At 39.0% G+C, this 57671-nt stretch carries 37 protein-coding genes (1 of these 37 only partly in view); 12 read left to right on the top strand and 25 right to left on the bottom strand.

Annotation, left to right across the window (positions count from 1 at the left end; translation table 11 throughout):
• The 5 genes in view from ACSHZO_RS13195 to ACSHZO_RS13175 are tightly spaced (at most 23 nt apart) and all read right to left on the bottom strand, a layout consistent with a single transcriptional unit that may run on beyond the window.
• Positions 1 to 230 carry the 5' portion of a 3-keto-disaccharide hydrolase gene (locus tag ACSHZO_RS13195; protein ID WP_298247706.1) on the bottom strand. It extends 520 nt beyond the left edge of the window, so the window shows 230 of its 750 coding nt (coding positions 1-230); it begins with the start codon at positions 228 to 230; the stop codon falls past the left edge of the window.
• Between the two features lie 10 nt (positions 231 to 240).
• Positions 241 to 1293 (bottom strand): sugar phosphate isomerase/epimerase family protein, encoded by a 1053-nt coding sequence (locus tag ACSHZO_RS13190; protein ID WP_298247831.1) that lies wholly within the window; start codon positions 1291 to 1293, stop codon positions 241 to 243.
• Between the two features lie 4 nt (positions 1294 to 1297).
• The gene (locus ACSHZO_RS13185) at positions 1298 to 2440 is read right to left on the bottom strand and encodes a Gfo/Idh/MocA family protein (protein WP_298247832.1); all 1143 of its coding nucleotides are present in this window, start codon (positions 2438 to 2440) and stop codon (positions 1298 to 1300) included.
• A gap of 7 nt (positions 2441 to 2447) precedes the next feature.
• Positions 2448 to 3686: a nucleoside permease gene (locus ACSHZO_RS13180; RefSeq protein ID WP_295179549.1), complete on the bottom strand. Its 1239-nt coding sequence runs from the start codon at positions 3684 to 3686 to the stop codon at positions 2448 to 2450.
• A gap of 23 nt (positions 3687 to 3709) precedes the next feature.
• Positions 3710 to 4708, bottom strand: a complete 999-nt coding sequence (locus tag ACSHZO_RS13175; protein ID WP_298247707.1) for a sugar phosphate isomerase/epimerase family protein — start codon at positions 4706 to 4708, stop codon at positions 3710 to 3712.
• 149 nt (positions 4709 to 4857) lie between these two features.
• Between ACSHZO_RS13175 and ACSHZO_RS13170 the strand changes: the two genes are divergently transcribed.
• The 9 genes from ACSHZO_RS13170 to ACSHZO_RS13130 all read left to right on the top strand — a co-directional run bounded on the left by ACSHZO_RS13170 (position 4858) and on the right by ACSHZO_RS13130 (position 24498).
• Complete coding sequence (locus tag ACSHZO_RS13170) at positions 4858 to 6558, top strand: GMC oxidoreductase (protein ID WP_295179545.1); 1701 nt, start codon at positions 4858 to 4860, stop codon at positions 6556 to 6558.
• A gap of 11 nt (positions 6559 to 6569) precedes the next feature.
• Positions 6570 to 7214: a gluconate 2-dehydrogenase subunit 3 family protein gene (locus ACSHZO_RS13165; protein WP_298247708.1), complete on the top strand. Its 645-nt coding sequence runs from the start codon at positions 6570 to 6572 to the stop codon at positions 7212 to 7214.
• Between the two features lie 284 nt (positions 7215 to 7498).
• A complete protein-coding gene (locus ACSHZO_RS13160) occupies positions 7499 to 10597 on the top strand; it encodes a SusC/RagA family TonB-linked outer membrane protein (RefSeq protein WP_298247709.1) in 3099 nt (1032 codons plus the stop codon).
• A gap of 8 nt (positions 10598 to 10605) precedes the next feature.
• Entirely contained in the window at positions 10606 to 12210 is a 1605-nt protein-coding gene (locus tag ACSHZO_RS13155; RefSeq protein WP_366941476.1) for a RagB/SusD family nutrient uptake outer membrane protein, read from the top strand.
• Positions 12211 to 12314: 104 nt separating this feature from the next.
• The gene (locus ACSHZO_RS13150; RefSeq protein ID WP_298247710.1) at positions 12315 to 15590 is read left to right on the top strand and encodes a VCBS repeat-containing protein; all 3276 of its coding nucleotides are present in this window, start codon (positions 12315 to 12317) and stop codon (positions 15588 to 15590) included.
• 1 nt (position 15591) lies between these two features.
• Entirely contained in the window at positions 15592 to 18960 is a 3369-nt protein-coding gene (locus ACSHZO_RS13145; protein WP_298247711.1) for a VCBS repeat-containing protein, read from the top strand.
• Positions 18944 to 22225 (top strand): VCBS repeat-containing protein, encoded by a 3282-nt coding sequence (locus ACSHZO_RS13140; protein ID WP_298247712.1) that lies wholly within the window; start codon positions 18944 to 18946, stop codon positions 22223 to 22225. The genes ACSHZO_RS13145 and ACSHZO_RS13140 overlap by 17 nt, the downstream gene beginning before the upstream one ends.
• Positions 22209 to 23573 carry a vanadium-dependent haloperoxidase gene (locus tag ACSHZO_RS13135; protein ID WP_298247713.1) on the top strand — a complete coding sequence of 455 codons (1365 nt, stop codon included), beginning with the start codon at positions 22209 to 22211 and terminating at the stop codon, positions 23571 to 23573. Before ACSHZO_RS13140 ends, ACSHZO_RS13135 begins: the two co-directional genes overlap by 17 nt.
• A 1-nt stretch (position 23574) precedes the next feature.
• Positions 23575 to 24498, top strand: a complete 924-nt coding sequence (locus tag ACSHZO_RS13130) for a GyrI-like domain-containing protein (RefSeq protein ID WP_298247714.1) — start codon at positions 23575 to 23577, stop codon at positions 24496 to 24498.
• Here ACSHZO_RS13130 and ACSHZO_RS13125 read toward each other — a convergent pair.
• Positions 24473 to 25375: a diacylglycerol/lipid kinase family protein gene (locus ACSHZO_RS13125; protein WP_298247715.1), complete on the bottom strand. Its 903-nt coding sequence runs from the start codon at positions 25373 to 25375 to the stop codon at positions 24473 to 24475. The genes ACSHZO_RS13130 and ACSHZO_RS13125 overlap by 26 nt on opposite strands.
• 70 nt (positions 25376 to 25445) lie before the next feature.
• Between ACSHZO_RS13125 and ACSHZO_RS13120 the strand changes: the two genes are divergently transcribed.
• Positions 25446 to 26411: an App1 family protein gene (locus ACSHZO_RS13120; protein ID WP_298247716.1), complete on the top strand. Its 966-nt coding sequence runs from the start codon at positions 25446 to 25448 to the stop codon at positions 26409 to 26411.
• 47 nt (positions 26412 to 26458) lie between these two features.
• Here ACSHZO_RS13120 and ACSHZO_RS13115 read toward each other — a convergent pair whose 3' ends face one another.
• From ACSHZO_RS13115 to ACSHZO_RS13090, 6 genes are all read right to left on the bottom strand, one after another.
• A complete protein-coding gene (locus ACSHZO_RS13115; protein WP_298247717.1) occupies positions 26459 to 29680 on the bottom strand; it encodes a VPS10 domain-containing protein in 3222 nt (1073 codons plus the stop codon).
• 104 nt (positions 29681 to 29784) lie between these two features.
• Positions 29785 to 30693, bottom strand: coding sequence for a PRC-barrel domain-containing protein (locus ACSHZO_RS13110; RefSeq protein ID WP_298247718.1), 909 nt, complete (start codon positions 30691 to 30693; stop codon positions 29785 to 29787).
• Between the two features lie 10 nt (positions 30694 to 30703).
• A complete protein-coding gene (locus ACSHZO_RS13105; protein WP_295179298.1) occupies positions 30704 to 30895 on the bottom strand; it encodes a hypothetical protein in 192 nt (63 codons plus the stop codon).
• Between the two features lie 148 nt (positions 30896 to 31043).
• Positions 31044 to 32366, bottom strand: a complete 1323-nt coding sequence (locus ACSHZO_RS13100; protein WP_298247834.1) for a M28 family metallopeptidase — start codon at positions 32364 to 32366, stop codon at positions 31044 to 31046.
• A 139-nt stretch (positions 32367 to 32505) separates the two neighbouring features.
• Positions 32506 to 32790 (bottom strand): YtxH domain-containing protein, encoded by a 285-nt coding sequence (locus tag ACSHZO_RS13095; protein WP_298247719.1) that lies wholly within the window; start codon positions 32788 to 32790, stop codon positions 32506 to 32508.
• Positions 32791 to 32927: 137 nt separating this feature from the next.
• Complete coding sequence (locus tag ACSHZO_RS13090; RefSeq protein WP_298247720.1) at positions 32928 to 35141, bottom strand: bifunctional alpha,alpha-trehalose-phosphate synthase (UDP-forming)/trehalose-phosphatase; 2214 nt, start codon at positions 35139 to 35141, stop codon at positions 32928 to 32930.
• 95 nt (positions 35142 to 35236) lie between these two features.
• Here ACSHZO_RS13090 and ACSHZO_RS13085 point away from each other — a divergent pair, with 95 nt between their 5' ends.
• The gene (locus ACSHZO_RS13085; RefSeq protein WP_298247721.1) at positions 35237 to 37033 is read left to right on the top strand and encodes a glycoside hydrolase family 15 protein; all 1797 of its coding nucleotides are present in this window, start codon (positions 35237 to 35239) and stop codon (positions 37031 to 37033) included.
• Here the strand turns inward: ACSHZO_RS13085 and ACSHZO_RS13080 are convergent.
• The 10 genes from ACSHZO_RS13080 to ACSHZO_RS13035 form a co-directional block, all read right to left on the bottom strand.
• Positions 37030 to 38079 carry a mechanosensitive ion channel family protein gene (locus ACSHZO_RS13080; RefSeq protein ID WP_298247722.1) on the bottom strand — a complete coding sequence of 350 codons (1050 nt, stop codon included), beginning with the start codon at positions 38077 to 38079 and terminating at the stop codon, positions 37030 to 37032. The two genes, ACSHZO_RS13085 and ACSHZO_RS13080, sit on opposite strands and share 4 nt — an antisense overlap.
• Before the next feature lie 79 nt (positions 38080 to 38158).
• Complete coding sequence (locus ACSHZO_RS13075) at positions 38159 to 39988, bottom strand: mechanosensitive ion channel family protein (protein ID WP_298247723.1); 1830 nt, start codon at positions 39986 to 39988, stop codon at positions 38159 to 38161.
• An 85-nt stretch (positions 39989 to 40073) separates the two neighbouring features.
• The gene (locus ACSHZO_RS13070; RefSeq protein WP_298247724.1) at positions 40074 to 41129 is read right to left on the bottom strand and encodes a zinc metalloprotease; all 1056 of its coding nucleotides are present in this window, start codon (positions 41127 to 41129) and stop codon (positions 40074 to 40076) included.
• A gap of 155 nt (positions 41130 to 41284) precedes the next feature.
• A complete protein-coding gene (locus tag ACSHZO_RS13065) occupies positions 41285 to 43093 on the bottom strand; it encodes an acyl-CoA dehydrogenase family protein (RefSeq protein ID WP_295179311.1) in 1809 nt (602 codons plus the stop codon).
• A 112-nt stretch (positions 43094 to 43205) separates the two neighbouring features.
• Positions 43206 to 44393: an acetyl-CoA C-acyltransferase gene (locus ACSHZO_RS13060; protein WP_298247725.1), complete on the bottom strand. Its 1188-nt coding sequence runs from the start codon at positions 44391 to 44393 to the stop codon at positions 43206 to 43208.
• Positions 44394 to 44429: 36 nt separating this feature from the next.
• Positions 44430 to 46835, bottom strand: a complete 2406-nt coding sequence (locus ACSHZO_RS13055; RefSeq protein WP_298247726.1) for a 3-hydroxyacyl-CoA dehydrogenase/enoyl-CoA hydratase family protein — start codon at positions 46833 to 46835, stop codon at positions 44430 to 44432.
• A 48-nt stretch (positions 46836 to 46883) separates the two neighbouring features.
• A complete protein-coding gene (locus ACSHZO_RS13050) occupies positions 46884 to 47339 on the bottom strand; it encodes a MarR family winged helix-turn-helix transcriptional regulator (RefSeq protein ID WP_295179317.1) in 456 nt (151 codons plus the stop codon).
• Between the two features lie 163 nt (positions 47340 to 47502).
• Positions 47503 to 49284 carry an AMP-dependent synthetase/ligase gene (locus ACSHZO_RS13045; RefSeq protein WP_298247727.1) on the bottom strand — a complete coding sequence of 594 codons (1782 nt, stop codon included), beginning with the start codon at positions 49282 to 49284 and terminating at the stop codon, positions 47503 to 47505.
• Positions 49285 to 49732: 448 nt separating this feature from the next.
• Complete coding sequence (gene purL, locus ACSHZO_RS13040) at positions 49733 to 53392, bottom strand: phosphoribosylformylglycinamidine synthase (protein WP_298247728.1); 3660 nt, start codon at positions 53390 to 53392, stop codon at positions 49733 to 49735.
• A 130-nt stretch (positions 53393 to 53522) separates the two neighbouring features.
• Positions 53523 to 54737, bottom strand: a complete 1215-nt coding sequence (locus ACSHZO_RS13035; RefSeq protein ID WP_298247729.1) for an RsmB/NOP family class I SAM-dependent RNA methyltransferase — start codon at positions 54735 to 54737, stop codon at positions 53523 to 53525.
• A gap of 72 nt (positions 54738 to 54809) precedes the next feature.
• On the opposite strand from ACSHZO_RS13035, the gene ACSHZO_RS13030 reads away from it, so the two are divergent.
• On the top strand, positions 54810 to 55877 hold the full coding sequence (locus tag ACSHZO_RS13030; RefSeq protein ID WP_298247730.1) for a WD40/YVTN/BNR-like repeat-containing protein: 1068 nt from the start codon (positions 54810 to 54812) through the stop codon (positions 55875 to 55877).
• A gap of 60 nt (positions 55878 to 55937) precedes the next feature.
• Here the strand turns inward: ACSHZO_RS13030 and ACSHZO_RS13025 are convergent, their stop codons facing one another.
• The 3 genes from ACSHZO_RS13025 to ACSHZO_RS13015 are packed head-to-tail and all read right to left on the bottom strand — an operon-like array spanning position 55938 to position 57506.
• Positions 55938 to 56396, bottom strand: a complete 459-nt coding sequence (locus ACSHZO_RS13025; protein WP_298247731.1) for a hypothetical protein — start codon at positions 56394 to 56396, stop codon at positions 55938 to 55940.
• A 2-nt stretch (positions 56397 to 56398) separates the two neighbouring features.
• On the bottom strand, positions 56399 to 56920 hold the full coding sequence (locus ACSHZO_RS13020) for a hypothetical protein (protein WP_298247732.1): 522 nt from the start codon (positions 56918 to 56920) through the stop codon (positions 56399 to 56401).
• A 31-nt stretch (positions 56921 to 56951) separates the two neighbouring features.
• On the bottom strand, positions 56952 to 57506 hold the full coding sequence (locus tag ACSHZO_RS13015) for an RNA polymerase sigma factor (protein ID WP_298247733.1): 555 nt from the start codon (positions 57504 to 57506) through the stop codon (positions 56952 to 56954).
• Between the last annotated feature and the right edge of the window lie 165 nt (positions 57507 to 57671).

Raw genomic sequence — 57671 nt, 5'->3', positions numbered from 1 at the left:
AAGGCGATCACACCATCTTCAACTTTCCATTGGGAAGAGATGCTGTCCTTATTATACGCTTTCCAACCCTGAAGATCTTCACCGTTAAATAATTCCTGCCATTCATGCTCTTCTTCCTGCATGGCAACCGACTCCTGAGTGTCCATATTCTCAGCTTCGGTTTCTTTATTTTCGTTCTTACACGCAGTAAGCGCTAATATTGAACAACCTATAATTGCTAATCTTTTCATTTTAATATGTTTAAATTCCTAAAATATTCCTCAGTTTATTTTCATCGATTTCTGAACCTGCAAAATCATCGAAACGCTTTTGAGTTGCTTCAATAATGTGCTTCTGAATGAATGGAGCACCTTCTCTGGCACCCTGTTCAGGACTTTTGATACAGCATTCCCATTCCAGCACTGCCCATACGTCACAACCGTATTCGGTTAGTTTAGAAAAAGCATTTTTAAAATCTACCTGACCATCACCTGGATGTCTGTATCTACCAGCCCTATCTTTCCAGTCCCCATAGCCACCAAACATTCCTTTTTTACCTGTAGGTTTGAATTCAGCATCTTTAACATGGAACATTTTTATAAACTCATGATAGTGATCAATGTACTCCAAGTAATCGAGTTGCTGTAATACAAAGTGACTTGGGTCATATAGAATATTTACTCGCTTGTGATTATTGGTAGCCTCCAGAAAACGTTCAAAGGTCACTCCGTCATGAAGGTCCTCTCCAGGATGTATTTCATAGCAAACGTCAACTCCCTGTTCATCAAAAGTATTCAGGATTGGCATCCATCTGTTCGCAAGTTCCTCAAAACCCATTTCCACAAGTCCTTCAGGTCGCTGAGGCCATGGATGAAAGGTGTGCCATAATAAAGCACCACTAAAGGTTCCATGAACATCAATTCCTAAATTTCTGCTAGCCTTAGCCGCATACTTTAGCTGATTTACCGCCCATTCGGTTCTCGCTTTAGGATTATTCTTATAATCATCTGGAGCAAAGTTATCGAACATTAGGTCATAAGCTGGATGTACAGCTACCAGCTGTCCCTGCAGGTGTGTGCTTAGTTCTGTGATCTCAAGTCCGTAAGACCCTACAGTTCCTGCCAGCTCTTCGCAATACGTTTTACTTTCAGCAGCCTTTTTAAGATCAATGAGCCTGGTTTCCCAGGTTGGGATCTGAATTCCTTTATAGCCTAAGTCTGAAGCCCATTTACATAATCCTTCCAGGGAATTGAAAGGCGCATGATCATCCATAAACTGAGCCAGAAAAACTGCCGGTCCTTTTATTGTCTTCATCATATTATTCTTCTTCCATGCTTACCCAAACGTTGCCCTGTTTGTGGGAAGCTACTGTTTGTTCTATAAAATGCATTCCTCTATAGCCATCATGCAATTTTGGATATGCACCTTGAAATTTGCTCTTATCTTTTATTGCCTGCGCAACTCCATAATAGATATTCCCCATAGAATCAAAAATCCCTTCAGGATGTCCTGCAGGAAGTTTAGTTCCCTCAAGAGAGAAGTCACTATTGTAAGCATGACCTGGTTTAAGGACTTGAAGTGGTTGATCCTCCTTCAGTAAATAGAGATAATTTGGACTTTCCTGTTCCCATTTTAAACCGCCTTTATCTCCATATATCTTGACTGAAAAATTATTTTCTTCACCTGTCGCGATCTGGCTCGCCCGCAGAACTCCTTTGATCTTTTCAGAAAAGCGTAAAAGAACGGTTCCATCAATATCCATAGGATTATCTTCATACAGATAATTAAGGTCTGATAGGATATTTTTCACCTGCATTCCGGTAACATACTCTGCCATATTGAATGCATGCGTTCCAATATCACCAACGCAACAGCTAATTCCAGACTTTTCAGGATCCAGTCTCCATGTGGACGCACGTTTCTCCTTATCATGAATTAACGGATTGATCCAGCCCTGGTAGTATTGTACATCTACTTTCTGAATTTCACCTATTTCACCATTTTCGATCATGGTCTTCATCTGTCTGATCATAGGATATCCAGTGTAGGTATAAGTGACCGCGAAAATCTTATTATTTTTCTTCTGAAGTTTATTCAGGATCTTCGCTTCTTCGAAAGTGGTGGTCAATGGTTTTTCACAAATTACATTATATCCATTTTCGAGCAATTGTTTTGCCATTGGAAAATGCAGAAAATTTGGAGTGAGTACTGAAACTACCTGCATTCTTTCTTCTTCTGAAAGCTTTGCTTCTTCATCTACAAGGTGATCTAGATCACGATAGACTCTTGATGGATCAAGCTGAAGTTTTTCGCCAAAATCAAGACTTTTTTGATGATTAGTATCAAATACACCACCTACAATTTCAAACTGGTCGAACATATTTGCCGCAACTCTGTGCAGAATTCCTATCAAAGAATCTTCACCGCCGCCTAATATTCCGAGTTTGATCTTACTCATAATTCAATGTTTAAATTTCAATATCTTTTTTGTCGATCTTTTCGTTCCTGAAAAATAAGGCAAAAAGGAGCAGGACTCCAAATGCAAATGCCGCAGGATATACCCAAATAGTTTCCCATTCATGCATTTTGTCTCCGGTGACGTATGCATTTGTGATCAAACCAGCGACATAGAAACCTATCAGCATTCCCACGCCATAGGTGGCTAAAGTGATCAATCCCTGTGCAGAACTTTTATACTTTGAGCCTGCTTTAAAATCTGTATAGATCTGTCCAGAAACGAAGAAGAAATCATAGCAGATCCCGTGTAAGGCTATCCCGGTAATAAGCATAAATATTAATTCTCCGGAATTTCCATAAGCGAAAAGCAGGTAACGTAAGGTCCAGGCCAGCATACCAGCGATAATTGTCAATTTAAAACCAAACCTTTTAAAAAAGAAAGGTAGTAGTAACAGGAATAAAACTTCAGATGCCTGCCCGATGGTCATTAAACCGGTTGGGTTTTCTACTCCAACTTCAGAAAGGAATGGATTTGTATTTTGATAATAAAAAGCCAGCGGAATGCAAATAAGTACAGATGCCATGAAGAACATTAAAAAGTTTCTGTCTTTAAGTAATCCTAATGCATCCAATCCTAGTGTTTCTACTACACTCACTTTTTTTGATTTATCTGCAGATGGTGGAGTTTTTGGAAGTGTAAAGCTGAAAATCCCTAAAAATGCTGAAGCAATACTTACCATCAAAAAGGTGTTTTTCAGCATTCCTTCCTGTCTTGATTCTGGAGAATCCCAGAAGAAAATATAACTGATCACCAGTCCTGCTATGATCCAGCCAATAGTTCCAAAAACGCGTATAAATGAAAATTCCTTTGCAGGATCTTTCATCTGGTTAAAGCTTACCGAATTTACCAGTGCCAGAGTAGGCATATAGGCGATCATGTAAGCAAGTACCAATGGATAGAATTCAGCAAAATCTGTACTCTGATACATAAAGTACATCAAAATTGCACCTGTAAGATGTAAAATTCCGAGGATCTTTTCCGCATTAAAAAATCTGTCGGCAATCATCCCTACAATAAATGGTGCGATAATAGCTCCCCAGGATTGTGTAGAAAAAGCAGTTGAGATCTGAACATCTGTTGCATCTAAATTGTAACCGAGATAGGTTCCCAGTGTAACGAACCATCCACCCCAAATGAAAAATTCTAAGAACATCATCAAGGATAATTGGAAGCGGACTAATTTGCTCATAAAAAGGAATTGTTGGAATTGATTTAAATTTGCTTTCCTGCTTTGATAAGTAGATCTCTGGTGGCGTTAATTCCTTTTTCAGGATCGATGTCTGTACCTTCATATTCGATACCGATAAATCCTGTATAGCCACCATCTTTGACTATCTGTAGCATTTTCTTATAATCGATGACTTCTTCGTTGCCTTCCATGTCAAAAGTATATGACTTTGCACTTACAGCTTTTGCATGTTTCATCAATTTCTCCACGCCTTCATACTTTGGAAATTCCTCGATACATTCTGCCTGCCATCTGGCACCGCCTTCACGTTTCAAACAGAAATTCCCAAAATCTGGCAGGGTTCCGCAGTTTTCCATATTAACGGCATCCATTACGCTAACCAGAAGATCTGCATCTGAAGATAAATATCCGTGATTTTCTACTAATACATTGATGTCCTTGGTTGCGGCATATTCAGATAGCTTTTTAAGGGCATCTATAGAATTTTTTTTCCAGTTCTCTCTTTTCTCGTCACCAAACAGATTTACTCTTATGGAATGACAACCCAGAAATTGAGCGGCGTCCACCCATTTTTTATGATTCTCTACTGCTTGGTTTCTTGCTAAGGAGTCGTTGGTTGCAAGATCTCCTTCACCATCGATCATAAGGAGTAAGTTTTGAACTCCAAATTCTTCACTTCTGTTTTTAAGTGTGTCCAGTACTTTCTGTAAATCCTCTTCAGGAGTTTTGGAATTTTTTACTTTTTCAGCATAAAAACTTGTAACATATTCTACTCCTTCAAAACCCATTTCACTGGATTTTTCAGCAAAATCCATCGGGTCTAGGCTACCTTCAAAAATTGGGCGGTGAAGGGACCATTGTGCTAGCGAAATTTTGAAGAATAGGGAATCATTTGTGTTTTCTGCAACTTCCTGTGATTCATTCTCTTTACTGGCTTCAGCTTGATCTTTACAAGAGGTTAAAGACAGTGAAAGGCTAATCGCAAGAAAGAGACTGCAGGCTCTAAGTGATCTGAAATTCATTTTTTTGGTTTGCTTAGGTTGTATGGCTTAAGGCCATTAAAAAATTGAAAATTAAATGTAGTCTTTTTTTTAAAGAAGTAAAATTATAGCCATAAATTTATATATTTGGTAGACTTCGAACTATTTTTTCAACGATAAATCAATGTATTGTGAATAACTATTATGAAAATGACAGCTATGATGCCATAGTTGTTGGAACAGGTATTAGTGGTGGATGGGCAGCTAAGGAGCTTACCGAAAAAGGTTTTAAAACGCTTGTTTTGGAACGTGGTCGTATGGTAAAGCATGTCAAGGACTATCCAACGATGAATGATGACCCATGGGATTATAAATTCAAAGGGCAGGTTCCACTAGAAGAGAAAAAACGACAGCTTAAGCAGGCTAGAACCGGCTATACTGTTGCTGAACCTAGCAAGCACTGGTTTGTAGATGATATTAAGCATCCCTATAATGAAACAAAAAGATTTGACTGGATGCGTGGATACCACGTTGGAGGTAGATCAATCATGTGGGGAAGACATAGTTACAGATTAAGTGATCTTGATTTTGAAGCAAATAAAAAAGATGGCGTAGGAGTGGACTGGCCTATTCGATATAAGGATATTTCTCCCTGGTATGATTATGTAGAATCCTACATAGGAGTTTGCGGTGAGAAGTTAGGTTTGAGTCAATTGCCAGATGGTCAATTCTTACCACCAATGGAATTAAATTGTGTGGAAGATCATCTTAGGCAAAGTATTTCTGAAAATTTCGACGGTCGGGTAATGACTTCTGGTCGTGTTGCTCATATTACCGGGGATAAAAAGTTCGAGGGCCGTTCTAAATGTCAGTTTAGAAACCGCTGTATTCGTGGTTGTCCTTATGGAGGATATTTCAGTAGTAACTCTTCTACTTTACCTGCTGCGGAAAAAACCGGAAACATGACCTTGAGACCAAACTCTATTGTGAGTGAAGTGCTGTATGATCCAGAAACTAAGCTTGCTACCGGAGTAAAAGTGGTAGATACTGAAAGTGGAGAGACTATGGAGTTTAAAGCCAATGTCGTTTTTCTATGTGCTTCAGCCGTGGCTTCTGCAAGTATTTTAATGCAATCAAAATCTGATCGTTTCCCTGATGGGATGGGGAATGACTCAGGAGAACTAGGTCATAATGTGATGGATCATCATTTTAAAGCTGGGGCATCTGGTAATTATGATGGTTTTCAGGATATGTATTATAAAGGAAGAAAGCCTAATGGAATATACCTGCCGAGATTCAGAAATCTTAACGGTAATAGTGAAGTTGATTTCTTAAGAGGTTATGGTTACCAGGGTGGCGCCAGCCGTACGAACTGGACAGATAGCGTTGCGGAAGCAGGTTATGGTGAGGATCTTAAGAAAGCGGTGACAGAACCAGGAGGCTGGAATATGGGGTTGATGGGCTTTGGAGAAACACTGCCGTATCACGAAAATAAAATGAGTCTTGATTATAATAAACTGGACGAATGGGGACTACCAACCGTAACTTTTGATGCCGAATTCAAAGAGAACGAGCTGAAGATGCGCAAAGATATGGTAGATCAGGCTGTGCAAATGCTTGAAAAAGCTGGATTTAAAGATGTTAGTGGTTACGATGATATTGGTGCTCCAGGACTTGGGATACACGAAATGGGGATGGCCAGAATGGGTAGAGATCCTAAAACGTCTGTGCTTAACGGAAACAACCAGGTTCACGAAGCTAAAAACGTATATGTAACCGATGGAGCATTTATGACTTCTGCAGGATGCCAGAACCCTTCTTTAACTTATATGGCGATGACCGCAAGAGCGGCAGATCATGCTTCGAAAAACTTTAAAAAGTCTAATGCATAAAAGATTTTATCATGAATAGAAGACAATTAATAAAAAATCTCGGACTGGGTGCAGGAGTTTTTGTAATAGGGCCTTCCGCATTAAGTCTTTTGCAAAGCTGCAAGAACGAACCTGATTACGACTGGCAGCCCGTGTACCTAAGTGCCTCAAACGGACTTGCATTAAAACAGGTGCTTGATACTATTTTACCCGCGACAGACACGCCTGGAGCTTCTGATCTTAATATCGCACAGTTTATTGATTCCTACATGGATACAGTAGCTGAACCTGAAAGAGCTAAAGAGTTTAAGCGTTCTGCAGATGCGTTTGCACAAGCCTTTGAAAAAGAATTTGAAAAATCACAGGATGATGGGGCGAAAGAAGATTACGATCAGATACTTAAAAAATATTTGAAAGCGACTCCAGCAGACCAAGAGAAATATATGAAACGTAATACAGAGACTCAGGATGCGCAAAATCAGGAGCCTGATGTTGAAATGGATTCAGATGCCGGAGCTTATGCCTACTTAAATAATGTGAGAGATATGGCAATCTGGGCATGGAAGAACAGCGAAGAAGTGGGTGAGAATGTTATGTGGTATGATCCAATTCCTGGAGAATATATTCCTTGCGGTCCAGTAAGTGAACTTGGTGGCGGAAAAGCGATGTCTTTATAGATTCTTAGTCATACTCCCAAAAATTTGAGATTTATCAACAGTTGTTGGTAAAAAAAATCAAATTGTGAAATTTTTAATAATATGGCGATAATGCTCATTTCTTTGCATTATCGCCATTCTTTTGTGGATTCCTTAAAATTTGCTGCAACAAATTGACGTTTAAAAATTTCAAACGTTTGCGAAATACTTTAAATTCAGAATGTCGATTGTTTTGTTAACAATAAATTATATAAATTTATCCTGCTCAACGTGTATTTGAGCGATTCCAACTAAAACTTTAACTTATGAGAAAATTGATTTTCAGGAGCCTTTTGCTAATCGGAGCACTTATTACCTTCGGTATGGCAAAAGCGCAAACTGTAACCGGAACAGTGACAGATGAGAGTGGTCCGCTGCCCGGTGCAACTGTTTCCATCAAGGGAACATCGACGGGTACCACTACAGATTTTGATGGGAATTATACCATCAACAATGTTCCGGCAGATGCTACGCTTATGTACAGCTTCGTTGGATATGTAACACAGGTTGTGAAAGTAAGCGGTCGTGAGACCATCGATGTAAACCTTGAAACAGATGCTTCTGAACTTGAGGAGGTAGTTTTAATTGGTTATGGAACCACAACTGTAAGGGATGCAACCGGTGCAGTTGCTTCGGTAACTTCCGAAGAATTTAATAAAGGTAACATTTCTTCTCCGGAAGAATTGATCCAGGGTAAAACTGCTGGTGTGCAAATTACACAGGCAAGTGGTGAGCCTGGAGCTGGAATTGCGCTTCGTATTCGAGGTACAACTTCAGTAAGATCTAATAACAATCCATTATTCGTCGTAGATGGTGTGCCATTAGCTGGTGACGCTACTGCTGCAGGTGGTGGTGACCTTGGAATTGGATCCAGCTCTTCAAGAAACCCATTGAACTTCCTAAATCCTAGTGATATTGAAAGCATAAGTGTTTTAAAAGATGCTTCTGCAACAGCAATTTATGGTTCCAGAGGAGCAAATGGGGTTGTAATCATCCAGACCAAATCTGGTAGAGGAGTTCAGGGTGGTTCATTTACTTATGATGGTTCTGTAAGTATTGCAAATGCCGCTAATGAATTTGATCTTTTAAATGCTGAACAATTTCTGGATGCTGTAGAACAATACGGTGGCGACAGAGATGCTCAGGATTTTGGTGCAGATACAGATTGGCAGGATCAGATCCTTAGAACTGCGATCTCTCAAAACCATGCTTTATCTTATATGAACAGTTATAGTTCTGGTAACCTTCGTGTATCCTTAGGATATAATGGTATTGAAGGTGTGGTTGAAAACTCAAAAATGGAAAGACTTACAGGTCGTTTGAACGCTAATCAAAGATTTTTTGATGACAAATTAAATCTTGGTTTACAATTGACACTTTCTAATGTACAGGATGAAGCGGCGCCAATTGGTAATAATGGACCTTCTACAGGTGACTTGCTTGGAGCAGCGTACTACGCAAATCCAACATGGCCAGCTGAAGTAGGTTTTGATCCGGTTGGAAACAGTAGAAACCCACTTGAGATTCTTGAGTATGTTAAGAATGAAACAGAAACCGATAGAATTCTTTTAAACCTTTCTGCAGATTATGATATCCTGGAAAACCTTAATGCCAAAATTACCTTAGGTTATGACAGAGCTGAATCTGAGCAGAATGCTTCAGTTTCAGGAAATGTTATCAACTTCGATAATGGTTCACCAGGAAATGGTCGTGCTCAGTTAAACGATCTTGAAGCTACGAACAGATTGATGGAATTTGTAGTAAACTACGATAAGCAGTTTGATAACTCTACTTTTTCAGCTTTAGTTGGTTATTCTTTCCAGGATTTCCAGAGAGAAGGTAGATATGCGAACGGTTTTGGATTTGCATCTACAGATAACGGAGCAATGTCTTCAGAATTAAGAGGTGATATTGATGCTCTATATGGAGCGGTAAATGGAGGCTTCAACCAATTACGTTACAATGCTGATGGTTTGCTTGTAGACAGGTTATTTACAGATAATGGTCCTGTATTAGGAGAATCTGTTAATGATCCAGGTGGAATCAATACCAGAGTACTTACAAGTGGTACTTACGATAATACAGATGAAATTCAGTCTTTCTTTACCAGGTTGAATTACTCCTTGATGGACAAATACTTATTTACGTTCACCATGAGAGCAGATGGATCTTCAAGATTTGGTCCTGATAATCAATATGGTTATTTCCCTTCAGGTGCATTTGCCTGGAAGATCGACCAGGAGGATTTTTCTCCAGACGCTTTATCTACTTTAAAACTTAGACTTGGTTATGGTATAACAGGTAACCAGGAAGGTCTTGGATATGGAAACTTTACGATTCGTCGTGTGCTAAATGGCTACGGAATTGATAACGGTGGAAACATAAATGGTGGTGGACTTGGAACTGCAGGATTCGCTAACCCAGGATTGAAGTGGGAGGAAACTGCTCAGGCTAACGTGGGGATCGATTATGGTTTCATGAACGATAGATTATCTGGTAGTCTTGATTTTTACTATAAGGATACACAGGATCTTCTTCTTGTAGCAGAACAGGCTCAACCTTCACCGGTACCCTTTACTTTCCAGAATCTTGATGCCAGTGTTATTAATAAGGGTGTTGAATTCGCAATTGATTATGATATCATTGATAATGATAATTTCTTCTGGAACTTTGGTTTCAACGTAGCATATAACGATAATGAACTTCAGGATTTTGATGGTTTGATCCAGACGGCTCAAATTTCAGGTCAGGGTCTTACCGGAGCTTTTGCTCAGCTATTGGCTGAAGGACGTCCATTGTTTTCTTACTACTTAAGAGAGTTTGGTGGATTTGACGAAAATGGTCTTTCTATCTATCCTAATGGAGATGCTCAACAATTCGTTGACAAAAGTGCACTGCCAACTACAAACCTTGGTATTAATACCAGAGCTGAATTTGGAAATTTTGATGCTTCTATCTTCTTTGCAGGACAGTTTGGTCACTATATCTATAACAACACTGCTAATGCATTCTTTACTGCAGGTAGTATAAACAGTGGTAGAAATGTAACTACAAATGTACTTACGAACGGAGAACTTCCAGCGAATGCTCCAGATGTATCTACGAGATTCCTTGAAAAGGGTGATTTCTTAAGATTACAGAATGCAAGTCTTGGTTATACTATTCCTCTTGCTGAAGATTCTTTCGTAGAAAATCTAAGAGTTTATGTAAACGGTCAAAACCTTTTCGTGATCACAGACTATTCAGGTCTTGATCCGGAAGTTAGTGTAGATAAGTCACTAAATGGTTTACCCACAGCTGGAATCGATTATACAGCATTCCCTAGACCTAGAACGGTAACATTTGGATTAAATGCTAAATTTTAAAAAAATTAATGATGAAAAATAAAAAGTATTTTACTTTAATTCCAGCCTGCGCACTGCTTGTCTTTAGTGCATGTACAGACCTGGAAATTGAGGAAACAGATTCGATCATCGTAAACCAGACCGGAGAATTTACAGGTGTGGGTGACGTAGATGCGACCTTGAGCGGTATCTATGATGCTGTACGGGGACAATTAGAAACTCAGGAAAACCTTTATGGACTTAATGAAGTAAGTTCAGATGAATTTCTGGTACCTACCAGAGGAACAGACTGGGGTGATAATGGCGTTTGGAGAACATTACATCAGCACAGCTGGTCTCCAATTCACCAATTCGTTAGAAACGTATGGAATGATCAAAACTCCATAATCTTTAGAACAACTGAGGTTATTGATGAAAGAAGCAACGCCACTCCGCAACAGGAAGCAGAGGCAAGATTCCTAAGAGCTTTTGCTACATTCTGGGTCATGGATCTATATGGCCAGGTGCCATTTAGAGGGCCAGATGAAGGAATTGAAGTAGATCCTACAGTAATGTCCAGAGCTGAAGCTTTTGATTTCATAATGGAAGATTTGAATACTGCAGCAGCAAATATTTCAACCGCAGGTCCAGGAACTGAAGCTACAAATCGTGCGACTAAAGCAGCGGTTCACTTCATGCTAGCCAAAATGTATTTAAATAAGCATGTTTACACCGGAACAGGTTCTCCAGATGCTGGTGACATGCAACAGGTAATTAGCAATGTTGATGCGATTAGCGCTATGGGCTTTGGTCTTGAAGAAGGATACTTTGGTATATTCTCTCCAAAACTTGATAACGAAACTATCTGGTATACGAATTCTGGAGTAGGTCCAATGATGTGGCATACGTTACACTACAACCAGAATACCCCTGCCAATGGTGGTGGTGGTTGGAATGGTTTTACCACTTTAGCTGAATTTTATGACCTTTTCGAAGGTGATCCAAATTCAAACTTTTTGGGTGATGGTCAGGAAGAACGTAGAGGATATGTTCCAACTGAAGGAACTGCTGTAGGAGTTGATTTTGATGGTGATGGTGAAGTAGATCAGCTCGATGAAAATGAAGATGGAATGCTTGATGGTTCTCAAATAGGATTTGGGATGTTAATAGGACAGCAATACGGGATCGATGGTTCTAAACTACAGGCTGAAGCTGGTAAAGATCTTAGTTTTACAAAAGAACTTCCGGGACTTTTAGGTAACGATCAGTCAACTGGAGTTCGTGTGATCAAGTATCACCCAACAAATGGTTCTTTCGCTGGACACAAGATTGTCTTTAGATATGCAGATGCACATCTAATGAAAGCTGAAGCAGCGCTTAATGGTGGAGGCGGAAATGCAACAGAATTAGTAAATGAGCTTAGAACTATTCGTAAAGCAACTCCATTAGGGAGCGTTACAGCACAAGATCTACTGGACGAGCGTGGAAGAGAACTATATACAGAGATGTGGAGAAGAAATGACCTTATTCGCTTTGGTAAATTTACGGAAGCATGGAGTTATAAAGATGCTTCTGAAGATTTCAGAACATTGTTTCCAATCCCGGCATCTGCGATTATTTCTAACCCAAATCTGACTCAGAACGAGGGTTACTAAACTTTTTAAAATTGAATGAAAAGAGGGCTATTTTAGCCCTCTTTTTTTGTTATACATTTGTTAAAATTATTTACCTTTCAACCTGCTCCTCAACGCGATTTGTTATGGAAAAAGCCATTCGGCTTACATATTTCATTTTTATCTTTATCCTGTTCTCAGCCTGTGAGAAAAAGAAAACTCTTTTAATAAAAAAAAGCAGTCAATTTACCGGAATTCATTTTAGCAATGAGCTTAATCCGGACTCTGATTTGAACATCCTTAATTATTTATATTACTATAATGGCGCTGGAGTCGCTACTGCAGATTATAATAAGGATGGACGTCCCGATCTATATTTCACCTCCAATGAAGCAGTAGATAAACTCTATCTCAATCTTGGAAATTTCAAATTTCAGGATATAACAGCTCAAAGTAATATTGATAATTCTGAAGGATGGACCACTGGCGTTTCCAACATCGATATTAATAATGATGGGCTTATGGATCTTTATATTTCTAAAGTCGCAGGAATCGAAGGACTGGAAGGTCATAACTTATTATACGTAAATGAAGGAGTTGATTCCGAAGGAAATTTAAAATTTAAAGAAAGCTCAAAGGAATACGGTCTGGATTTTAGTGGCTTTTCCACTCAATCAGTTTTCCTGGATTATGATCTGGATGGTGATCTGGATCTGTTCTTACTCAATCATTCCATTCATCCCAATAGAAATTATGGTCGCGGTAGTAAACGGAATTCATTCGATGCCCGTGCAGGAGATCGAATCTTTAGAAATGAAGGGACAAAATTTGTAGACGTTTCCGCAGAAACAGGAATATTTCAGGGTCCTACGGGCTATGGTTTGGGTGTCGCGGTTGGTGATCTAAATAATGACAATTATCCAGATATCTACGTTGGAAATGATTTCTTCGAGAACGATTATGTGTATGTCAATCTACAGGACGGTACTTTTCAGGATTTAATAACCAGCAGCCCAGAGAGTCTAGGTCATACATCGCATTATTCCATGGGAAATGATATTGCCGACATGAATAACGACGGCCTGGCAGATATTGTATCACTTGATATGCTTCCTGAAGATCTGCATACCTACAAGACTTCCGGATTGGAATTTCCTTTTCAGACGTATTCCAATTACCTAAGAAATGGATTTGGTCCTCAGTACATGCAAAATACGCTGCATATCAATCGCGGTGATCTGAAGTTTTCTGAAGTAGCTTACCTGAGTGGTGTTGCTGCGACCGAGTGGTCCTGGAGTGCTTTGTTTGCCGATTTTGATAACGATTCGCATCAGGATCTATTCATCACTAATGGCATTAAAGGTGCCACCAATAATATGGATTATATAAAATTCATTTCTACGGAAGAAATTCAGCAACAAATTAGTACTGGTGAAAAAATAGATCTTGAAAACCTTACTATGCGACTTCCCGAAAAAAAGGTTGCTAATTATATTTTCAAGAATAACGGTGAACAGAAGTTCACAAATGTTTCTGAAGAGTGGTTACCTGTTCAGGAAAGCTTTAGTCATGGCAGTGTTTATGTAGATCTGGATGATGATGGCGATCTCGATCTGGTTACCAATAATACTAACGATGCCGCCTTTATTTATGAGAATACTACAACAAAAAGCAACTTTTTGAAGATCGATCTGCAGGGTCCTGAAAAGAATAGATTTGGGATTGGAGCAAAGGTCACTGTTCATACAAAGGAAGTAAGGCAGATGAAAGAACATTACCTGAGCAGAGGTTATCTGTCTTCAATCGCTCCAGGTTTGCACTTTGGTTTAGGATCGAATACAGTAGTGGATTCTGTTACTGCTAAATGGTATGATGGCAGCAAAACGGTATTAAAAACGGTGAAATCAAATCAAAAAATAGTTGTAAAGTACTCCGCTTCAGAAAAGAATACAAAGCAAGGGTTAGAGTTTCCACGATATATAATTGATTCTGATTCTATTTTAAATTACAAGCATATTGAACAGGCAAGTCTTGACTTTAATAAACAACCGTTAGGCTTGTTTGCGTATTCAAACCCAGGACCAACCTTGGCGACTGGGGATTTAAATGGAGACGGAAATATAGATTTGGTTCTGGGAGGTGGCAAGTCACAGGCGCTACAGGTCTTTTTCCAGAAAGATGAAACTTTCCAAAAAATAGAGACTTCAGCTTTTGAGACAGATGCTATTTCAGAAAACACCGGCATTGCTTTACTGGATCATGATAATGACGGCGATCTGGACATACTGGTGGTAAGTGGCGGAAATGAATTTAGGTCTGGCGAAGCAATTCAGCCAAAACTATATATGAATGAAAATGGACAGTTCAGAAAAGACAGTATTAATTTTGAAGGACTTTCCTTAAATGCTTCAGGAGTTAGTGTGGCAGACGTCAATAATGACGGATTTCAGGATGTATTTATTTCATCCAACCTCAAACCGCATGAATTTGGTTCCAGCTCAAAGCAATTTCTTTGGATTAACAATAATGGGCAATTTAGAGATGCCACCAGGGAATATTTCAAAGAACTTCCCGGGAGCGTTCAAACTTCGAAATGGGTTGATTTTAACAGAGATGGGTATTTGGACCTAATACTGGCAGGGCATTGGAACGGGCCGGAGATCTTTCTCAATAATAGCGGGAAGTCCTTTTCGAAAATGGAAAGCAATTTATCAGATTTTAAAGGGTGGTGGAATGATCTTGAGCTTGCCGACTTTGATAATGACGGTGACCTTGATCTTGTAGTTGGAAATTGGGGTCTTAATTCCAGGCTTACGGCAACATGGGAAGAGCCAGTAAATCTATACCTGAACGACTTTGATGGGAATGCTACTTCAGATCCTATTCTAACATATTTTTATAAAGGTGAAGAAACCGTATTTGCTTCAAAAGATGAACTGGATCAACAACTCCCATATTTGAAGAAAAGATTTAATACCTATGAACAGTTTGCAAACGCAAAGCTTTCGGAAATATTTCCGAAGGAAAAATTAGAAGAAGCACAGGTGAAAAACGTCACAGAATTAGCCTCCTGCTATTTTGAAAATCTTGGAAATGGAACTTTCAAAAAACTTGAATTACCTTTTGAAGCTCAGGTTTCACCAATGATGTCTATAGAAGTTTCAGATTACAATGCTGATGGTTTCCAGGACATTCTTTTGGCAGGAAATAACTATGAAATAAGCACTCAATTAGGTAGATTAGATGCTTCACACGGTGTTTTACTATTAAATGATGGCAGCGCAAATTTCACAGTTTCGAAAGAATTGCCAGCGATCTCCGGGGCGGCACGTGACATTGAGAAAATATGTGTGGGAAATCAGGAATATGTGATCATCACCAGGAATAATGATTCCACTGTAATTTTAAAATCAACGAATTAAAATGAATAGAACCAGGTACTTTCAGGTTTTAGCAATTTGCTTTTCAATATTTCTAGTCTCTTGCGATTCAGATACAAAAAAAGAGGAGGATGATTCCGTAGAAAATATTCGCTCTCAGAATACTCTATTTACTGAAATGCTTCCAGAAGAAACAGGAATTGATTTTACAAACGAAGTTAAGAATCAGCCAGACTTCAATATTTTTAAATACCGGAACTTTTATAATGGTGGTGGTGTTGCCATTGGAGATATCAATAATGATGGACTCCCAGACATTTACCTAACCGCTAATATGAAACCGAATAAATTGTATCTCAACAAGGGTAATTTTGAGTTTGAAGATATTAGTGAATCTGCGGGCGTGGAAGGTAACAAGCCATGGTCGACCGGAGTCAATATGGTTGATATCAATAATGACGGACTCCTCGATATCTACGTGAGTAATGCCGGAAATATGGAAGGCGACAATCATGATAACGATTTGTATATAAATAATGGAGATCTAACTTTTACTCAAAAAGCTAAGGAATTTAACCTCGCAGAAACCGGATTTAGCACTCATGCATCCTTTTTTGATTATGACAAGGATGGTGATCTGGATGCCTATATTTTGAATAATTCCAACATACCAGTGAGTACTCTTGGCTTTGCCGAGCAAAGAAATATTCGAGCACAGGATTGGGAAGGAGTGCCTAAAATTTTTAGAGGAGTAGGAGATATGCTGCTAAGAAATGATGATGGCGTATTTACCGATGTGAGTGAGGACGCTGGTATCTTCGGAAGTTTGATAGGTTTTGGTCTTGGAGTGATGGTTAGTGACTTTAACAACGACCTGTATCCAGATATTTATGTATCCAATGATTTCTACGAGCGTGATTATTTATATATCAATAATCAGGATGGTACTTTTACTGAAGAGATTGAAAACTGGACTCAGCATTTATCTCTTTCTGCGATGGGAGTGGATATGGCAGATATCAATAATGATGGTTTTGCGGATATTTTTATCACCGACATGCTTCCCGATTCTGAAGAAAGAGTAAAATCTGTAATGGAATTTGAAGGGTATAACGTCTTTAAACTGAAGCAAAGCAAGGATTTTTTCCAGCAATACATTCATAATACCCTGCAATTAAATAATGGGAATGAGTCATTTGCAGAGATCGCTCATTTTAGCGGTGTTGAAAGTACAGACTGGAGTTGGGCAGGACTTATCTTTGATATGGATAATGATGGAAACCGTGATATATATGTCACCAACGGAATTAATCATGATCTAACCGATCTCGATTTTGTTGAATTCTTTGCCAATGAAATCATTCAGAAAATGGCATTAACTGGTAAAAAGGAAGCAATCGACTCTATTATCAATAAGATGCCGGTAACCAAACTGCCTAATTATGCTTTTCAAAATCAGGGTAATCTGAAATTTAGGAATAAAGCTGAAGAATGGGGATTAGGTTTGCCAAGTCTTAGTAACGGTAGCGCCTATGGAGATCTTGATAATGATGGAGATCTTGATCTGGTCGTAAATAACGTAAATATGAATTCCTTTATTTACAGAAACAATTCTGAAAAAATCGCAGATCACAATTACCTTAGAATTAAGCTGGAAGGAGGTGATAAGAATAGGTTTGCGATTGGAGCTGTTGTCAAAATATATGCAGGTGATGAGATCATTTTGCAGGATCAAAATCCATCTCGCGGCTTTCAGTCCTCCATGGATTATGTGATGAATATTGGCCTGGGTAAGAAACAAAATCTAGACTCCTTGAGAGTGATCTGGCCAGACAACGCGACTCAACTGCTTGAAAATGTGAAAACCAATCAAACTTTGGTTCTGGATCATTCCGAAGCTAAGGATCAATTTAAGATCAGGAAACAAACAAATTCAAAAACCCTGCTTACCGAAGTTTCCAACGATCAACTGGAAAGTCATTCAGAAAATCAATATACCGATTTTGACTTTGAAGGAATGATCTATAAAAAATTGAGTCAGGAAGGTCCGGCGATGGCAGTTGGTGATATCAATAATGATGGAAATGAGGATGTATTTATTGGAGGTGCTAAAAAACAAGCTGGAACTATTTATCTGAATCGTGGAAATGGAAATCTGCAGAAGATGCATCAACCCGCTTTAACGGCCGATGCGATGTTCGAAGATACTGCAGCTGCATTTTTTGATGCTAATGGCGACGGTTATATTGATCTAATGATTGGCTCTGGAGGTAATGAGATTGGCGAATCGACGAATTACCGTCCTAGACTTTACCTGAACGATGGTCGAGGGAATTTTAAACCAACGCAGGCGAAGATCCCTTCTGTAGAACAAAATGTGGCGACGATTGCTCCCCTTGATTTCGACAACGATGGCGATGTGGATCTCTTTATAGGATCCAGAAGTGTTGCGGTAAATTATGGAATTGATCCACAGCATTTATTTCTCGAAAATCAAGGGAATGGCGAATTTGTTAACGCTACAGAAAGGGTCGCTTATGATGTGAAATATGCAGGGATGATTACCGATGCAACCTGGGAAGATATAGATGGCGACGGTAAAAAAGATTTGGTCACAGTTTCAGATTGGGGTGCCCCTCATGTGTATATAAATTCTGGAAAAAGATTAAGCTTGCTTAAGAATGACCTGGAAAAGTATACTGGATGGTGGAATACGGTGGAAGCTGCAGATCTGGATAATGACGGCGATATGGACCTGGTTCTGGGGAATAATGGAGCCAATCTTGCCTATGAGACAAGTTTTGAAAACCCAATGAAGTTATGGGTCAACGATTACGATGATAACGGAACTATCGAGCAGATCGTAACTTTGGATAAAGATGGAAAAGATTATCCATTGCATATGAAAAAAGAGATGATCTCTCAGCTGGTTTTTCTAAAAAAGGAAAATTTAAAAGCTTCAGAATACGCTAAGAAAACCGTGCAGGAATTAATTCCCGATCAAAAGATTCAGAATTCCATCGTGAAGCAGGCAAATATTTCAGAAACTATTATTGCTATTAATGATGGGACAGGTCAGTTTAAAATTCAGAAACTTCCAGGAAGAGTTCAGTTTTCATGCGTTTGCGGGATTTCCTGCGTAGATGTGAACAATGACGGAAATCTTGACTTGGTGATGGCCGGTAATGATTTTGAATTTAAACCACAATTTAGCCGACTTGATGCTGGCTATGGAAGCGTATTGCTTGGCGATGGTGAAATGAATTTTGAATGGAAAGATTTTAAAGAAAGTGGTTTCCATATTCGGGACGAAGTCAAGTACCTGAAACGTATTCGTGATAAGAATGGTAAGACTTTTATAATCGCTGCTATTAACGACCAAAAACCTCGAATTTTTGAAATCAGCAATTAGTAGATTCTTTCTTTATTCCCTGCTTATTTTTGTTTTCTCCTGTAGTAAGGACAAAGAAAAGGAGCAGGAATCACTGTTTTTTAGTAATCCTGAAGCCAAGGTAACTGGGATCGATTTTGTCAATGAGCTTACAGAAACCCGGGACCAGAACATTCTGGATTATCTCTATTTCTACAATGGAGGTGGAGTAAGTATTGGCGACATTAATAACGACGGACTTCCGGATATTTATTTTACTGGAAATCAGGTTCAAAATCGGTTGTATCTCAACAAAGGATCCTTAAAATTTGATGACATTACTGCAACGGCTGGAGTTGGTGGTCAAAGTACCTGGAATACAGGTACTACTATGGCCGATGTGAACGGCGACGGATTATTAGATATCTATGTTTCTGCAGTCGTCGGCGTTAATGGGTTTCGCGGCCACAACGAATTATTCATCAATAACGGTGATCTTACTTTTACCGAAAGTGCTGCTGAATATGGTCTCGACCTGGACACTTACAGTTCCCAGGCTGCATTTTTCGATCTTGAAATGGATGGTGATCTTGATGTATTTATTCTGAATCATGCCGTGCATACGAATGAATCATTTGGGCCGGCAAATATTCGCAACAACCGTGTTTACGAAAGCGGTGATAAATTGATGCTGAACGAGAATGGTAAATTTCGGGACATTAGTGTACAGGCTGGAATCTATGGTGGAGCAAACTCTTACGGACTTGGAATCACTACTGCGGATTTCAATAATGATGGTTTTACAGATGTTTATATAGGAAATGATTTTCATGAAGATGATTACTACTACATCAACAACGGGGACGGTACCTTCAGCGAGGAATTGAAAACGAGGTTTGGTCATACATCCAGGTTTTCGATGGGAAATGACGCAGCAGATATTAATAATGATGGATTCGTAGACTTGATCACGCTGGACATGCTACCAGAAGAAGAGACCGTTCTAAAATCTTCAGCAGGAGATGATAATGTAAACCTTGACCGCTTTCGCATAGAGAAACTGGGTTATCACCCGCAGTACACCCGCAATATGCTACAGGTCAATAAAGGCGGTGAGTTCTTTGCAGAAACAGCCTTAATGAGCGGAGTAGCGGCTACCGATTGGAGTTGGGGACCTCTGTTTGCAGATTTCGATCAGGATGGATCTCAGGACCTTTTTATAAGCAACGGGATTCCCAGACGTCCTAACGATCTGGATTACGTGAAGTATACTTCTAACGAGCAAATTCAGAAGAAACTGGATAAAACCACGATCGTGGATAACGAAGTGCTCGACAAAATGCCTTCCGGAGCCGTGACAAATTATATATTTAAGGGTTCCAGGAAAGGACAGTTCGAAAATGTAACCAATAAATGGATTGCAAATGATTCCATTATTTCAACCGGAGTGGCTTATGGCGATCTGGATAATGATGGTGATATCGATATTGTGACCAATAACATTAATGCACCTGCCAGTGTCTATATTAATGATTTTGCTGAAGGAAATTATTTAAAACTGAAACTTCAGGGATCAGATTTGAATTCCTTCGGAATAGGTGCAAAAGCGATTATTTATACTTCTGAAGCTGCTCAAGTTCGACAGTTATATACCACTAAAGCTTTTCAGTCTTCATCAGAACCTTTGATGCATTTCGGTTTAAAACAAGGGGATACTGTGGATAGTTTAAGGATTATCTGGCCTGGAAATCTTTCTCAACTCATTATTTCACCAGCTCTGAATTCTACTCTTTCGCTAAAGTTTTCCAATGCGAATGATAGCACCAATACTGCTGAAATATTTAAAACCCGAAGCAGATTTCAATTCCAAAGAAGTGAAAACTTTGGGATCGATTATGAGCATAAGGAGAATACTTATAATGATTTTGATGTGCAAAAGTTAATACCACATCAAACTTCAGATCTTGGACCTGCTGTTAAGGTAGCAGATCTAAATAATGACGGGAAAGATGACATCATTTTTGGTGCTTCCAGGTTTCAGCCTTCAGTTGTCTACTATCAGGAAAAAGGTAATTTCAGAAAAAAGAATTTTAAAGCATTAACCAGTGATTCATTGGCTGAAGACGCATCGATTACTATTGCCGATCTGAATAGTGACGGACTCCAGGATATCCTGATAGCCTCTGGTGGAGGAGAGTCTGTTGGAAAGAATAAGTGGTTGCAGGACAGAATCTATTATAATTCTAAAGAAGGAGATTTCCAGGAGTCAGAGTTGTTTCCTGAACTATTCCTTAATTCTTCTGTGATTAAAACTGCCGACTATGATAATGACGGTGATCTGGATATTTTCATTGGCAGTAATGCACAAAATTACCAGTATGGAGCGATCCCAAAGTCGGTGCTATTGCGAAATGATAACAGTAAATTCACTGAAGTGCAGTCAGAGATCTTTGAGAACATTGGTATGGTGAACGATATGACCTGGACAGATATTGATGGTGACAATGATCTGGATATGATGATGGTAGGCGAGTGGATGTCTCCGCAAATCCTGGAAAATAATAATGGAACATTTATGAAATCGGCTGCACTGGAAAATATGCCGTTAAATGGATTATGGCAAACCTTGATAGCATCAGATATTGATCACGATGGTGATATGGATTACCTTTTGGGAAATTGGGGTCTTAATACCAAATTAAAAGCTTCTGCAGAACATCCTTTGAAATTATATTACAAAGATTTTGATCAGAATGGCCTCACTGAAACCATCCTGGCAATGGAAAAAGATGGGAAGTATTATATGCCGTATGGTCTTGACGAATTGAGCGCACAGTTGAACCAGATGCGCAAGAAGTTCACTCAATATAAAGACTATGCTGGTAAAAGTATTGACGAAATCTTTTCTAAAGATGAACTGAACTCTGCAAGACTGCTGGAAGTACATACATTATCTTCCGGCTACCTGGAGAATAATAACGGGAAATTCAGTTTTCGGGCTTTTAAAGATGAACTACAAATAGCTCCCATACGTGCGATGCTTAGTTATGATTTTAATAAAGATGGCAGAACTGAAGTACTGGTAGGTGGTAATTATTTCGGGATAACACCTTATCATGGTAGATTTGATGCGATGGGTGGAATGCTGATGTTAAATCAGGATAAAATTCTTGATTCTTATGAAATTGGTTTAAATTTATCACAAAAATCTGTTAAAGATTTTTCGATTATTGAAATTTCTAACAAGTCCTATCTTATAGTGACCATAAATAATTCAGAAATTGAAATCTATGAATTCAGTTTTTAAAATAATTGCCAGCATATCATGTTGTCTGCTTCTTTTGATTTCCTGTGCACAGGAAGAGAAAGAGATTGTCGTGACAGCAGATGATTTTCATGCTGCTAATGAGCACATCAGTAAAACGATGGTGCACGATATTTTTTCCCCACCGGTGGCAAGTAGAGTATATGCTTATTCCAATATTGCTGCTTATGAAGTCATGGCTCAATTTGATGAGAATTACCAGAGTCTTTCAGGCCAGTTAACCAATCTCGAGGAAGTTCCAGCTCCAGAATCTGATCTTACAAACCCGGAAGTGGCCGCAATTGTGGCATTTTACGACATCGCAACCAGCCTGGTATTTTCAGAAGATAAAGTGAGGGTTAAAAGTGATAGTCTCTTCACGAAGTGGAAAAATACGAATGAGAGATCCTTTAAGGTTTCTGAAGCATACGGGAAAAGGGTGGCCGCTCATATAAAAGATTGGTTGAAACAGGATAACTATTCTGAAACCCGAACCATGCCTAAATTTTCTATTCTTACAGATGATGATAGCAGATGGCAGCCAACGCCACCTTCTTACATGGATGGGATCGAACCGCATTGGATGAAAATAAGACCCTTTGTGATAGAGGACGCGGACCAGTTTAGACCAGCGCCACCACCAGAATTTTCTATGGAAGAAGGTTCAAGATTTCATACAGAACTCATGGAGGTTTATAATATTAGAGAGAAAATCGCAAAAGATGAGGAGAACAGCGAAGAAATGGCTATCGCCAAGTTCTGGGACTGTAATCCCTACGTTTCGATATTACGAGGGCATTTAATGTTCGCTACTAAAAAGATCACTCCAGGAGGTCACTGGATGGGAATTGTAAAAATTGCCTGCGAGAAGGATGAAGCCGACTTCAGTAAATCTGTTTATGCGTATTCTAAGACTGCCATAGCCATCGCAGATGGTTTCATTAGCTGCTGGGATGAGAAGTACCGGAGCAACCTTGTGAGACCTGAAACTGTTATCAATAAATATATAGATGAGAACTGGACATCTGTACTTCAAACTCCGCCATTTCCGGAGTATACAAGTGGACATTCTGTAATTTCTGCGGCTGCTGCCACGGCTTTGACAGATATTTTTGGTGATAACTTCGCTTTTGATGATGATACTGAAGTAGATTATGGACTACCGGTTAGAAGCTTTGAATCATTTAATAAAGCTTCAGAAGAGGCAGCGAACAGTAGATTGTATGGAGGAATTCATTACCGGGCTGCCATTGAAGTTGGGATGACTCAGGGACAGGATCTGGGAAAATATGTCATCGAAAATCTTCAAATGACAAAATCTACTGAAAACTCTGAATTAGCTTCCAAATAGTATGATCAAGAAGTATTTTACTATCCTCCTGGGTGTTTTACTCCTTAGTTTGGCGTGGTTTTTATTTATAAAAGAATACGATTACCAGTTTAGATTTCAGGCCAATCATTCGCCTGCAATGGTTCAGCAAGAACTTAAAAAAATAGAAAGTTATAGCATTTTTGACGGTGAACCTATAGTCTCGAATCAGCAAACTGAAGGGTATGAGGCACTAAAACAGACCTTGCAATTTGGTGATCAGGAACTCGAGCTTCTTTGGGAATTGGAAAATCAGGCTGATACAGTTACCAGTATATCTGTTAATGTAACATCTAATGAGAAAATACAGAACAGACTCGCTATTTTAAATCCATTTGCTGAAAGCGGGTATATTGATAGTCTTGAAAATTCTTTTCTCCAATTTGGTAAGGAGCTACTAAAGAAACAGGCGGCTTATAAAGTGCAGGTAGTAGACAGTATTGTTTACTCCCCGGCATTGGATTGTATTTGCAAACCTGCTGCAGATATAAAGGTTGAGAACAAGGCAATGCAAATGGTCAGGGATATTGGCTATCTCGAAGATTTTCAGATTTCCCATAAATTAAAACTTACCGGATATCCATTTGTAAAGATCCAGGACTGGGATCAGGAGGCCGGTACTATAGATTATGATTTTTGTTTCCCGGTGAATCTTGCCCAGGATATAAGGCCCAACACATTTATAGAATTTCAGCAATTTCCAGCTACTACATCTTTGAAAGCGATCTATAATGGTAATTACAGAAGTTCAGATCTGGCCTGGCACCAATTGCTTTCTGAAGCTAAAAAGAGGGATCTTAAAACAAGTAACTTACCCTTGGAGATCTTCTGGAACAATCCTAAAACTGGTGGAGAAGCATTAAGCTGGAAAGCCGAGATCTTTATGCCTGTAGAGCCTGAGAGTTAAATTCTGCCGGCACCACAACCTTTAGTTTTTCATTCATAATACTTATGATTACTTCGGAACTTTCTCCTTTAAACTCCCCGTCAATCTGAAAGGCTACGGGCGTTTTGCAGGTGATTTTTGCTTTTTTAGCCTGAAAGGTTTCAACAACATCTGAATTAACATCGGTTTCATTGCGTATGGTCTTAATAATCTCTGCAAGGTCTAGTTTTCTGTAAATAATGATCTCAAACTTACCGTCGTTCATCTTCCCATTGGGATTGATATTGGCCCCGGTACCATATTTGTTTGCATTCGCAATAGCGAGAAGCGCACCGCTGGTTTGATGTTTTTTAAAATTGGTTTCTACTTCAAACTCAAAAGGATATTCACTCTTTAGCAATGTTGGAAGTGATTGCAATAAATACCCGAATTTCCCTCGAAATCGGGATTCTTCATAATTCTGAATAAGTTCAGCATTGATGCCAAGATCACTGAGATGAAGACAGATATCATCGTTAATGTTTAGCAAATCCATTTCAAAAATAGTGTCACCATAGGCTATTTTCACCTGTTCTTCAAGAGATTCGGGGATCCCGAAATTTGTAGCTAATCCATTTGCAGATCCCGCAGGAATAATTCCCAGGGGAATGCCATAGCTTTTGATCGTTTTGGCTACCAGATTAATGGTCCCATCCCCACCAATTGCAATGATTCTTTCAATCTTGAGCGAATCCAAACGATCCTGAATCTTCTTAACATCCTCCACACCAGTAGTAGCGAAAAGATGTATAGTTATTTGATTGGTTTTCGCAAAATCACGTGCCTTCAGGATAATCTGCTTTTTATCCAGATCACCAGAAATAGGGTTCACTATCAATAAAACTTGGTTAAAATTCATGTGTTATTGGTTGAAATACACCTAAAATTAAGTATTTTGGAACGGAAGTGATTTTAAAAAAGGCCAAATTTTGAAGCTTGATCTTAAACTTTATCGGGGTTACGTAAATGAAGAAGAACTAGTCGTTTTTGGACATCTGTTCCAGTCCTGGGCTCCAGATAAGTATAGTGTTGACAGAAAGGGAATTAAGCACGCTTATGCTTTACTTCACAAATTCCGCATTGAACCGCTCCCTAATTATGAAGTTCATTTAAAATTCCAGGATCTTGAGGTTAAAACTAAAACTCAGGAAGACGGATATTTTAGATTTACCGTACCCTATCACTCTAAGATAGAGCCAGGATGGCACGAGTATGAGGTTATTTGCAATACAGGTGAGATTGGAATGATAGAAAAAGGTGAGCTTTTAAAACCACATCCGGGCAAGCTTGCCATCATTTCAGATATTGATGATACTTTCCTTGTTTCCCACAGCAGTAAGTTCTTTAAAAAGATCTACGTAATGCTATCTAAGAATATCAACAATCGTAAGATATTTGAAGAGGTAAAGGATCATTATCATAAGCTGAGCAGGGCTGGTAGAGAAGAAGATAATTCTTTTAATTCATTTTTCTATGTGTCATCCAGCGAATGGAATCTGTACGATTTTATTGACGAATTCGCACGGCTGCACGATCTTCCCAAAGCTGTGATCAAATTAAAGCAGATCAAGACCGGGTTGATGGACTTTATTAAAACGGGTAGGGGAGATCACGATCATAAGTTCGTGAAGATCAAAGATATTATATCCTTTTATCCACATCTGGAATATGTTCTTTTAGGTGATGACTCTCAGCATGATCCTTATTTGTACGAACGAATCTGTAAAACATTTCCAAAGAATATTAGAGCGATCTACATTCGGCAGACTTCCAAATCATCAAAAAAAGCGGTTCAAAAAGTGTTAGCCAATATTGAAAGTATGGATGTAAGTACCTGTTATTTCCAGGATAGTAAAACGGCGATTGATCATTCTGATAAAATCGGAATCATTTAGAATGCATTAATAAAAAAAGCCCTTCCGGAGAAGAGCTTTTAATCTATTTATTCTATTTCAAATATTTCGGTTTCTTTAAAAGCCGACATTTCTATTTGTTTTATTTCTGCTTTAAAATCTGGCCATTCTTCCTGATAGAATTTATTTGTTTTATTTAAAGCCGCTTGAAGTTCTTCCCGCGCCTGGTTCATAAGAATCTCCTCAGTTTTTGTGATACCATTCTGCCTGGATCTTACATAACTGGATGCTGTACCAAGCCTGGTCATCACTGTATTCTCTCTGTTTCGTGTGATTCCCTGCCGGTCATCAACTTTCCCTAGAAACAGCGCTATGTGTTCCTCAAGTCGTGTGGTAATGGAATCTACACTCTTCAATGCCATCTTCCTTTCTGCAGTATCTTCCAGGTTATCTTTAAGATCTTCAGCGAAATTTTCTGCGGTGTTCTTACTCTGCACTAATTGCTCTACCGCATCTGCAGCGGTTTGTTGCCATTTCTCGATCTTCTGGCCAGCTTCATATACTTCTGAAATACTCTTTTCTGAAACTTCCAGACGAGGATCTGTTTTTACCTCTATCATTTCTTCAGAAGTTTCTCCGTTAAAACTCATTACGAGGCGATAATTCCCCGGTTTTACAGCAACACCGCCTGGTTCTCGTTTCGATTCTCTGATAGATCTTGAAGGTCTGTCTGCTCCCTTTTCGTCAAGATACCATCTCATGGTGTAAATACCAGTGCTATCAGGCGCCTTTTGCTTCAAAGTTCTTATTAAACGGTCTGCATCGTAGATTTTCAGATTTATACTATCGGCATTGGCTTTTTTATCTTGCTCCTCATCTTCAGATTTATCTTCTGAAACATTCGCTTTGTCAATTTTATTTTCCTCTTCCGAAGAATCGATTCTAATAAAGTAAGAGATTGGTGCTCCCTGTTCACGATTTTCGCCCTGATAGACCGCGTCCCCACCAAATCTGCTCCCAGTTGGTTGCTGTGTAGCATTGTGATAGGCAACAGGTGGTGCAAACAATCTTAGTTTATTCTCTATAATCGTATTTGCTCCTGCAAGTTTTCTAAAAGGTCTAATATCGTCAAGGACCCATGCTGCACGGCCAAAGGTGCCAATTACCAGATCATGCTCACGTGGATGTATCACCAAATCCTTTACTGATACTGTAGGAAAACCATGGGTGTATTTCTCCCAGTTTTTACCGGCATCAAGTGAAATATACAGGCCATCATCTGTTCCCAGGAATAATAAATTTTCCTCTTTCGGGTCTTCTACAATGCTTAAAGCATAGCTTTCGGTATCATCGTTATCAACAATTCGCTCCCAGCTTTTCCCATAATTTCTGGTTCTATAGGCATAAGGCTCATAATTGAACCTTCGATAATCATTTGCGACTAGCAATGCCTCGCCTTTTCGCTTATTACTGGCCTTTATCTGTACGATCCAGCTTCCTTCCGGTAGTTTTGGTAAGTTAGTGGATACATCTGTCCAGCTCGCGCCTCCATCGCGGGTATATTGAACTTTCCCGTCATCTGTTCCAACCCATAACATATCTTCTTCTAGGGGAGAAGGCTCAATAACCAGTATGGTGGTAAAGTTTTCAGCTCCGGTAGCGTCCATGGTGAGTCCGCCACTTTCAGTTTGTTTCTGCTTTTCAGGGTCATTAGTAGTTAGGTCTGGTGAAATGATTTCCCAGGTTAAACCTTTATCCGTGCTTTTGTGAACAAATTGACTTCCGAAGTAAATAGTATTGCTATCGAACGGATCAATATTAATAGCAGAATTCCAGTTAAATCGAAGTTCCACATCAGGATCTGGATGCGTAGGTCTAACCGAATAGTTATTTCCGGTTTCATGATCGTATCTGCTAACATATCCCTGCTGACTCATACTCCAGCCATATCTACTGTCGTATGGATCTGGAACGACATCAAAACCATCCCCAAAGCTAATTTCCTGCCAGTAAGAATTTCGGATTCCCTGCGCTTTCCACACATAAGCAGGACCTCTCCAGCTTCCATTGTCCTGCATTCCACCATAAACGTTGTAAGGAAATTCATCATCCACAGCAATATGATAGAATTGAGCCACAGGAAGATTGGCTACGAATCTCCAGCTTTTGCCTCGATCTTTAGAAATATTGAGTCCGCCATCATTCCCGTCCATCAAGAAACTTCCATCTTCCGGATGAATCCAGAAGGCGTGATGATCTGGATGTATACCATTGTCTACACCATAGGCCGGCATCAATTCCTTAAAACTGTTTCCTCCATCTTCAGAAACATTGATATAGGTAAAAACGGAATACAAGCGATTCTCATTCTGAGGATCTACAAACAGATCTGAATAATAGAATGGTCGGTTACCAATTTCTTCCTTATCGTTGATCATTTCCCAGCTAAACCCACCATCTTCAGATTTGTAAAGAGCATTCTTTTTCGATTCAACCAGGGCATACATAATATTAGAATCTGAAGCTGCAATTACAAGTCCGATTCTTCCCAGATCTCCCTTGGGAAGTCCGTCTTTTTCTGTTTTCTTCTTCCAGGTCTTCCCACCATCAAAGGTTATATAAAGTCCGGAACCTTCACCACCCGATTTAAAAAACCAGGGATCTCTTTTATGTTCCCACATGGCCGCGACCAGTTTATTGGGGTTATTTGGATCCATCACCAGGTCTGCAGCACCTGATAGGTTATTGGTAAACAGAATTTTGTTCCAGGATTCTCCACCATCAGTAGTTTTGTAAACTCCTCTTTCTTCGTGCGCACCCCAGGGTGAACCTATTGCCGCGGCATAAATTATATCGGGATTATAGGGATGTATAATAACGCGGTGAATATGACGGGTCTTTTCCAGGCCCATACTAGTCCAGGTTCTTCCGCCATCCAGACTTTTATAAATTCCGTAACCACCATTCAGACTATTTCGGGGATTACCTTCACCGGTTCCAACCCAGATAACCGAAGGATTTGATTGTTGCACCGCAACAGCGCCTATAGAAGCAGTAACTTCATTGTCAAATATAGGTTCCCATTTAATACCTGCACTGGTAGATTTCCATAATCCGCCAGATGCTGTCCCGGCGTACATGATATTAGGATCACTAGTAACCACATCTATGGAAGTAACACGTCCACTCATTCCAGCAGGACCAATATTTCGGGGAGTTTTGTTTTTAAAAAGTTCAAGATCGAAGTTCTGTGCTGTAAGATTGGTGGTAATTATTAAAGCAAAAAGCCTCAACAGGTGGGAATATCTCATGAAATTATTCAAATTTTTAAATATGATCTCAAGTTAGCAATTTTCTCTCAATCGAAATTTAAACACAACTCCAAAAAAAAGGGACTTTTTTAAGTCCCATCATATTATTTTCTTCTGTTGAATTCCCTACGATTATAAAAATCTTCAGGATCATCTAAATTCCTGTCATCATGTTGCCAGTGCTGATCTTCGTCGATTGACTTTTCAGGTTTAAACCCTGTATGTTTATCGTGAAAGTCCTGAGAACGATGGTGATCATCTATAGGTTTTCTAGAGTCATTCCCAGATCGCCCGGAATAGGAATCATCCTGTGAAGTTCTGTGCTCTGAAGTATTTACCTCTTCACCAACCTTACGATCTAAAAATTGTCGATCGTCTCTGCCGGTATCAATTCTTGTATCCACCGCAGCTTTACGATCATTCGAAGAATATTGCATATTCTCCCGTTCTCTTTCTACTCTTCTCTCTTCTGCGGAAAGCTTTTCATACCCATGATCGTGATCATCGTTTAATCTGGATTCATCTCCATAAGTGCTCTCCGTTTTATGCAAATCATCTTGAGTGTTATAATCTCTGTCTCTGTTGTACGATCCCAACACATGATGTTCATAGTTTCTGCTAATATCTGTACCCGATCGATAACGTTTGGTTTCGGCGAAAGTCTGGTAATCTATACCCTCTGTAAATACATATTTATCAGTAGCATTGATATCAATAAGTCCAATAGGAATTATGATATGATTTTCACCATCTTTGTTGATGAACTCCTTAAATTCACTTTGATGTTGAGCGGAGTAGGGGTCATGGTTCCTGTCTATGATGTCCTGTTCTACCTGTACATCTACATAAACTACTTTTCCTAATTCTTTGTTTACCAGTAGGTTGTCTACTTTACCTATTGTCTTTTTATCTCGATCCAGTAGTTTCCATCCACGAATATCATGATCATGACTGTCTACTTTATATCCTTTTAGCTGGCTTAAATGTACCAGGTGTTTTTCTGTTGTACTCATAATTAGATTTTTAACTTAGGAGGTTAGTGTTTCCATTTGAGTTCTCATGTATCAATGCGATATCATCAGTCTCATCAATTTCATTATCATCGTTCTCAGCCATACTTCCATAGAAATATAAGAACGCAAGAATCGCGAGGATAATCACTACGAGAATCCACGGCCATACTGGTTTTTTCTTTCTAATTTTTATTTCTGCCATCTTGTTGATTTTTTGGTTATTCTAAAGTACTACAAAGCAGTGCCAAAAAGATTTAAGTATAGTGTAAAGTATTGTTAATTAGAAACAACGCATAAAAAAAGCCAGGACTAATGCCCTGGCTTTTTATTAATAGTTGGTAGATTCTAATTTATCTGAATGTGCCACTTGGGAATACAACCAGACTTTCATGGCCGTTCTTACCGACTGCAGCAACTCCAAACAGGTAATTATCTATTACAATTCCCTCTAAAGTAAACGAAGTAACATTACCTACAAATCTTGAGTATTGCCATTGCGGAGAAGTAGTATCTCTCCAATAGATCTTGTAGCCAGCGATCTCACCATCAACTACTTCCCATTTTAACTTTGTATCAGGTTCAACAATTCCACCAATTTCAACTTTTTCAGGTGCTGGAGGTGCCCAGGCCAGAGCGGCAAGGTTAATAGCATTTACCGCTGTTAATTTCTCAGCATAGTCAAAATTCACTCCAGATACTACGTCACCGTACTCTATACCATTCTCCGTTCGAATATCCTGGTGTTGCCTGTTATAGTTCTCATGAGCTTCCATGATACGTACGCCAGCAAATCCAAGATCATTGAAAGGTCTGTGGTGACCACCACGGCCAAATCTATCCAGCCTGTAGATCATCATCGGGTTCATTTCCGGCATATATGTCTCAACATTTGAATGTATATATCTTGCCAGTTGTCTTGAGATTCCATCAACTTCACCACCATAAAATCTTCTCATTCTTCTTTCGTTTTCAGTTTCCTTAGGTGGAACTGGTTCAGAAAAGATTCGGAAACTTCGATTGTCAATCACTCCATCTACACCTTCAATATTTCCGATCATATCATTGTTAAGAATACCTATAATATCCCAGCTTTCTTTTATTGCATATTCAGCCAGACCTTTACCACCAAAAAGACCTTGTTCTTCACCAGATAAACCTACATAGATGATACTGCTTTCAAAATCATAATTGGATAAGACTCTTGCGGCTTCCATGGTTCCTGCCATTCCGCTGGCATTGTCGTTTGCTCCGGGAGCATCTGTAGTGAAATCCATGGTGTCGCCATTCCTTGAATCAATATCACCACTCATAATGACATAACGATTAGGATACTTGCTTCCTTTCTGGATCGCAACTACATTTACTACCCATGCTTCCTTTGGAATTCTTTGTCCGTCATCTGGAGTTACATGATCTTTTTGATAAAATACATCTAGACAATCGTTACAATCTGCAGAGATTTTGTCGAATTCAGATTTTATCCAACGTCTGGCAGCGCCAATTCCACGAGTATCAGATACTGTGTCGCTAAACGTATTTCGTGTACCAAAACCCGCAAGTTTTCGAATATCGTTTTCGATACGATCTGCACTTACATTCTGAATGATCTCGTAGATCTTTTCATCTGTATCCTGAGCTTCAGAAGTATAAGATATGGTGCATAGACCCAGCATTAGAATGGCAGTCTTAAAGGTAGTTTTCATCATAAATGGAAATTTGTTTTAAAAATAGGGAAGTTATTTAATTCTATAAAATAAGAAAGCCCCGGTATTACCGGAGCTTTAACTTCTTGATCGATTTGATCCAAAAAAATTAGGCTTGCATTTCGTGCATTTCTGCTTTAGCCTGATTGATCTTTTCTTCAGACTTATTGCTTGCGAAACCTGCTTTAGTCTTAGATTTAAGAGCTTCCATTTTGTGACTTAGAGAATCTGCAAAATCGTTGATTCCTCTGTTCGCGTCTTTGATATAACTGTTGCTTGTATCAGCAATAGTTTTTCTCGTTTCTGTTCCTTTTTTCGGTGCGTATAGTAATCCAAGTACTGCTCCTGCAGCTGCTCCTGATACTAGTCCTAATAATAATTTTCCTGCTTTCATAATATTTGGTTTTAAACTGGTTCGATTTAAATTCAGGTGCTAAATTAAATAGAAATTGAACCTATGCCATCATCTGCTAGTTAATGTATATTTAAACTTTTGATAGTATTCATAAATTATTTAACAACATAAAATCATTAGTTATTTTTCCGGAAATTCTCCAGCAAGGTGCGGACTTTCGGAGTACCTTCAACATAGTATCTGGCGCTTGTTTTTTTAATGCCTACTTTAACGGTAACGCTGTCTTCCGGAAGATCTTCAAACATATATTCATCTGTCCAGTCGTCACCAATTGCGAAAATAAAATCGTAATCTTTTCCTACCAGTTTTTTTGTAGAGGCCTTTCCTTTATTCACGCCGCTGCTCTTAATCTCCAGTACTTTATTTCCTTCCAGCACACTTAATCCGCGATTGGAAATAAGCTCTTTTAAAGTTGTACTCAATTCATTGGCACGAATCTCTCCTAGTTCAGGATCTGCTTTTCTGTAGTGCCAGGCAAGAGAATAATTCTTTTCTTCTATAAATGTACCTGGTGTTCTATCCACAAAATTTTCGATCACTGGACGAACGGCATCCATCCACTCACTTTTTACATTTTCTGAAAGTTCCCATTCTCCATCGATCTGTCTCATCCAGACTCCATGTTCAGAGATTAGTTCTACCGGTACATCCTTCCACCAGGTTCCTAAAGTATCTTTATCTCGGCCACTTATTAGTATAACATCTGTTTTGTCATCGGCATTAAGATCACGTATAAGTTCTTTAAGATCGGCATCAGGACGAGCGTTCTCAGGTTTGTCTGTAAAGTTTACTAGTGTTCCGTCATAATCAATGAATAAAATCCTTCTTTCGGCTTGCTGAAATTTAGTCATGATCTCCTGTGAAATTTCAGAATTGATCTTGATAGACTGAAAGGACTCTCTGTTTTCTTTTGTAGATCTAAGAGACTTCATAAAGTCACCTGCCCATTTTTCTACACTATAGCGTCTCAATCGCTTCTGAAGCATTTTATTTCTTTCGATCTGTTCTTCTTTCGGCATTTCAAAAGCGGTTTTTAATGCTTCGGCCACCTGCTCAAAATTATTAGGATTAATGATCAGTGCTTCGTTCATCTCATGCGCGGCTCCGGCCATTTCACTTAAAATAAGAACTCCTGTATGATCTGTGCGCGTTGCGATATATTCCTTAGCTACCAAATTCATTCCATCACGGATTGGTGTTAGCAAAGCAATCTCACAGGTAGTATAAAGGTCGATAAGGTTTTCAAAAGGCATGGAACGATAGAAATACCAGATGGGAGTCCAGCTTACGGTAGAGAACTTCCCGTTGATACGTCCAACAAGTTCATCAATTTCTCGTTTCAGCCTTCTGTATTGAGGTACATTGGACCTTGAAGGGACAGCCAACATCACCAGCCGTACTTTCTCAATATACTCAGGGTTCTTGTCAAGGAAGTATTCATAAGCTCTTATACGGTGTGCAATACCTTTGGTGTAATCCAGTCTGTCTATACTTAGGATCAGCTTTGCATCTGGTGTAGATTCTAAATGATGATCCAGTCTTTTCTGTAATTCAGACTGGTCTGCAGAAGTACTTTCGTAATGATCCAGTGCAGCCTGTTCAAATTTCTTATAATCGATACCCATAGGGAAAGAATCTACTTTAACGATCCTGTCTGGAAGGGTGATCTGGTTAAAATCTACCTGGTGTCGCAAAATCCGGCTAACAGAACTTAAAAAATGTCTTTCATAATCATAGGTGTGAAAACCTATAAGATCTGCCCCAAGCATTCCCTGTAATACTTCATCTCTCCACGGAAGTGTTCTGAAAACTTCATAAGAAGGGAAAGGGATATGATTGAAGAATCCAATAATAGCATCTGGCGCCTGTTCTCTTACCATATTAGGAACCAGTAAAAGTTGATAATCATGAACCCAGATGACATCACCTTCTTTATAATGTTTAAGTATTTCATCTGCGTACTTTTGATTTACATCCTTATAGGTATGCCAGTAATCATCGTCAGATTCGGTGTACTCCATAAAATAATGGAATAGAGGCCATATGGTACGATTACTAAAGCCATAATAAAAGCCGTCGATCTCATTGGCATTTAGATGGACGGCTACACAATTCTCTTCCCGGGCCTTTTGCTGAACTTCATCCTTCAGATTTTCAGGAATTTCCTCTTCGGTCATTCCGGGCCATCCTATCCAGATACTGTCTCCATCTTTATGAAAGGATTTTAAGCCGGTTGCGAGTCCTCCCACACTAGGTGTCACTTCGAGATCATCTTCAGAAATGGAAATTTGCAGTGGTAAGCGGTTGGAAATAATGATTGTTTTGCTCATAATTAATTATAAATGCCGTGGTCGCGAAATTGATTTTTATTAAATTTCCGAAAATCATTTAAGACAGCCATTGATTTATAAGATTTTTAAGATATATGGATAATCTCGACTACGGAATAATAAGTAATTGTAAAAGTGCAGCTTTAATCTCTAAAACAGGCTCCCTGGATTGGTGCTGTATGCCAAATTTTAACTCCTCTGCAGTTTTTGCAAAAATACTTGATGATGAAATTGGAGGAAGTTTTGAAATACTTATAGGGGATGACTATAAGATTACACAGGAATATCTTTGGGAAACTAATATTTTAAGCACGGTGTTCGATAATGGAACTGATGCTTTTCAGTTAATAGATTTCATGCCCAGGTATCCTCGTGAAGATGGATCTTATTATGCGCCGCCAGATGTTATTAGGTTTTTCAGATTAATAAAAGGGAAACCAAAATTCAGTATCAAATATGATCCAAAACTGGATTTTGCAAGAGAGAAAACCTACAACGAGAATAAGGGTGATTATATAAAGAGTTTTACGAAGGAAGGTAAATATGATTCTGCTTATCTATATTCAAGTTTGAATCTGAATGATATCCTGCAGCAAAAAGAGATCACACTTACTGGAAATGCATATTGCCTTGTTGGCTATCATGAAAAACTGGTAGAGCAAACCCTGGATAGGTCTTATTTGAAATTCCAGAGAACAAAGGTCTACTGGATGAATTGGGCAGATAATACAACCAGATATACTCATTACGGGCAGGAGATTATGAGAAGTGCGCTTGTGCTTAAAGCATTGAGCTACGAAAATTCTGGTGCTGTACTTGCCGCCGCGACTACAAGTCTGCCGGAAACAATAGGTGAGGAGCGAAACTGGGATTATCGTTTTTGCTGGATTCGTGATGCTTCCATGGTGATCAAAGTGATGGCAGGTCTGGGACATATAAAATCTGCCAAGGATTTCCTTCAGTTCATCATAGATATTATTCCGCATAAGGATGAGAAGATCCAGATCATGTACGGGATTAATGGTGAAAAGGAATTAACCGAACATATTCTAAGTCATTTAAAAGGTTATGAGGGATCCAGTCCCGTTCGTACTGGTAATGCAGCATATATTCAAAAGCAGAACGATATCTACGGTATTTTGATGGAAGTGATCTACCAGCAATTCCTGATGTTCGAAACTTCGCTTGAAAATTCTGAAGCACTGTGGACCGTGGTTCGTGGTATTGTCATGATCGTAGAAGAAAACTGGACGAAACCAGATAAAGGTATCTGGGAGCTTCGTACAGAAGACAGACACTTTGTATTTTCAAAATTACTTTGCTGGGTAGCTGTAGACAGAGCTATAAAGATTGGTGAGGTTCTAAGAATGGGAATCAACGATACCAAATGGATCGCCTTAAGAGAAGAAATTTATCAGGATATCTATGAGAATGGCTGGAACGAAGAAAAACAGGCTTATACTCAATCCTATGGTTCGGCAGATCTTGACGCATCTACATTATTAATGCAGCCTTACGGTTTTATTGAAGCAGACGATCCACGATTTGTGAGCACAGTACAGGCTACTGAAAGGGATCTTTGTGAAGACGGATTGATGTATAGATATAAAAATAACGATGATTTTGGGAAACCAACCTCGTCATTTACGATCTGTACCTTCTGGCTAATTGATAGTCTTTATAAAATTGGAGAGAAGAAGAAAGCAAAGGAAATGTTTGATCAGTTATTATCCTACAGTAACCATTTAGGTTTATTTAGTGAGGATATCGATTTTAAAACCAAACGCCTACTCGGGAACTTTCCACAGGCTTATTCTCATTTAGCACTTATTGAAACAGCTGCGAATTTCTCTAAAGGAATTTCTGCGGAAAATGCCTTATTTCAGGATTAATTTAATTCCTGATCTTTTTCTATACTAACCCGGGCCTTCGGAAGATGTCCCGGGTAATTTTTTTGTATGAAATCAAGTAATTTCTCTCTTAAGTGCACACGGAGATCCCAGGCAGTAGGCGAATTTCTTGCACTTATCAGTATTCTTAACTCTACGGTCTTTTCCGAAGCATTTGTAACCTGAAGCACATTCACATTACCATCCCAGAGAGAAGTGTTGTTTAATAACCTTGTAAGCTCTTCCCGAAGTGGTTCTAAAGGCAAACCATAATCTGCATAAATAAATACTGTTCCCAATATATCTGCGGAACTTCTTGTCCAGTTCTGGAAGGTTTTTTCAATAAAATAAGTTGTGGGAACTACCAGTCTTCTTTTATCCCAAACCCGAACCACTACATAGGTAAGATTGATCTCTTCGATCCAACCCCATTCACCTTCAACGATCACGACATCATCCAGGCGGATAGGCTGAGTTATGGCGATCTGTATACCTGCAAGCAAAGTAGCAATTGCTTTTTGCGCAGCCAGACCTATAATGATTCCGGCAATACCAGCTGAGGTCAATACACTAATCCCCACAGAACGTATACTTTCAAAACTCATTAAAGCGATACCAACGGCAAGTATTACAATAATGAAAATCACAATATTCTCAAGGATCATGTACTGTGTATAAACCTTCCTGGCTTTGAGATTATCATCACTAGCCATATCGTACATCTTGAGCATTCTTTTTTTAACTACTCTAAACAGTAAGATCAGAAACCAGGCAACACTTAGAATGATACCCACTGTACTAAGGTGACTAACAATTTCATAGGTGGCTTCAAACCTGAAAATTTTACTAATGATCGCTATTCTGGCAATAATAGAGGCTAGAAAAATCAATAATGGTAACCGAATCTTATTGGCGAAATTAACCGGAAGTATATTCGTTGGATTTTTACCAAGCTTCCTGATGATATAAAATGCAAGACCAAAACTTACGACTAAAATGACAAGCGCTGAAACGAGGTAAAGAAGTCCGCTTTCTTCCAATTCGAGCATAATTCAGATTTAGATATCTAAAATTAAAATTTTGAACGCTTAGTTGCTACAGGTTTACAGAAGATTAACCTAAAACGTTTTAGCCTTCGTCATCCATTTTCTTATCCTCTTTAACATCATCTGAATATTTATCATCGAGTACAACGCGCTCCCGTTTTAAATAAATTCCGTCTTCGAGTTCACTGATGTAACGTACAATATTTTCTCTAAGCTCGCAATGTAGCGTCCATGCAGTCGGAAAATCCTTGGCACTTATCAGGCATCGCAATTTAAGGTAATTGTGATCCATACCTGAGGCTTCAACAAGTGGCGATCTATCTTCATCACCATCCCAGTCATCTGAGGCTTTTAATAACTCTGTAAACTTTTCACGTACTTTTTGAACGTCTACACGATGATCTACAAATAGTTCGATCTCCATAATATTCTGTGGGTTAGACATGGAAAGATTCATAAAACTTTCAGTAATCACATCAGACAGAGGTATGACCAATCTCCTTAATTTGAAGGTATTAACGACCATATAAGTAAATGTGATGTCTTCCACGAAACCATATTCACCTTCAATAATAACCGCATCACCAATCTTTGCAGGACGGGTCAAAGCGATTTGAACGCCGGCGATAATATTACCCAGCGTACTCTGTGCTGCAATACCAACTACCACGGTGGCGATTCCTGCGGAAGCCATTAAAGATATTCCCAATTTCTCAAGAGAAGGGAATTGTGAGAATATGACTGAAGCACCAATAATTACGATTATAAAGATAAATATTCTTCTACCTACAGAAATATAGGTCATCAAGCTTTTCGCTTTGCTATTTTCCTCGGTTCTTACATCGCCTACTTTTTCCACAGCAAAGAAGTCCATGATATAATCTATAATACGCATGATCAACCAGGTAAGAATTGATATAAGCACAATTAGAATAAACGTATAAATACCTTTTGCGAGAGATCCGGTAAATGAAATCAGATTATTGAGTAATAAATAGAAAGCCAAAATTCCTATCGCGGCTCCTGCTGGAGATGCCAGCCTATAGGCAATATTCCGGATCCAGTAGCGATTCACACCAGAAAATGACTTTCTTATAATGGCACTAACTCCTTTCGCGATTAAATAGCATATCAAGATAAGAAGCAGGGTTCCAAAAACTTTCCAGACTGGTATTCCCAAAACTTCGAAACTAATCCAGTCAGGGATCATTCTATCCAGCCTTCTGGGACCATAGGTTGTATATAGAGGTTCCGTATTTTCTACAGTTTGTGATGAAATTAGCCAGATTGGATGTTCGTCTTTGTACTTCACGCGTTGTACTCTAAAGCTTATATCACGATCGTCCAGCGTTGTAGTGCCAAATAATAGACTTCTTCTGGGTTTTCCCGCTACAGCCTTGTTTGTTGAGGTACTTACATCAATTTGTCCATCGGGACGATCAGGCAGGCCATCCCACCCAATAGAAATTCGTTGCTCAAGAACGAAATGTAGTTTTTCAGCAAGAATCGCTGCATCTACTTTCGAAATATTATCAGGCAACAAATTAAAATTCATTGCATACAAAGCTTCTTCGTAATTATCGTTTCTGGCCTCTACTATAAAATGTTCCAGTGCAGCCTGTGGGGATTGCAGATTTATAGTGTTAGGAGGGAAGCCAATGCCGTCATTCCATTGTTGTGTCTGGTAGTAGGCATCTGCATATTCACCAATATCATTTGTGGCAACAGCGGCTGAGTCGCTAAGCACCGTCGCCTTACTAGGTAGTTTCTGATCTTTAGATTTGTTGTGTTCTGGTTCCTGCTGAAATGCAAATGCCGTTTGCTGCAAAAAAAGAATGGAAATACATAGCCACAAGTGGCATAAAGAGCGATTCATGAGTGATTTCTTTGGTCGGTCAACTAAGATACTCAATTTTCGATTTTAAAATAGAAAGGCTGGCTGGTAAACGAAGAAAGCCACCTAAAAGGTGGCTTTTTGTGGTTATAATTTTGGTTGATTAGTTTACGAAACCAGTTCTTGGTCCTCCACTAGCGAAAACTGTTCTCATACGAGCTTTCTGACCTTCAGAGAACATATACATACATGCATCATTAGTATAATCCATGTAGTTCATAGTCATATCTGTAGATCTACAGTTTACAGTAGGATAAGAAGGACAGCTGTAGTTAGGTCCATCAGAAGAAGGAGTATCTGCTACGAAGTCATCCTGTCTACATCTACCATCACCCCAGATGTGACGTAAGTTTAGGTAATGTCCTACTTCGTGAGTCGCTGTTCTACCTTTATTAAATGGAGCAGAAACGTATCCAGTTGTTCCAAAGTACTGAGGAGAAATTACTACACCATCTGTGGAAGCTGGTCCACCAGGGAATTGCGCATATCCAAGGATACCACCACCAATGTTACAAATCCAGATGTTTAGAGTATTAGAAGGAGAGGTTGGAGGGTAGGCATATTTCATGGCGTCACTAGTTCCCCATTCAGATCTTGAGTCACTGTATCTGTTTACTCCAGCAAGAGTAAAACTGATTTCTGAATCTGCAACCAATCCAGCAAATTCACTAGGAACATTACCTGCATCATTGTTTGAAGCTCTGAAGTCCTCATTCAAAACAGAAATCTGAGAATTGATTTGAGCATCAGAAATATTTTGCTGAGAGTTACTGTAAATAACATGAACTACAACAGGAATATCTACAATTCCAAGATTGTCACCTACTGGCGGCTCAGTGGTTCCTCCACCACCTGAACCAGGTTTACCTTTACCGTTTCCATTCTTAGCCAGAATAGACCGAGTATTTTGTTCTACATCGTACATTTTCTTGTGTAGCCCTGGATTCTCGTTCAATAAACGATTAAGGTTTCTCATAGAGTAACACTTCGTTTTATCATCTTCAGTCTTTTTGCCGTCTGCCTCAGCATCTGTGTAAAGATAAAAATTACTCATGTCCACCTGAGCTACTTCCTGGTCAACACTGTTTTCTGTAGGATCTTGCTCACAAGAAGCAAATAGGAAGGCCATAGCTGCCATTCCAAGAAAAACTTTTTTCATAATGTTAAGTTATTGTTTGATTTAGAGCCAATATATCTAAATATTTAGAAACAATTAACGATAACTAAATGAATTTGTAACATTTTTGAAACAATTATTATAAAAATAAAAAAACCACCCTTTTGGGTGGTTTTTCTCAGTTTAAAAGAATGTTTCTAAAAACAGTATTTGTTTTCAGAAGTTAATTTCTCTGCGATGGTATTTCGAAGTGCCACAATATTAGGCAGGTTCGTATACTTGGTATATCTCTTAAGCCCCATGAGCATCATACGTTGCTCGTCTCCTTCAGCAAAAGAAGCAATTCCCTCCTTTGCCTTAGTATTCACAGTATCCACTGCATGGTAGAGATAAAGTTTAGCCATGGCGATCTGTTCCTTCTGAGTATCTACTCCAAATCTCTTGGCATTTTTCTCTGCTCTAAGAATTCCAGATTCAGCCATATAGACTTCTATTAGAATATCTGATGCAGCTAATAATAATTGCTGATGCTCTTCTAATTGCGGACCGAATTTCTGTACGGCACTACCTGCAACCATCAAGAAAACCTTTTTCAGTTTACCGATCATTTCCTTCTCTTCAGCGAACAATTCAGAATAATCTGGTTTGTCCATGGAAGGAATTCCAGTAAGCTCATCTGCTACTTTCGTAGCTGGCCCTAGTAGGTCAACATGTCCTTTCATTGCTTTCTTAACCAGCATTCCTACAGATAACATCCTGTTGATCTCGTTGGTTCCTTCATAAATTCGAGCAATTCTGGCATCTCGCCAGGCAGATTCCATTGGAGTGTCTGCAGAGAATCCCATTCCACCAAATACCTGAATACCTTCATCTGCACAATTCTGAACATCTTCAGAACATGCAACCTTCAGAATAGAACATTCAATCGCGTATTCCTCAACTCCTTTAAGTTCAGCATCTGCATGTGAACTACCTTCTTCCAGTCTAATATTTATACGATCTTCGATATTCTTAGCCGCACGGTAAGACGCTGCTTCTCCAACATATGCTGAAGTAGCCATCTCTGCAAGCTTGGATTTTATAGCTCCGAATTTTGCAATAGGAGTATTAAACTGTACTCTGTCATTCGCATATTTAACAGAAAGATCTGTCACACGACGCTGGGCGTCTAAAGAAGCTGCAGCAAGTTTAATACGACCCACGTTTAACGCGTTCATGGCAATCTTAAAACCATTTCCACGGTCTGAAAGCATATTTTCTACTGGCACCTTGGTTTCATTAAAGAAAACCTGGCGGGTAGAGGAGGAGTGAATTCCTAATTTCTTTTCTTCCTCTCCAAAGCTAATCCCATTACCTTCTTCGTTCTCTACTATAAAACCGGTAATATTTTTGTCATCTTCAATTCTGGTAAAAACAATAAACACATCTGCAAAACCAGCATTGGAAATCCACATTTTCTGTCCACTAATGCTATAATACTTTCCATCTTCAGAAAGGACAGCTTTTGTTTTTCCTGAGTTTGCATCAGATCCTGCACCTGGTTCTGTAAGACAGTAAGCTCCAAACCATTCACCAGTAGCTAATTTTGGTACGTATTTTTTCTTCTGCTCTTCGTTACCATATAGGGTAATTGGCATTGTACCAATTCCTGTATGTGCTCCGAATGCAGTAGCCACAGATCCAGTAGCACCAGATATATAGTCACAAACAAGCATGGTAGAAACGAAGCCCATCCCTAAACCGTCATACTCTTCAGGTACCGCAACACCCAAAAACCCTAGTTCTCCAGCTTTACGCATTACCTCTTCAGTAAGAGCATAGTTTTTCTTTTCGAATTCTTCTTTATGAGGCCAGATCTCGCGTTCTACAAATTCCTGAACGGAATCACGCATCATTTTCTGTTCCTCATTAAAATCTTCCGGCGTGAAAACGTCTTCACTTTTAGTTTCCTTTACAAGAAACTGACCACCGCGAAGAAGATCTTTTTTAGTTGTATCTGTACTCATTTTTATAATTAAGATATTAGTTTTGAGATATAAGATTATAGACTCAGTATCTCAATTAATTTATATTATTTATATTTTTTTAGTCTCATTTAAAAGATCTAAAATCTCAGGTCTAATTTAAAAATTCAAAAACTCCGGCAGCACCCTGTCCTGTTCCAACACACATTGTTACCATACAATGCTTGTTCTTGAGGTCACGCTTCCGCATTTCATCAAATATCTGCACTGAAAGTTTAGCTCCAGTACATCCCAGTGGGTGTCCCATGGAGATCGCACCGCCATTTACATTTAGTTTTTCTTTATTAAGCCCAAGTTCCCGAATCACAGCCAGTGATTGTGAAGCAAATGCCTCATTCAGTTCAATAAGCTCCAAATCATCCTGTTTCAAACCAGCTTGTTTTAGAGCCTTCGGAATTGCATGAACCGGTCCAATACCCATAATTCTAGGTTCAACACCCACTGCGGAATAGCTTATCATTCTTGCTATAGGCTCAAGATTCAGTTCCTTAACCATGTCTTCGCTCATTACCATAACAAAAGCAGCACCATCACTCATTTGTGATGAGTTACCTGCAGTAACACTCCCGCCTTCAGCAAAAACAGGTCGTAATTTATTGAGAACTTCTACTGAAGTATCTTTTCTAGGACCTTCATCCTTATTTACTGTATAAGACCTTGTCTTCTTTTTACCGTCTTCAACATAAGTCTCATCGATGGTAATTGGAACTATCTGATCCTGAAAACGATCTTCCTGCTGAGCTTTGATCGCTTTCTGGTGAGAATCATAAGCGAACTGATCCTGATCTTCTCTGGATACATTGTACTTATTCGCTACCGCTTCCGCAGTAAGACCCATTCCCCAGTAATAATCTTCATTGCCATTTTTGGCAACTTCATAATTTGGAACTGGCTTGTAACCCCCCATAGGAATGTAACTCATACTTTCTGCACCACCTGCGATCACACAGTCTGCCATTCCCATCTGGATTTTAGCAGTTGCAATGGAAATTGTCTCGAGGCCTGAAGCACAATACCTGTTTACGGTCATACCTGGAACATCTTCGATCTTCAATCCCATTAGTGAGATCAATCTACCTACGTTCAATCCCTGTTCTGCTTCTGGCATCGCATTACCAACCATTACGTCATCGATACGAGTCTTGTCAAAATCTGGTAACTTATCCATCATATACTGGATGGTTTCTGCAGCAAGTTCATCAGGTCTTTTAAATCTAAAAACACCTCTGGGAGCTTTCCCAACTGCTGTTCTGTATGCTTTAACTATATATGCTGTTTTCATTTTTTACTTTTTAATTGTTAGAACTTGACTTTCTGCTTAGTTTCTTAAAGGTTTTCCTTTTTTCAACATATGCTGAAGACGTTCCAGCGTTTTTCTCTCCCCGGTTAAGGATAGGAATGCTTCTCTTTCGAGATCAAGTAAATATTGTTCACTTACCATCTGGCTGGATGATAGATCTCCACCGGCCATAACATACGCCAGTTTGTTTGCGATTTTGTGATCATGCTTACTAATGTATTTACCTGCATCCATTTGGTCTGTTCCAACCATAAATGCTCCAAGTGCCTGCTTACCTAACACCTTGATGTTTGTACGTTTGATTGGCATGGTATAACCATTTTCTGCCATCAATAACGCATGTTTCTTAGCGATCGCTAATTGTCTGTCTGGATTGATCACTACAATATCTTTACCTTTCTGAAGAATATTAAGATCAAATGCTTCATATGCTGAAGTAGATACTTTTGCCATTCCAATAGCCAGGAAATTTTCTCTTAGTCGGTTTAATTCCACATCATCCTTCTCATAAGTATCAGAAGCACGAAGTGTCATTTCCTTGGTTCCACCACCACCTGGTATTACTCCAACACCGAATTCTACAAGTCCGGTATAGGTTTCTGCCGCAGCGACAACTTTATCAGCATGAAGTGAAAGTTCACAACCACCACCCAGAGTCATTCCGTGCGGTGCAGCTACTGTTGGAATAGAGGAGTAGCGCATTCTCATCATGGTATCCTGAAAATACTTGATCGCCATGTTCAGTTCTTCATATTCCTGCTCTACTGCCATCATGAAGATCATTCCAATATTCGCTCCTACAGAAAAGTTCTTTCCATCATTAGCGACTACAAGACCCTGATAATCCTTTTCAGCGATATCTATAGCCTTATTGATTCCATCAAGAACATCACCTCCAATAGAATTCATTTTACTTCTGAATTCAACATTAAGGATTCCGTCACCAAGATCTTCCACTACAACTCCGCTGTTCTTGAATACTTCTTTAGATTCTCGAATATTATCAAGAATTATGAATGAATCCTGACCAGGAACTTTAGTTTGCTTCTTGTCATCAATGTTATAATAGTAAGTATTACCATCTTTCACACTATAGAAGCTTTTGCTTCCATTTTGCAGCATTTCACTTACCCAGGCTGCAGGTTCATAACCTTCAGCTTTCATCATTTCAATACCTTTTTCAACACCAATAGCGTCCCAGATTTGGAATGGTCCATGTTCCCATCCAAAACCAGCTTTCATGGCATCATCGATCTTGTATAACTCGTCTGAAATTTCAGGAATACGATTCGAAACATAAGCGAATAGTGCAGAGAAATTCTTTCTGTAAAAATCACCGGCTTTATCTTTTCCTTTAATCAATACTTCGAAACGATCTGCTACATTATCGATAGACTTGGTCATTTCAAGAGTTGCAAAAGACGCGCTTTTACGATCTCTGTATTCCATCGTATCAAGATCCAGAGATTTGATCTCGCTTGAACCATCTTTATTTTTTACTTTTTTATAGAATCCCTGACCCGTTTTACTTCCAAGCCATTTGTTTTCCATCATAGTATCGATAAAGTTAGGCAGGGCAAATAGATCATGCTGCTCATCATTTGGAACATTTTCGTGAAGACCGTTTGCAACATGCACGAGAGTATCCAAGCCTACAACGTCTACCGTTCTAAAGGTTGCCGACTTCTGGCGTCCTATAACGGGACCAGTCAATTTATCAACTTCCTCGATGGTCATTCCCATATCCTTAACGGTATGGAACAAGCTCATTATGGAGAAAATTCCAATTCTGTTCCCAATAAAGGCAGGAGTATCTTTTGCTAATACAGCATTTTTCCCAAGAAATTTTTCACCATACATTTTCAGGAAGTCCAAAACTTCAGAAGAAGTTTCTTTTCCTGGAATGATCTCAAATAACCTTAAATATCTTGGTGGATTAAAGAAGTGAGTTCCGCAGAAATGCTTTTTAAAATCATCAGATCTCCCCTCGGTCATGAAATTGATAGGAATACCTGAAGTATTTGAAGTTATAAGAGTTCCTGGTTTTCTGTGCTTTTCAAGGTTTTCAAACACCTGTTTTTTAATGTCCAGACGTTCTACAACAACCTCAATGATCCAGTCTACTTCTGAAACTTTTGAAATATCATCTTCCAGGTTACCAGTAGTGATACGGTTCACGAAGTCCTTATGATAAATTGGAGATGGTTTGGATTTTACTGAAGCCGTTAAAGCATCATTCACGATCCTGTTTCTAACCACTTTGTCATCAAGACTAAGACCTTTTTTCTGTTCTTTTTCATTGAGCTCACGGGGAACGATATCAAGTAGAAGTACTTCTACTCCAATATTTGCAAAGTGACATGCAATTCCACTTCCCATTATACCGGACCCAATAACTGCAACTTTATTAATCCTTCTTTTCATTATTTGATTTTTATGGTTCAAAAAACCAAACCTATTAGGCCTGGTTTATTATTGTTTTACACTAATTTCTTCAGTATATATTTTCTTCTCACTAATAAGACCAGTGATCGTATTGGCCACCTGTATAAAAGTTTTAAGATCCTTATCGCTCACATTTTCCTTTACCGACTCATCGAATCTCAATACCACTCTCTTAGAATAATCGCGCATTTCTTTCCCGAAGTCTGTTAAATAAATAAGTACACTACGTCCATCATGTGGATTACGTTTTCTTTCTATTAAACCTTTTTCTTCCATGGTTTTTAAAATTCGCGAAAGGCTGGTAGCTTCCATTCCCATTTTTGGACCCAATGAGGTAGATGGCGTTCCATCTTCCGGATCGATACTCAATAAGGCAAAACCTGTAGCCATCGTACTTCCAGCCTTACCTGCTTCTTCATTATACATTTTAGAAACAGCCATCCAGGTGGCGCGCAAAACATAATCTATGGTTTTCTCCTTCATGGGGGATTTTGGATTGATTCCAAAGTTAGGAAAAAATATTATGCATGCATAATAAAATGTCTCTAAAAATACTAATATGTTGTTTTAATACTATTTAAATTCCTAAAACCAAAAAACTCCCCGGTAGTTGGGGAGTTTTTATTAGCATATTCTTAATGATAGATTAGAATCTACCATATAGTTTTTCGTAAAGATCCTGGTATCGGTCACGAATATTACGTCGTTTTAGCTTCATAGTAGGAGTTAGGTGCTCGTCCTCTACCGTCCATGGTTCTGGGGTTAATTCAAATGTTTTAACTCTTTCCCATTTCCCGAATTTCTGATTGTAGAAATCTACTTCTTCCTGAATACGTTCACGCACCATATTGTTACGAGATATATCTGCAGGATCACCTGAGTCAAGATCGATATTCTTTCTCTGTGCCCATTCTGTTATGAATTCGAAGTTAGGCTGGATCAAAGCCGCCGGCATTTTCTCTCCATCTCCAACCACCATGATCTGCTCAATAAATCTTGATTGTTTCATGGTATTTTCGATAAGCTGCGGAGCAACATATTTCCCTCCAGATGTTTTGAACATCTCTTTCTTGCGATCTGTGATCTTAAGAAAACCATCTTTATCGATCTCTCCAATATCTCCTGTATGGAAAAATCCTTCAGAATTAATTACTTCTCTGGTCTTTTCTTCATCCTTATAGTAACCTTTCATCACGTTAGGCCCTTTAGTAAGGATTTCTCCGTCTTCAGCAATTTTAACTTCAACATTATCCAGAACTTTTCCAACAGTTCCAATTCTGAAACCTCCATTACGTTCATCATTCACTGCGATTACCGGAGATGTTTCTGTGAGACCATAACCTTCCATCACCGGGATTTCAGCTGCGGCAAAAACCCTGGCAAGTCTTGGTTGCAATGCTGCACTTCCAGATACGATTAAATCTATATTACCACCCAGACCTTCTTTCCACTTTGAAAATATAAGTTTACGGGCAAGTTTTAATTTTGTTTCGTACCACCAGCCATTCTGGCCATAAGGTTCATATTCAAGTCCAAGCTCTACAGCCCAGTAAAATAATTTTTGCTTCACGCCACCTAGTGCAGTTCCTTTAGCAATGATCTTATCATATACTTTTTCCAGCAATCTTGGAACGGCAGTAATTACATGTGGTTTTACCTCTTTCAGGTTATCGCTTATCTTTTCGATAGATTCAGCAAAATAAACCGATACCGAATAATACTGGTATAGATAAAGGATCATTCGCTCGAAAATATGGCAAATAGGGAGGAAGCTCAAACCTACGTAAGTTCCGGTATCGAAAGGAACACGAGGTGCACTTCCTAGTACGTCACTTACAATGTTCTTATGACTTAACATGACACCTTTTGGTCTTCCGGTAGTTCCGGAAGTATAAATTAAGGTAGCCAGATCATCTTCTGTAACTGCCTTCTTGAGTTTTTCTACTTCATCCTGGTTTGCCTTATCTTCTCCAGATGTTAAAATTTCTTTCCAGTTCTTACAGCCAGCGATCTCGTCAAAACTATATACTTCCATTAAACTGGTTGTAGCTTTGATACTGTTTAGCTTATTTAGGATCTCTTCATCTGAAACAAAGCAGTAAGTGGCTCCACTATGATTTAGAACATATTCATAATCTTCTTCGGAAATTGTTGGGTAGATTGGCACATTTTGAGCGCCGATCTGAAGAATTCCAATGTCCATTATATTCCACTCAGTTCTATTATTAGTGGAGATAACTGCAATTTTATCATTCGGTTTCACGCCAAGTCGAAGAAGTCCCCTACTAATTGCATTCGCCTTATCAATATATTGCTGAGTCGAAACAGTTTCCCATTTTCCATCATATTTAGTAGCGAAAGCAACATCCAGTGGATGATTTTCTAATTGATAGTAAGGAAAGTCAAATAGACGTTTAATGTCGTTCATGAAAAGGAAAGATTTTAGATATACCTTGCAAAATAGCAATTTTCAAAGCTCATTCAAATCAAATATGATAAAAAAAAATCTTGTTATTTGCGTATTTACTAAAATGTGACCTATAAATACTATCTATAAAAACTGTTAATTATTCCTTAAACTCTTCAGTATCAATCTAAATTCAGCTTTTTCATATGATTTTTTTCCGCTGAAATCTAAATACTTTTCCAATCAAAAAAATTTGAACATTTCAGTTCAATTAAAATTGTTGATGACTTTTCAAATTTATCAGCGCACTTGTGGATTCAATCTCTACCAGAATAATGCATTTCTCGCTACTAAATTTATAGTCTCAAGGAATTTTATGGAACTTATATTATGGGAAAAAACACAACTATATAGATTTGTGCTACCGGTTTGAAAACAAAAAAGGAACCGAATGGTTCCTTTTTATACTCTATTTCTCCAGCCATTTTCTGGCATTTACAAAGCCTTCCAGCCAAGGTGACACATCATCTTCGCGTCCATCTGGATAATTTGCCCAGTTCCATTGGTACGTAGATCGTTCCATGTGTGGCATCATTACCAGGTGCCTACCACTTGCATCTGTAAGTGCGGCAGCATTGTAATGTGACCCATTAGGATTTGCCGGGTAGCCTTTATAAGCATATTTTCCCACGATGTTATAGCGGTTTTCCTCATAGGGGAAACTGAATTTACCTTCACCATGTGCTGCCCATATTCCTAAGGTACTTCCCGATAAAGTGGAAAGCATAACAGAATTGTTGGGCGGAATCTCTACGGAAGTAAAATTACACTCAAATTTCTGCGATTCATTATGAAGCATCTTCGGTTTTTGCTCATGTTCCGCATTAATAAGGCCTAGCTCAACAAACAGCTGACATCCGTTACAAACTCCAAGACTTAATGTATCTTCTCTCTTAAAGAAATTTTCCAGTGCAGCCTTTGCCTTTTCATTATATAAGAAGGCTCCAGCCCATCCTTTTGCACTACCAAGAACATCTGAATTTGAGAATCCTCCAACAGCTGCAATGAAATGTATGTCTTCAAGGTTTTCTCTTCCGGAGATCAGGTCGGTCATGTGCACATCTTTCACGTCAAAACCTGCGAGGTACATCGCCCGGGCCATTTCCCTTTCAGAATTAGAACCTTTTTCACGAATGATCGCGGCTTTTATTCGCGGTTTCTTAGCATCCAGTTCAGGTAATTTTCCAGTAAAATGTTCTGGAAATTTAAATTCAAGTGGTTGCCTCTTATAGTTGTTGTATCGCTCAGTTGCTTTATCTATCCCGCTTTGACGTTCATCCAGTAAAAAACTGGTTTTGTACCAGGTATCTCTTAATTCAGCAATATGAAAATGGAAATCATCATCACCAACTTTAATATTTAGCGCAGCACCTTCCGTCGCAGTTCCAATCTTATAATAGTCTATTCCAAGTTCCTTCATGAAAGATTCCGCAGTGTCGTCCTTAGCCTGGAATACTATTCCGCAGTTTTCATTAAAGAACAACTTAATGATATCTTTTTCGCCTAGTGCACTCAGGTCAAGATTTGCACCTAAATTGACATCGGCAAAACACATTTCTAGCAAAGTAGTGATCAATCCGCCAGATGCTACATCGTGACCAGCTGCGATCATATCGCTCTTGATCATGGATTGCATGGCGTTGAAGATATTACTGAAACGCTCATCGTTCTTTACAGTAGGAGCTTCATCGCCAACTTTATTAAGAATCTGGGCGAAAGTAGAGCCTCCCAGTTTATAATCATCTCCGGAAAGATTGATATAATAAATACTTCCTGCGTTTTTCTTTAATACCGGTTCTACAACCGCTTTAAGATTGTCGCAATGCCCTGCAGCAGAAATTATCACCGTCCCTGGTGAAAGAACATCGCCATCTTTGTATTTCTGTTTCATGGAAAGTGAGTCCTTCCCGGTTGGTACATTGATCCCCAGAGAAATTGCAAAATCTGAAATTCCTTTTACCGCTTCATAAAGTCTTGCGTCTTCACCTTCGTTATTACAGGGCCACATCCAGTTCGCGGAAAGTGATATAGATTTAAGTCCTTTTTCTAAAGGAGCCCAGATGATATTAGACAAGGCTTCTGCTATAGAATTACGGGAGCCAGCTACAGGGTCAATCAATGCAGAAATAGGGGAGTGTCCAATGGAGGTTGCAACTCCTTCCTTGCCTTTGTAATCCAATGCCATCACTCCGCAATTGTTTAAAGGCAACTGTAAAGGTCCTGCAGTTTGCTGTTTAGCAACGCGCCCAGAAACACAACGATCCACTTTATTAGTAAGCCAGTCTTTACAGGCGACAGCTTCTAGTTGCAAAACTTGTTGTAAATACTCGTGAATTTTCTCCTGTTGATAATTGAGTTTTTCATAATTGCGAGTAATCGTTCTGTCTTCCATGATCGTTTTAGGAGAGCTTCCAAACATTTCTGCCAGAGCAAGGTCCATTGGTTTATCGCCAGATTTCATGCCTTCAAAGGTGAATCTATAATCACCGGTTACGTTTCCAACTTCATACATTGGAGAACGTTCACGATCTGCGACTCTTCTCAAAGTATCGAGATCTTTCTCGCCAATGACCAGTCCCATTCTTTCCTGGGATTCATTTCCAATAATCTCCTTAGCAGAAAGGGTTGGATCTCCAACAGGTAAACTATCAAGGTCTATCTTTCCACCTTTTTCTTCCACCAGCTCACTTAAACAGTTCAAGTGACCACCGGCGCCATGATCATGGATAGAAACAATGGGGTTGTGTTCGCTTTCTACCATTCCACGAACGGCATTTGCAGCTCTCTTTTGCATTTCCGGATTGGAACGCTGGATAGCATTCAATTCTATACCACTGCTAAATGCACCAGTATCTGCTGAGGAAACAGCAGCGCCACCCATTCCAATTCTATAGTTTTCTCCACCAAGAACGACGATCCTGTCATTTTCTTCAGGAATATCCTTTAATGCCTGGTCCTTTTTTCCGTAGCCAATACCACCGGCGAGCATGATCACTTTATCGTAACCCAGGGAGCGCTCGTGTTCGCTATGTTCGAAGGTAAGTACAGATCCTGATATTAGTGGCTGACCAAATTTGTTACCAAAATCTGAAGCACCATTAGATGCTTTTATCAATATGTCCATTGGTGTCTGGTACAACCATTCACGTCTTTTCATTCCATTTTCCCATGGTCGATCTTCTTCCAGTCTGGAATACGAGGTCATATAGACTGAAGTTCCTGCCAAAGGAAGTGAACCTTTACCACCAGCAAGCCTGTCCCTGATTTCTCCACCACTACCAGTCGCGGCTCCGTTGAATGGTTCCACAGTCGTTGGAAAATTATGAGTTTCAGCTTTTATGGAAATGACAGATTCGAAGTCCTTTATTTCATAATATTCCGGAACATCTGGAGCTTTGGGAGCAAACTGTTCAACAACAGGTCCATTGATAAACGCGACGTTATCCTTATATGCTGAAACGATCTCGTTTGGGTTCTCTTCGGAAGTTTTTCTTATCAGTTTAAATAGAGATACTGGTTTTTCCTCGCCATCAATAACAAAAGTTCCATTAAAGATCTTGTGTCTGCAATGTTCTGAGTTCACCTGGGAAAAACCAAAAACTTCAGAATCTGTAAGTTTTCGATCCAGTTTTACTGAAAGATCTTCCAGGTATTTAACTTCTTCAGCATTCAATGCTAAACCTTCCTGTTTATTATAGGCTGCGATATCATCGATCTCTATAATTGGCTTAGGCTCAACATGAATATCAAAGATCTCCTGATCGAGTTGCTTGTATTTCTGAGATAACATTGGATCAAAATCAGAAAAATGCTCGTCAACTTTCAGAAATTCCTCGATTCTAATGATTCCGCTAATTCCCATGTTCTGAGTGATCTCGACAGCATTCGTACTCCAGGGAGTGATCATTGCGGCACGTGGACCAACAAAAAAATCTGCCAAAGCAGATTTATTTATTTGAAGAGTGTTTCCAAAAAGCCAGTTTAGTTTTGAAATAGACTGTGCAGAAAGGTTGGAATGCGTTTCAACCGCAAAAACCTTAGTAGTTTGATTTCCGAAGAAAAGGATCATGTAAGTTGTGTTTGTGTTGTTTTGAACAGGACACAAATTTACTTTTTTGCCTTCAATTCATGAAATTAAAACTTGTCAATATCATATCTATAAAAGGACAAATTTTAATGCTTCGGAAGTATTCCTATTTCTAGGTCTGTTTTTCCAGTAGCGCCATATAGAATCCATCATAGCCACTTTCACTGGATAGAATCTTCTTTTCTCTTAGCAAACGGAATTCTTTACCTTCATCTGTTTTTAGAAACTTCTGAACCTGTTTATCATTTTCTGAAGGAAGGATGGAACAGGTTGCATACACCATTTTTCCACCTTTTTTCAAGATCCTGGAATATTGCGGAAGGATCTCAGCCTGAGTTTTGTTGATCTTTTCCAGAAACTCTGGTTGTAATTTCCATTTCGCATCTGGATTTCTACTAAGAACTCCGAGTCCGCTACATGGAGCATCGATTAAAACCCTGTCTGCCGAATTATATAATTTTTTGATCACTTTCGTGGTCTCAATACTTCTGGTCTCTACGTTATGAGCGCCAGCACGTTTTGCACGTCGTTTTAATTCTTTCAACTTATTTCCATAAATATCCAGCGCAATAATCTGGCCTTTATTCTCCATAAGTGCAGCCAGGTGAAGGGTTTTCCCGCCTGCGCCTGCGCAGGTATCTACAACTCTCATTCCTGGTTGTACGTCAAGAAATTCTGCCACTCTTTGAGAATTTGCATCCTGAACTTCGAAAAGGCCATCCTGGAAGGCTTTCGTTCTAAAAACGTTAGAGCGCTCTTTTAGCTCCAATGCCTCAGGGTAATTTCTGACTTTATTGGTTTCAATACCTTCTTCCAGTAGAATACCAGCCAGTTTAGCAGGATCGGTTTTCAAGCTATTTGCTCTTAGAACTACTGGCGCCTGTGTATTTAACGCGCTTAATTCCTGTGTCCAGATCTTTTCGCCTAATTCCTCCAAACCGAGTTCATCCAGCCAGTCTGGCACAGATTCTCTAAATTTTCGAGTTCTGCTTAGCTCGTCAAATTTCCCTTTGATTCGTCTCACCGGAGTTCCTTCAAATTGTGGCCATTCCGGAATCTTAACGCCTCTAAGTACACACCAGACAGCGAAAATCCTAAAGAGGTCTTCTCTGGAAAATGGTTCTTTTACTTCAGCAATTTCAGCATATAATCTTTTCCAACGAACTATATCGTACGTGGTTTCAGCAATAAAACTGCGATCTCTTGATCCCCATCTTTTATCACGCTTCAGCGTCTTTTCAATTACCTTGTCGGCATATTTTCCATCGTTGAAAATTTCAGCAAGAGCATCTATAGTTGCAAAAACGAGATTTCTGTGTAGGCGCATAATTCTTCTTTAAGCCGGCAAAGTTACGTTTTTTTGATTCGGAAAAATCTATATTTGGATCAAATCTATTTTATGAAAAAACTGGTACTACTTCTATTAGTCCTTACTGCAGGTTGCAAAAATAATAATGAGTCTGAAGCTGAAGATTCAATCTCTTTAAGTAAGCATACAACCTTTAGTGAAGTTCATATCGAAAATATACTTGAAGATGATTCATTGAGCATCAGGGCGATCCAGGTGATTGGTGAGAACCTGGCCTTCGCAGCGAATAAAGGGACTTATGGTTTGTATAATGCAACGACCAAAACCTGGAAGACGAATACTCAGGCTTATAATAGTATTTATCCCGAGTTTCGAGCCATCGCAAGCACTTCGAACGACTTCTTTATGCTTGGGGTAGGAAGTCCTGCGTTGTTATACAAAACTGGTAATAATGGCCAGTTGGAACTGGTCTATAAAGAAGATGATGAGAAGGCTTTTTATGATTCCATGACTTTCTGGAATGATACAGAAGGAATTGCGATGGGCGATCCTACTGATGGCTGTATTTCTATTATAATCACGAGAGATGCCGGAAAAAACTGGAAAAAACTTGACTGTGAGCAACTACCTCCAACTGCCGATGGTGAAGCAGCTTTTGCAGCCAGTAATTCAAATATTGCAATTTATAAGGATGAAACCTGGATCCTTACAGGCGGGATGAAATCGAGAATTTTGTATTCTCCAGATAAGGGGAAGAACTGGAAGATTTTTGATACCCCACTTGTTCAGGGAACTGCCACTTCAGGAGGTTATAGTGTTGACTTTTTTAATTCTGAAATTGGATTTATCATTGGTGGAGATTATACCAAATCAAAAGAGAATAACGGAAACAAAGCGATCACAGCAGATGGTGGTAAAACCTGGAATTTAGTTGCAGAAGGGCAGGAGCCGGGCTATAGAAGTTCGGTTAAATTCGTTCCCGGTGGTGATGGGGATGAATTAGTTGCCGTAGGTTTTGAAGGCATTGATTATAGCAAAGATGGTGGAGAAACCTGGTCAGAATTGAGTGAAGAAGGATTTTTCACCATTAGATTTATCAATGACTCCACTGCATATGCGGCTGGAAGTGGAAGAGTAGCGAAGCTTAGATTTAATTAAAAAAACAGGCCCGACTTTTAAAGCCGGGCCGTTTCATTCTAACCAAATACTTAACCAATATTATTCGTCCCTCGATTTATTATTTTCCTTTTTCGCTCTGTATTCTCTAATGAGCTTTTTATGAAATTCGTCCTCGAGTTTATGTAATTTTATAATGTCTTTCGCTGTAATAATTTGCTTCAAGTCTTTGAAGAGTTGTTTTTTGATCTTGTATTCTTCGTTTTCAACAGAAAGGAATTCATTTAGAAGATCTTCAGCCTGGTCCTCATTATAGCAACTTACATCTTCCAGTTCGATATGCTCACGTTCGTGAAGTTTTCTCTTCTTACGCTCGTATTCATTATAAATTGGCCAGAATTCCTGAGCCAGTTTATCGGTGAGCTCGAGTTCCTGAGTAATAAAAGCTACTTTTAAAGCTTTGATCCTTTTGTGTTGTGCTTCCCGATCTTCGTTTTTTTCCTGTGCCAGTAAAATATTCGCTGGCAAAAGAAATAGAATTATTAGTAGGTATCTTTTCATAATTAGTCCATTATATAAGATGGATCTTCAACGTTTTCATCAATATATTCGAAAGCTGCTTCAGTATCAATTTCAGTAAAGTCAGCTTCCAGATTACCTTGAGTAATCAAATCTGAATATTCAACACTATTAAGGTCGATACTTCCCATTTCATAACTGTCGTAAAGGTAATTTTCTAAAGCCGTAACCTCTATATCATCCCAACCAAGATCGTTCGTTTGATTAGAAGGAAAGAAGTTGCCTAGCATGATGACAATGATTGCAGCTATGGCCGAAGCATATAGCCAGTATTCTTTTTTAAATAACGGTACAACTTTAGTTTCAGGAGCAAAAGATTTTGAGAGGATATTATCTTCAAGCTCATCAAAATAATTATGTGGCGTCGTAAAGCCTGAACTTTCGATTGCAGGTAGTTCATTTTCGTGAGAAAATTTATCCATAAGACTATTTTCAAGATCCTGGAAATAAGTTTCCGGGACTTTGAATCCAGAGTTATTCTTATGTTTAAAATTATCAAGTTTCATCGTACTTATGACTTAGTATTTAAGTAATGGTTTAATTAGACTTTAAAAATTCTTCGATCTTCTTGGTCGCAATGTGATACGAAGCTTTCAAGGCTCCCTCACTAGTACTCAAAATCTCTGCCATTTCTCTATATTTCAATTCTTCGAAATATTTCATATTAAAGACCTGTTGCTGTTTCTGCGGAAGCGTGGCGATAGCTTTTTGTAATATCAATTGTATTTCGCTTCCTTCAAAATAGACATCACTTTCAAGATTATCAATAATTTGATCCTGAAGTTCTTCTGAAGTGATCTTTAAGCGCCGCGCTTTTTTATTGATGAATGTAATGGCTTCGTTCGTCGCGATACGGTACATCCAGCTGTACAATTTGCTATCACCCTTAAATTTATCAATATTTCTGAAAATCTTAATGAAGGTATTCTGCAGAATATCATCTGTATCATCATGACTTTTTGCAATATTCCGGATATGCCAGTACAACCGCTCTTTATAAAGCGTTATTAATTCCCTGAAAGCTTCCTGGGAAGTGGATTGCTTCTGCAATCTTAGTATAAGATCCTGTTCAGCTTCTGGTGTGTTGGACATAATAGACGTTCAATACAAAGATATTTAATTCGATTATCGTTCAAAACGATGTTTAAAATAAATGCATGTAAGTAATAGCTTACAGAATACCTCAATAATCAGATGAAAGGAATGATTTCCGGATTAAATGCTAAATAAATTTGGTCAATATGTATTTTGACGTAT

The sequence above is a fragment of the Christiangramia sp. 3-2217-3z genome, from assembly GCF_051195275.1.
GTDB lineage: Bacteria > Bacteroidota > Bacteroidia > Flavobacteriales > Flavobacteriaceae > Christiangramia > Christiangramia marina.
This window is presented reverse-complemented; position numbering and strand designations above follow the sequence as displayed.

Coding starts and splice junctions, on each gene's coding strand:
- ACSHZO_RS13110 (WP_298247718.1), bottom strand. CDS start 30,693: ATGAGTACAACAGAAAAACACCTGGTACATTTAAGCCAGCTAAAAGGA.
- ACSHZO_RS13060 (WP_298247725.1), bottom strand. CDS start 44,393: ATGAAAACAGCATATATAGTTAAAGCATACAGAACAGCAGTTGGGAAA.
- ACSHZO_RS13065 (WP_295179311.1), bottom strand. CDS start 43,093: ATGAGTACAGATACAACTAAAAAAGATCTTCTTCGCGGTGGTCAGTTT.
- ACSHZO_RS13180 (WP_295179549.1), bottom strand. CDS start 3,686: ATGAGCAAATTAGTCCGCTTCCAATTATCCTTGATGATGTTCTTAGAA.
- ACSHZO_RS13115 (WP_298247717.1), bottom strand. CDS start 29,680: ATGAGATATTCCCACCTGTTGAGGCTTTTTGCTTTAATAATTACCACC.
- ACSHZO_RS13100 (WP_298247834.1), bottom strand. CDS start 32,366: ATGCTGGGTCTATGCACCATATCTTATACTTCTGAAGCTCAGGATACA.
- ACSHZO_RS13155 (WP_366941476.1), top strand. CDS start 10,606: ATGATGAAAAATAAAAAGTATTTTACTTTAATTCCAGCCTGCGCACTG.
- ACSHZO_RS13085 (WP_298247721.1), top strand. CDS start 35,237: ATGGATAATCTCGACTACGGAATAATAAGTAATTGTAAAAGTGCAGCT.
- ACSHZO_RS13020 (WP_298247732.1), bottom strand. CDS start 56,920: ATGAAACTTGATAATTTTAAACATAAGAATAACTCTGGATTCAAAGTC.
- ACSHZO_RS13015 (WP_298247733.1), bottom strand. CDS start 57,506: ATGTCCAACACACCAGAAGCTGAACAGGATCTTATACTAAGATTGCAG.
- ACSHZO_RS13025 (WP_298247731.1), bottom strand. CDS start 56,396: ATGAAAAGATACCTACTAATAATTCTATTTCTTTTGCCAGCGAATATT.
- ACSHZO_RS13030 (WP_298247730.1), top strand. CDS start 54,810: ATGAAAAAACTGGTACTACTTCTATTAGTCCTTACTGCAGGTTGCAAA.
- ACSHZO_RS13050 (WP_295179317.1), bottom strand. CDS start 47,339: ATGAAGGAGAAAACCATAGATTATGTTTTGCGCGCCACCTGGATGGCT.
- ACSHZO_RS13080 (WP_298247722.1), bottom strand. CDS start 38,079: ATGCTCGAATTGGAAGAAAGCGGACTTCTTTACCTCGTTTCAGCGCTT.
- ACSHZO_RS13135 (WP_298247713.1), top strand. CDS start 22,209: ATGAATTCAGTTTTTAAAATAATTGCCAGCATATCATGTTGTCTGCTT.
- ACSHZO_RS13070 (WP_298247724.1), bottom strand. CDS start 41,129: ATGAAAAAAGTTTTTCTTGGAATGGCAGCTATGGCCTTCCTATTTGCT.
- ACSHZO_RS13175 (WP_298247707.1), bottom strand. CDS start 4,708: ATGAATTTCAGATCACTTAGAGCCTGCAGTCTCTTTCTTGCGATTAGC.
- purL (WP_298247728.1), bottom strand. CDS start 53,392: ATGATCCTTTTCTTCGGAAATCAAACTACTAAGGTTTTTGCGGTTGAA.
- ACSHZO_RS13090 (WP_298247720.1), bottom strand. CDS start 35,141: ATGAGCAAAACAATCATTATTTCCAACCGCTTACCACTGCAAATTTCC.
- ACSHZO_RS13165 (WP_298247708.1), top strand. CDS start 6,570: ATGAATAGAAGACAATTAATAAAAAATCTCGGACTGGGTGCAGGAGTT.
- ACSHZO_RS13145 (WP_298247711.1), top strand. CDS start 15,592: ATGAATAGAACCAGGTACTTTCAGGTTTTAGCAATTTGCTTTTCAATA.
- ACSHZO_RS13105 (WP_295179298.1), bottom strand. CDS start 30,895: ATGGCAGAAATAAAAATTAGAAAGAAAAAACCAGTATGGCCGTGGATT.
- ACSHZO_RS13035 (WP_298247729.1), bottom strand. CDS start 54,737: ATGCGCCTACACAGAAATCTCGTTTTTGCAACTATAGATGCTCTTGCT.
- ACSHZO_RS13125 (WP_298247715.1), bottom strand. CDS start 25,375: ATGAATTTTAACCAAGTTTTATTGATAGTGAACCCTATTTCTGGTGAT.
- ACSHZO_RS13130 (WP_298247714.1), top strand. CDS start 23,575: ATGATCAAGAAGTATTTTACTATCCTCCTGGGTGTTTTACTCCTTAGT.
- ACSHZO_RS13160 (WP_298247709.1), top strand. CDS start 7,499: ATGAGAAAATTGATTTTCAGGAGCCTTTTGCTAATCGGAGCACTTATT.
- ACSHZO_RS13150 (WP_298247710.1), top strand. CDS start 12,315: ATGGAAAAAGCCATTCGGCTTACATATTTCATTTTTATCTTTATCCTG.
- ACSHZO_RS13045 (WP_298247727.1), bottom strand. CDS start 49,284: ATGAACGACATTAAACGTCTATTTGACTTTCCTTACTATCAATTAGAA.
- ACSHZO_RS13095 (WP_298247719.1), bottom strand. CDS start 32,790: ATGAAAGCAGGAAAATTATTATTAGGACTAGTATCAGGAGCAGCTGCA.
- ACSHZO_RS13190 (WP_298247831.1), bottom strand. CDS start 1,293: ATGAAGACAATAAAAGGACCGGCAGTTTTTCTGGCTCAGTTTATGGAT.
- ACSHZO_RS13055 (WP_298247726.1), bottom strand. CDS start 46,835: ATGAAAAGAAGGATTAATAAAGTTGCAGTTATTGGGTCCGGTATAATG.